This is a genomic window from Pseudomonas sp. BMW13, assembly GCF_013357275.1.
Taxonomy (GTDB): domain Bacteria; phylum Pseudomonadota; class Gammaproteobacteria; order Pseudomonadales; family Pseudomonadaceae; genus Aquipseudomonas; species Aquipseudomonas khazarica.
Map to the genome: position 1 here is coordinate 1 of NZ_SUKD01000025.1, position 56,995 is coordinate 56,995.

The following is a 56,995-nucleotide window of genomic DNA, read 5'->3' on the forward strand; positions in this document are numbered from 1 at the left end:
AGAAGACTCGAACTTCCACGGTGTTGCCACCACTGATACCTGAAACCAGCGCGTCTACCAATTCCGCCACCTGGGCACTGAAACCGATGAATCATCATCTGCTTCGTGTTACAACGTCTCCTCGACGCTGTGGGCGCGAACTATACGGGCGGGCATTTACCTTGTAAACCCCTGACCCCAAAAAAATTATTGTCGCCGGAAAAGCTGCCCCGGATGCCGATTTCGCGCTTCAATAGGCATATGGCACACACACCTTTATACATACGCATAGGTAACCCCCTTTAAATGGCCGATTGGCAATCCCTCGATCCCGAGGCCGCCCGCGAGGCGGAAAAATACGAAAACCCCATTCCCAGCCGCGAACTGATCCTGGCCCATCTGGCCGAACGTGGTTCGCCCGCCAGCCGCGAGCAGCTGGTCGAAGAGTTCGGTCTCGAAACCGAAGACCAGCTCGAAGCCCTGCGCCGCCGCCTGCGCGCCATGGAGCGCGACGGTCAACTGATCTATACCCGGCGAGGCAGCTATGCCCCGGTGGACAAGCTCGACCTGATCTGCGGTCGCATCAGCGGTCACCGCGACGGTTTCGGCTTCCTGGTGCCGGACGACGGCAGTGACGATCTGTTCCTCAGCCCGGCGCAGATGCGCCTGGTCTTCGACGGCGACCGGGCCCTGGTGCGCGTGGCCGGTTTCGACCGTCGCGGGCGCCGCGAGGGCGGTATCGTCGAGGTGATCGAGCGTGCTCACGAGAGCGTCGTCGGTCGCTACTACGAAGAGAACGGTATCGGCTTCGTGGTCGCGGACAACCCGAAGATTCAGCAGGAAGTGCTGGTCACTCCGGGCCGCACCGCCGGTGCGCGGATCGGTCAGTTCGTCGAGATCAAGATCACCCACTGGCCGACGCAGCGCTTCCAGCCGCAGGGTGACATCGTCGAGGTGATCGGCAACTACATGGCGCCGGGCATGGAAATCGACGTGGCGCTGCGCAGCTACGACATTCCGCATGTCTGGCCCGAGGCCGTGATCAAGGAAGCGCGCAAGCTCAAACCCGAGGTGGAAGAGAAGGACAAGGAGAAGCGCGTCGATCTGCGTCATCTGCCGTTCGTCACCATCGATGGCGAGGATGCACGCGACTTCGACGACGCCGTCTACTGCGAGAAGAACAGCAGCCGCTGGAAGCTGTTCTCCGGTGGCTGGAAGCTGTACGTGGCCATCGCCGACGTGTCGCATTACGTGAAGGTCGGCTCGGCGCTGGATGCCGAGGCGGTGGAGCGTGGCAACTCGGTGTACTTCCCCGAGCGCGTCGTGCCGATGCTGCCGGAGGAACTGTCCAACGGCCTGTGCTCGCTCAACCCGCATGTCGATCGCCTGGCCATGGTCTGCGAGATGAGCATGTCCAAGAGCGGCCAGATGGTCGACTACAAGTTCTACGAGGCGGTGATCCACTCTCATGCGCGGCTGACCTACAACAAGGTCAGCTACATGCTGGAAGATCCCAAGGGCGCCGAAGGCAAGGCCCTGCGCAGCGAGTACAAGGCGGTCCTGCCGCACCTCAAGGAGCTGTATGCGCTCTATCAGGTGCTGGTCGCCGCACGTCACGAGCGCGGCGCCATCGATTTCGATACGCAGGAAACGCGCATCGTCTTCGGCTCCGACCGCAAGATCGACGAGATCCGTCCGACCCAGCGCAACGATGCGCACAAGCTGATCGAGGAGTGCATGCTGGCCGCCAACGTGGCCACCGCACGCTTCATGCAGGATCACGAGATTCCCTCGCTGTATCGCGTGCACGATGGCCCGCCGCCGGAGCGCCTGGAGAAGCTCAAGCAGTTCCTCGGCGAGCTTGGCCTGTCGCTGCAGCGCGGCAAGTCCAAGGATGGCCCGTCGCCGAAGGACTACCAGCGCCTGCTGGAGAGCATCCGCGAGCGTCCGGACTTCCACCTGATCCAGACCGTGATGCTGCGATCGCTCAGCCAGGCGGTGTACAGCGCGCAGAACGAAGGGCACTTCGGTCTCAACTACGAGGCCTACACCCACTTCACTTCGCCGATCCGTCGCTATCCCGACCTGCTGGTGCACCGTGCCATTCGCAGCGTGATCCGTTCCAAACGGGAAACCTCGCATGTCGAGCGCGCCGGTGCGGCGGCCATGCCCAAGGCGCGCATCTATCCGTACGACGAGGCGGCCCTGGAGAAACTCGGCGAGCAGTGCTCGATGACTGAGCGCCGCGCCGACGAGGCCACCCGTGACGTGGTCAACTGGCTCAAGTGCGAGTTCATGCAGGATCGCGTCGGCGAGACCTTCGAAGGCGTGATCACCGCGGTGACCGGCTTCGGCATCTTCGTCGAGTTGCGCGACATCTATGTCGAGGGCCTGGTGCACGTGACCGCGTTGCCGGCCGACTACTACCACTTCGATCCCGTCCATCATCGCCTGTCCGGCGAGCGCAGCGGTCGCAGCTTCCGCCTGGGCGACAGCGTCGAGGTCAAGGTGATGCGGGTCGACCTCGACGAACGCAAGATCGACTTCGAGCTGAGCCAGGGTAAGGCCGGCAAGGGTGATGACGCCCGTCGCACGGGCAAGCGCGGCGGCATGGGCAATACCGACGTGCAGAAAAGCCGCGAGGTGAAGAAGGCGCTGCTCGATGGAGCGAAGAAGGGCGGTGCCAAGGCACCGGCGAAGAAATCGTCCAGCCATCGCAAGGGCGCGCCTGCACCCAAGGGCAAGGCCGAGACGACCGCTGGCGGCAAGCCGAGCAAGCGTAAGGCGAAACGATGAGTCAGTTGGAGAAGGTCTACGGCGTGCATGCCGTGGAGGCGCTGCTGCGCCATCACCCCAAGCGGGTCAAGCAGTTGTGGCTGGCCGAGAGCCGCCAGGCGCCGCGTATCCAGCCGATGCTGGAACTGGCGGCGCAGCACCGCGTGCCGGTCGGGCACAAGGAGCGTCAGGAGCTCGACGAGTGGGCCGAGGGCGTGCACCAGGGCGTGGTCGCCGAGGTCAGTCCGAGCCAGGTCTGGGGCGAGAACATGCTCGACGAGCTGCTCGAACGTAGCGAGGGCGTGCCCTTGCTGCTGGTGCTCGACGGTGTCACCGATCCGCACAACCTGGGGGCCTGTCTGCGTACGGCCGATGCCGCGGGTGCGCAGGCGGTGATCGTGCCCAAGGACAAGTCGGCCACGCTCAACGCCACCGTGCGCAAGGTGGCCTGCGGCGCCGCCGAGGTCATTCCGCTGGTCGCGGTGACCAACCTGGCGCGGACCCTGGAGAAGCTGCAGAAGAAAGGCCTGTGGGTCGTCGGCACCGCCGGTGAGGTGGAGCAGGAGCTGTACCAGCTCGACATGACCGGGCCGACGGTGCTGGTGATGGGCGCCGAAGGCAAGGGCATGCGCCGCCTGACCCGCGAGCATTGCGATTACCTGGTCAAGCTGCCCATGGGCGGCAGCGTCAGCAGCCTGAACGTATCGGTCGCCACCGGCGTCTGCCTGTTCGAGGCGGTGCGCCAGCGCCAGGCCAAGGTGCGCGGCTGACTGTTCAAATAATCGCCAGTTCACCTTGCGTGCGGCAGGGGGCTTCTCTAGAATGGCGCCCCTTGCCGTGACGGCAGGCTTTTCTATGCCTTACGTCCGGTGAGCTCATCACGAGAAAACCCACTCCTTGCCTGACCACCTTAGTTGGCAGGCTACAACCCGTAAGGAGCATTTATGCGTCATTACGAAATCATCTTTCTGGTTCACCCGGACCAGAGCGAGCAAGTCGGCGGCATGGTCGAGCGTTACACCAAGCTGATCGAAGAAGACGGTGGCAAGATTCACCGCCTGGAAGACTGGGGCCGTCGTCAGCTGGCTTACGCCATCAACAACGTCCACAAAGCCCACTACGTGATGCTCAACGTAGAGTGCACCGGCAAGGCCCTGGCCGAGCTGGAAGACAGCTTCCGCTACAACGACGCCGTGATCCGTAACCTGGTCATCCGTCGCGACGAGGCCGTAACCGGTCAGTCCGAGATGCTGAAGGCCGAAGAAAACCGCAGTGAGCGCCGCGAGCGTCGTGAACGTCCTGAAAACGCTGAGTCCAACGACAGCGATGACAGCGACAGCAACGACAGCGACAACGCTGACGAGTAATCCACGGATCTATTGAGGAGCCAATCACATGGCACGTTTCTTCCGTCGTCGTAAATTCTGCCGTTTCACCGCTGAAGACGTGAAAGAGATCGATTTCAAAGATCTCAACACCCTGAAAGCCTACATCTCGGAAACCGGCAAGATCGTTCCCAGCCGTATCACCGGTACCAAGGCTCGTTATCAGCGTCAGCTGGCCACCGCTATCAAGCGCGCCCGCTTCCTGGCCCTGCTGCCCTACACCGACAGCCACGGCCGCTGAGATCGGATAGTCGACAAGAGTTAAGGAATAGATCGCATGCGTGCCCTGGCTGAATACATCATGCGCGGCCGCATGCAGGCCACCCTCGTGGTGGTGGGATCGGCAGCGATGCCGCTGTTGTTCTGGTTGAGTGCCGCCGCTGGCAGCCTGGTGCTGTTGCGGCGCGGTGCCAACGATGCCCTGGGCATCGTGGCCTGGGCCATGCTACCGGCGATTGCCTGGTGGTATTTCGGCGAACCACGCACCTTGCTGGTGTTGGTCGGGTCGCTGGGACTGGCGTTGTTGTTGCGCGCCAGCTGGACCTGGAACCGCATACTGCTGAGCAGTGTGGTGCTGGGCCTGGTGTATGGGGTTGTCCTTGGGGCAGTGTTCCGCGAACCCATCGCGGCCATGGCCGGCGAGCTGCAGAAGCTGCTGCCGAACATGCTGGATGGGGTTCACCAGCAGATGACGGTGAACGAACGCGAGCGTCTCGAGGCCCTGATTGCGCCAGTGCTGACCGGTTTGCTGGCGGCCCTGCTGCAGATCCTGAGCTTGCTGAGCCTGATACTTGGGCGTTACTGGCAGGCCGTGTTGTACAACCCGGGTGGTTTCGGGAGCGAGTTCCGCGCCCTGAGACTGCCGCTGCCGCAGGCACTGTTGCTGCTGGCGGGCATGCTGCTGGGTCCGAACCTCGGGCCGCAACTGGCCATGCTCACGCCGCTGTGCAGCGTGCCGCTGCTGTTCGCCGGGGTCGCCCTGGTGCATGGCCTGGTGGAAAAGGGTGGCCTCGCTCGCTTCTGGCTGGTGGGCCTGTACATCACGTTGCTGCTGTTCATGCAGCTGATCTATCCCTTGCTGGTGGTCTTGGCCATCGTCGACAGTCTGTTTGATTTTCGCGGTCGCCTGGCGCGCAAGAACGGCCCGGGCTCTGCGAACGGTGAAGGTTAAAAGTTAAGAGGTAAGACCCAAATGGAAGTCATCCTGCTGGAAAAAATCGCCAATCTGGGCAACCTGGGCGACAAAGTGAACGTTAAAGCCGGTTACGGCCGTAACTTCCTGCTGCCGCAAGGCAAGGCCACCGCTGCTACCGCTGAAAACGTAGCTGCGTTCGAAGCCCGCCGCGCCGAGCTGGAAAAAGCCGCTGCCGAGAAGAAAGCTTCCGCTGAAGCTCGCGCTGCTCAACTGGCTGAGCTGGAAGTCACCATCACCGCCGTTGCTGGCGATGAAGGCAAGCTGTTCGGTTCGATCGGTACCCACGACATCGCTGACGCCCTGACCGCCTCCGGCGTTGAAGTGGCCAAGGCTGAAGTTCGTCTGCCCAACGGTACTATCCGTCTGGTCGGCGAGTACGACGTTGCACTGCACCTGCACACCGACGTCGAAGCCACCGTCAAGGTGATCGTGGTCGCTGCCTAAGCAGTAGCCGCCAAGCGGGCTTGCGCTTCGGTGCGGGTCTGCTGACAATCGGGCACGGTATCGCTTCTGCGATCCGTGCCCTTTGTTTTTCTATCGCTGCACTTTCTTTTCGAGCCTATGAACGACATCAGCATCCCCGAACAATACGACCTGCAAACTGCGGCCCTGAAGGTGCCACCGCACTCCATCGAGGCGGAGCAGGCGGTGCTGGGTGGTCTGATGCTGGACAACAATGCCTGGGAGCGCGTGCTCGATGGCGTTTCCGATGGTGACTTCTATCGCCACGACCATCGCCTGATCTTCCGGGCGATCTTCAAGCTGGCCGAGCGCAATGCGCCGTTCGACGTCGTGACCCTGTCCGAGCAGCTGGACAAGGAAGGCCAGCTGTCGCAGGTCGGCGGTCTGGCCTACCTGGGCGAACTGGCGAAGAACACGCCGTCGGTGGCCAACATCAAGGCCTACGCGCAGATCATCCGTGAACGCGCGACCCTGCGTAAGCTGATCGGCATCAGCAACGAGATCGCTGACAGCGCCTATGCCCCCGAGGGGCGCACCGGCGAGGAAATCCTCGACGAGGCCGAGCGCAAGATCTTCGAGATCGCCGAGGACCGGCCGAAGACCGGTGGCCCGGTGGGCATCAACGATATCCTGGTCAAGGCCATCGACCGTATCGACGAGCTGTTCAACAACGGTGACGCGATCACCGGTCTGTCCACCGGCTTCGACGATCTGGACAACCTGACCAGCGGCCTGCAGCCGGCCGACATGATCATCGTCGCCGGCCGTCCGTCGATGGGTAAGACCACCTTCGCCATGAACCTGGTGGAAAACGCGCTGATGCGCAGCGACAAGTCGATCCTCGTCTACTCGCTGGAGATGCCGTCGGAGTCCATCGTCATTCGTATGCTCGCCTCGCTGGGGCGCATCGACCAGACCAAGGTGCGTGCCGGCCAGCTCGACGATGACGACTGGCCGCGGCTGACCAGTGCGGTGAACCTGCTCAACGACCGCAAGCTGTTCATCGACGATACCGCCGGCATCTCCCCGAGCGAGATGCGTGCGCGTACGCGGCGCCTGGCGCGTGAGCATGGCGAGATCGGCCTGATCATGGTCGACTACCTGCAGTTGATGCAGATTCCGGGTTCCAGCGGCGACAGCCGGGTCAACGAGATTTCCGAGATCTCGCGCTCGCTCAAAGCCCTGGCCAAGGAATTCAACTGCCCGGTGATCGCCCTGTCGCAGCTCAACCGGGGTCTCGAACAGCGTCCCAACAAGCGCCCGATCAACTCCGACTTGCGTGAATCCGGGGCGATCGAGCAGGACGCCGACATCATCCTGTTCGTCTATCGCGACGAGGTCTACCACCCCGAGACCGAGTACAAGGGCGTCGCCGAGATCATCATCGGCAAGCAGCGTAACGGCCCGCTGGGGACCGCGCGCCTGGCCTTCCTCGGCAAGTTCTCGCGCTTCGAGAATCTGGCACCGGGTAGCTACCAGTTCGACGACGAATAAATCGTTGCTGCGCGCCGGGCTTCTTGCCCCTCAGCGCTCACGGCGACGATGGTCTGGCGCAGATCAATGAAAACGGGTGCCCAAGGGTTAAGATGGGCACCCGTTTTTCGTTCAGGCCCTCTGCCATGCGTCCGCTTGCTGCCATCGTCGACCTCTCCGCCATCGTCCACAACTACAGCCTTGCCAAGCGCTGCGCGCCGGGCCGCCAGGCGTTCGCGGTGGTCAAGGCCAATGCCTATGGGCATGGCGTGCGTGAGGTGGTGACGGCGCTGCGCGATATCGCCGACGGTTTCGCGGTGGCCAGCCTGGAGGAGGCTGCGGAAGTGCGCGCCATGCACGACGAGGCGCGCATCCTGTTGCTGGAGGGCTGCTTCGAGGCCGGCGAATATGCCATCGCCGCTCAGCTCGGCTTCGACCTGGTGCTGCAGAGCGCGGCGCAGGCCGAGGCTCTGCTGGGCAGTGAGCTGCCGCGCCCGCTGAACGTCTGGCTGAAGCTGGATTCCGGCATGCACCGCCTGGGCTTCGACGCTGCCGAACTGCGCCAGTGGCATGCGCGCCTGGCGGATGCCCCGCAGGTCGCCGAGCTCAATCTGCTCAGCCATTTCGCCTGTGCCGACGAGCGCGGCCACCCGCTCACCGAGCAGCAGGTCGAATGCTTCCTCGGCCTGCTGGATCTGGACTTCACGCATCGCTCGCTGGCCAACTCGGCCGCCGTGCTGACCATTCCCGCCGCGCACATGGACTGGTCGCGCCCCGGCATCATGCTTTATGGCGCGACGCCGTTCGCCGATCTCAGCGCCAGTGAACTGGCCCTGAAGCCGGCGATGACCCTGGCTGCGCGGGTCATCGCCGTGCATGAGGTGGCGGCTGGCGAGTCTGTCGGTTATGGCGCTGCCTGGGTCGCCGAGCGCGACTCGCGTATCGCCACCGTCAGTTGCGGTTACGCCGACGGCTATCCTCGCCACGCCCCCAGCGGCACGCCGGTGCTGGTCGAGGGTCAGCTGGCGATGCTGGCGGGGCGGGTGTCGATGGACATGCTGGCGGTGGACGTCACCGACGTGCCCGAGGCGGGCATCGATTCGCCGGTGGAGCTGTGGGGCAGCAACCTGCCGGTGGACGAGGTCGCGATCGCCTGCGGCACCATCGGCTACGAGCTGCTGACCAAGGTCACGGCTCGCGTGCCGCGCCGCTACATCGGTTGATCAGGCCAGCCCGCTCGGCACCTTGAGCACATCCAGCTGCAGGCAGGCCTGTTCGCTGAGTTCGCCATCGTCGCCATGTATCCGCGAGCCTGAACGGCCCAGCTCCTTGACGCGGTAGAGCGCGGCGTCCGCAGCCTTGTACAGGCCGGTGAAGCTCTGTGCATGGCAGGGGTAGAGCGCGGCGCCGATGCTGACCGTGACGCGCAGGCGTTCGGCACCGTAGTGCACCGGTACGGACAGCTCGCTGACCAGGCGTGCGGCGATTTCCCGGGCCTGGTTTTCCGCATCGCTGCCACAGATCAGCGCCGCGAACTCGTCTCCTCCCAGGCGCGAGACGGCATCGCCGGCGCGCACGTGCTCGCGCAGCCGCTTGGCGATGACCTGCAGCATCAGGTCGCCGGCGGCGTGGCCGAAGCGGTCGTTGATCGGCTTGAAGTGGTCGAGGTCGATCAGCAGCAGCGCCACGCTCTCCTGGTGGCGCTCGGCATGCGCCAGGGCCGACTCGCAGCGCTCGACCAGGTAGCGGCGGTTGGGCAGTTCGGTCAGCGGGTCGTGGAAGGCAGCGTGCTGCAACTCGTGCTCGCGCTCGCGGAGCTGGTCGTTGGTCGCGGCCAGCTCGGCGGTGCGTGCGGTCACCGCCGCCTGCAGCTCGTCCGCGCTGGCCTGCAGTTGCGCGAGGCGCGCGGTCTTTTCGCGGTCCGCCTGCTGCAGGGCGTCGGCGCGCTCCTGCTTGAGGATCTGGATGCGATAGGCCAGGGCGAAGGAGAACAGGATCGACTCGGCCGCGACGGCCAGGGGGAACACATAGGCGTTCCACTCGGCCGGTTGCAGCACGCCGGTGGTACGCAGCAGCAGAATGGCGACGCTGCCCAGCACCAGGCCGTAGCCGTAGAGGTACAGCTGCGCCGGGAAGAAGCCCTGGCGCCAGCGGATCACGGCGCTGCCCAGCGCGGCGGGAATGCTGGTCAGCGACAGCAGGGCGATGGCCCAGGCGGCCAGGTAGCGCTGCTCGAACAGGGTCAGGCCGATGGCGATCAGGTAGATCACGCAGGCCATGTTCAGCAGGTGATGGGCCCAGCGGACGTAGAGCTTGGTCTGCAGCAGCGTCTGGGTGAAACGGCTGGCGAACAGGCCCCACAGCGACGGCAGGGTGATGCGGTCGAGCCAGACCGGAACGGGGTGGTTCGGCCACAGGTACTGTGCGCCATGGCCGGTCATGCTGATGATGAACAGCAGGGCGAAGGCCGTGGTCAGCACGTACCAGAAGTAGGCCTTGTCACGCAGCGAGATGAGAATGAACAGGTTGTACAGCAGCAGGGCGAAGACCACGCCGTAGATGACGCCCAGCCCGAGGTTCTCGCGGATCGCCAGTTGCGTGAGGTCGTCGCTCTGCCAGATGCGCAGCGGAAAGGAGTTGCCGGCCGGGTCGAACGCACGCAGGTACAGGGTCAGCGGCTGTTCGCCCAGCGCCGGCAGGTCGAACACCATGCGCCGGTATGCGAGGTCGCGGCTCTCGCTGAAGGCCACGCGCTCTCCCGCCTGGCGCATCTGCCAGCCACCCTGGCCATCGGGCAGGTAGAGCTGCAGATCGAGCTGGGTGACCGAGCCGACTTCCAGCACCCAGTCCGTCGGTGCGCTGCTGTCGCGTTGCAGGCTGAGTTTGATCCACCAGGGATTCAGGCTCTGGCCCACGCTGGCCCGCCCGTTGGCCGCCTGAAAGCGCGATTGCTGTGCGGCTGAGGTGATGTCGCCGATGTTCAGCGTACCGTGCGAATCCTCCAGCAGCTCGACGTCGGCGTTGAGCGCCGAGCCGCTGCTGGTCGCGCTCAGAGTGATGACGGGGGCCGCCTGGCTGGTGGAGGCCAGCCACAGCAAGAGAGCGAGTGATAAGACGAAACGCTGCAGCATAGGCATCCTGATAGGCGGTGTCCGAGTGTTTTGAGTATATGCACAGGAACGTTATTGATCGAAAACAAATATGGCCTGGTGCTATTGCAGGAAAATGCCAGGTTTTCCTCAAGTTGCAGTGGCGCGGGAGGCCGCTGCCGAGGCATTAAACCCAGTGAATTAGTCTGGTTTGGTCAAAATTTGTGCTATGATCCGCGCCCCTCGTGATAGCCCGCTGATCAAAAAATATGCAAGCCGCCAAGCCGCTGTTCGACTATCCCAAGTACTGGGCCGAGTGTTTCGGGCCAGCGCCGTTCCTGCCGATGAGCCGGGAAGAAATGGATCAGCTCGGCTGGGACAGCTGCGACATCATCATCGTCACCGGTGATGCCTACGTCGATCATCCCTCGTTCGGCATGGCCATCATCGGCCGCCTGCTGGAGGCCCAGGGCTTTCGCGTCGGCATCATCAGCCAGCCGGACTGGCGCAGCAAAGACGACTTCATGAAGCTCGGCGAGCCGAACCTGTTCTTCGGCGTCGCCGCCGGCAACATGGATTCGATGATCAACCGCTACACCGCCGACAAGAAGATTCGCTCCGACGACGCCTATACCCCTGGCGGCCTGGCCGGCAAGCGCCCGGATCGCGCCAGCCTGGTCTACAGCCAGCGCTGCAAGGAGGCCTACAGCCACGTGCCGGTGATTCTCGGCGGCATCGAAGCCTCGCTGCGCCGCATCGCCCACTACGACTACTGGCAGGACAAGGTGCGTCGTTCGATCCTGATGGACGCCACCGCCGACATCCTGCTCTACGGCAACGCCGAGCGCGCCGTGGTCGAGGTGGCCCAGCGCCTGTCGCGCGGCGAGTCGATCGAGAGCATCAGCGACGTGCGCGGCACCGCTTTCATCCGGCGCGATACCCCGCAGGGCTGGTTCGAGGTGGACTCCACGCGCATCGACCGTCCGGGCCGTGTCGACAAGATCATCAACCCCTACGTCAATACGCAGGACACCGAGGCCTGCGCCATCGAGCAGGGCAAGGGTGGCGAGGTCGAAGACCCCAACGAAGCCAAGGTGGTGCAGATTCTCGAAAGCCCGCGCATGACCCGCGACAAGACGGTGATCCGCCTGCCGTCGTTCGAGAAGGTGCGTAACGACCCGGTGCTCTACGCCCACGCCAACCGTGTGCTGCACCTGGAGACCAACCCCGGCAACGCCCGTGCGCTGGTGCAGAGGCATGGCGAGGTGGACGTGTGGTTCAACCCGCCACCCATCCCCATGAGCACCGAGGAAATGGACTACGTGTTCGGCATGCCCTACGCCCGGGTGCCGCATCCAGCGTACGGCGGCGAGCGCATCCCGGCGTACGAGATGATCCGTTTCTCGGTGAACATCATGCGTGGCTGCTTCGGCGGCTGCACCTTCTGCTCGATCACCGAGCACGAAGGCCGCATCATCCAGAACCGTTCGCACGACTCGATCATCCGCGAGATCGAAGAGATGCGCGACAAGGTGCCGGGCTTTACCGGGGTCGTTTCGGACCTGGGCGGTCCTACCGCCAACATGTACCGCATCGCCTGCAAGGACCCGGAGATCGAGCGTCACTGCCGCAAGCCGTCGTGCGTGTTCCCGGGGATCTGCGAGAACCTCAACACCGACCACTCGTCGCTGATCGAGCTGTACCGCAAGGCACGTGCGCTGCCCGGCGTGAAGAAGATCCTGATCGCCTCCGGCCTGCGCTACGACCTGGCCGTCGAGTCGCCGGAGTACGTCAAGGAGCTGGTCACCCACCACGTCGGCGGCTACCTGAAGATCGCCCCGGAGCACACCGAGCGCGGTCCGCTGGACAAGATGATGAAGCCGGGCATCGGCAGCTATGACCGCTTCAAGCAGATGTTCGAGAAGTTCTCGAAGGAAGCGGGCAAGGAGCAGTACCTGATCCCGTACTTCATCGCGGCGCACCCGGGGACCACCGACGAGGACATGATGAACCTCGCCCTGTGGCTCAAGCGCAACGGTTTCCGCGCCGACCAGGTGCAGGCGTTCTATCCCTCGCCAATGGCCACGGCCACGGCCATGTATCACTCGGGCAAGAACCCGCTGCGCAAGGTCACCTACAAGAGCGACGGCGTCGAGATCGTCAAGAGCGAGCAGCAGCGCCGCCTGCACAAGGCCTTCCTGCGCTACCACGACCCGAAGGGCTGGCCTCTGCTGCGCGAAGCGCTGCAGCGCATGGGCCGTGCCGACCTGATCGGCCCGGCCAAGCACCAGCTGATCCCTGCTACCCAGCCTGTGGGTGACGGCAGCTACCAGAGCGCGCGGCGCAAGAACTCCACGCCCGTGGGCAGCAAGAAGGCTGGCGCCGGTGGCAAGATCCTCACCCAGCACAACGGCCTGCCACCCCGTGGCAGCGACGGTGCCAAGCCCTGGGACAAGCGCGAGCAGGCCAAGGCAGCTGCCTTCGCCAAGATGCAGGAACAGAAGAAAGGTGGCAAAGCGAGCGGTGGTGGCGGCAAGAAGAAGCCCAGGCCCGTCGCGCCACGCTGAATGAAAACGCCAGCCTCGAGCTGGCGTATTTCTGTCCGCCCGAAGCCTGGCGCGGACTGCAGCGCGCCGCGACGGCGCGGGCCGAGCGCTTTACAGCTGGCCTGCCTGCCACTGCGCTTCGCGGCTGGCGAGCGCGGCCGCGATGGCCTCGACGCTGTCGGCGGCGATGGTCTCCGGCAGCGGGTCGAGACCGACGCTGGCGAACAGCTGGCCGTAGCTGTTGCGCAGCTCCGCGTAGGCCAGGTCGCGGCGCAGGTCCGCCTGCAGCGTGTTCAGTTCGCCCTGGATCAGCTCCAGTTCACCGATGCCCTGCGCCTTGTAGCGGTTGCGCAGTTGCTCGACGATCTGGCCGTCCAGCCCGGCCAGTTGCTGGCTGGTGCGGAACTGGCGCTGCGCTTCGCGGAAGTTGGCGTTGGCCACGTGCAGCTGGGCGAGAATCGCCATCGACATGGCCTGGCGGCGGGCGTCGGCGACCTCCTGGCCCGCCTTGGCGACATCAATGGCGGCCGGTGCCGAGAGGACGTTGAACAGGTTCCAGGTGACCTTCACGCCGTAGTCGGCCCAGCTCTGGTTGACCAGGAACGAGTTGCTGTCGTAGTGGCCGCCGGCCGAGAACTCCAGGCCCGGTAGCAGGCGCAGCATGGCCTTGCGTGTCTCGGCGGCGCTGATGCGCGCCTGGTAGTCCTGCTCGCGCAGTTCGGGGCGGCTGGCCAGGGCCTCCTGTTCCAGCGTGCCCAGTTCCACCTTCAGCTCCGGGACCTGGTAGCCGGTCTCGGGCGCCAGTTCGACCTGGGTGCCCAGGGGCAGGTTGATCAGCGTCGCCAGCTCGGTCTTGGCCAGTGACAGGGCGCGGCGTTGTTCCTCCAGCTGGCGAGTGGCCTCGATCAGGGCGCGCTGATAGCTCAGGGCCTGGATCGGGTCGCCGATGCGCTGTTCACTCAGGCGCTGGCTGTTGTCCCGGGCCTCGGCCACGCGTGTCATGAGGCTGTCGATCTGGCTGAGCAGGCGATCGGCGGCGACGGCGCGCCAGTAGGCAGAGCGCACGTCCTGAATGATGGTGTGCACCACCTTGCGCCGACGCTCCTGCACGATCAGGCGCTGGTCGCCCTGCTGCTTGGCGCTGACGTAGCTGACACCGAAGTCGAGCACGTTCCACACCATGGTCAGGTCGGCCACGCCGCGGTCGCGATCCTGCGAGGTGGAGGGTTCGAGCGACTGGGTGCCGGTTTCGATGCTCTGGCTGCTCGACGCGCTGACGTTGTTGCGCCCTGCATAACCCGCCGACAGCGCCATGCGCGGCAGCATGTCGAAGGTGGCGAGATCGACCTGGCGTTGGGCCATGGCCTCTTCCATCACCTTGAGGCGCGCCTCGAGGTTGTACTTCACCGCACGCGCCATGGCCTCGTGCAGGGTCAGCGGGCCGTTGAGCGGCTCCTGGTCGGCGAACATCGCCTGCAGGTCGCTCTGCGCCCGTTGCTCGCTGACGCTGCGCTCGATGGGCTGGCTGGTCACCGCGCAGCCACTGATGGCCAGCGCCAGCATGCTCACTACCCCTAGTGTTTCGCTCTTTTTCATCCTTGGGCCGCCCCCTTGTCACGGCTCCGACTCACTGCTTTCTCGTTGTTATCGGTCGATCAGATCTGTGCCTGGGCCGCTGCGATCTGTTGCAGGGCCTGGGCCAGTTCCTGGTGCTGGCGTTGCTCACCTTCGTTCAGCGCCTGCAATTGCTGGCCCAGCGTCGGGGCCGAGAGGAAGCCGCCACCCCCGGCCCCCCATTTCTTGCCATCGAAAACCTCCAGCTTTTGGCTCTCCTGCTGCACATCCTTGGTAAAGATGCCGGAGAGGCTGCTGTTGCCGAACACCCCTCCGTCGCCGCCACCGAAGCCGAGGAAGCCGGTGCCGCTGCCATTGCCGGCACCGCTGTCACTGCTGGCGAAGACCTGCGCGATGAAGCTGGGAGCCAGAACGTTGGGGTTGAGGAAGATGGTGCCCACAGTGGGAACGCCGCTGCCCAGCGTCGGTTGCTCGAACAACGGCGGCGGCAGCAGCGGCGAGGTGGTGGGCGGCGGCGGTGCGACGGGCACGTCGGGTTGAGGTGTCGGCGTCATCACTGGCGGTGCGCTGGGGCCAGGGTTGGTGCGGAACTCCGGGTCGCCGGTCGTCAGCCCGCCCAGTGTGTAAGCGGCGCTGCTGAAGCTGCCCTGCAGGGCGTTGCCGATGCCGTCGACGATGCCGCTGCCTGCCGCCACCAGTGACAAGCCGAGCGTGCCCTGACCGCTGACGCCGCCGACGGTGACGCGGTAGGTGCGGGCATCCACTTGCACCAGGGACAGCAGGGTGCCGCTGGCACTGCCGCTGGTGGTCAGGGCGAAGTCGCCCAGATCGACGCCGCTGACCGCCTCGTTGAAGCTGACGGTGAAGCCGAGGGTGTCGCTGGTGGTCGGTGAACTGCCGTCGAGAGCGATGCCGGTGACTTCCGGTGCGGCGGCGTCCACCAGCACGCCGCTGGTGGAGCCCACGGCGTTCAGTGCCGTCTGTGCATCGTTGCCGGCGCCATCGCGCAGGCTCGCGCCGTTGGCGTCCAGGCCGCCGGCAACGGTGATGCCGTCGGTGTCCTGCTGGCCGTTGGCGACGGTCAGGCGGAACACCAGTGCGCTGCTGCCCGAACCGCTGAGGTAGCTGGCGTAGACGACGCCGCCGCCATCCAGCGTGATCGCCAGGCGCGGTGTACCGCCACTGGTGTCGACGGTCACGGCCTCGTCGAAGTTCACCGTGAAGTCGAGGTTGTCGCCGGCCAGGTAGGTGCCGTTGGCGGGCACGCTGACGCTGGTGACGGCCGGAGCCTTGCTGTCGATGGCGTAGTTGTTGGAGTCGGTGCTGCCGGAGCCGGTGTTGCCTGCGGTGTCGGTGTAGCCGGTGTTGTCCAGGGTGATGACGTTGCTGGTGTCGGTGACGTTGGCATTGGGGGTCAGGGTGGCGGTCCAGGTAATACCGCCGTCGCTGCTGGCGAGGTTGCTCAGCGCGCCGTTGGCGACGCTGAAGTCTGCCGTGGTCAGGCCGCTCACCGCTTCGCTGAAGGTGATGGTGACGCTAGTGCTCTGGCCGGCCTTGAGCGTGCTGTCGGCCACCACCACAGTGGCGCTCGGGCGCTGGGTGTCGATGCTGTAGCTGTTCGAGTCGGTGCTGCCGGAGCCGGAGTTGCCGGCCGCATCGGTGTAGCCGGTGTTGTCCAGGGTGATGAGGTTGCCGGCGGCGGTGACGTTGGCGCTCGGTGTCAGGGTGGCGGTCCAGGTGATCCCGCCGTCGACGCTGGCGAGGTTGCTCAGCGCGCCGTTGGCGACGCTGAAGTCCGCCGTGGTCAAACCGCTGACCGCCTCGTTGAAGGTAATGGTGACGGTGGTGCTCTGGCCGGCCTTGAGCGTGCTGTCAGCCACCACCAAGGTGGCGCTGGGGCGCTGGGTGTCGATGGCGTAGTTGCCCGAGTCGGTGCTGCCACTGCCGCTGTTGCCGGCCAGGTCGTTCACCCCGGTGTTGTCCAGGGTGATGAGGTTGGAAGCATCGCTGACATTGCTGCCGGGGGTGAATGTGGCGGTCCAGGTGATCCCGCCGTCACTGCTGTTGAGGCCGCTCAGCGCGCCATTGGCGACGCTGAAGTCGGCAATGGTCAAATTGGTGACTGCCTCATTGAACGTCACGGTGACGGTCGCCGTCTCGCCGATCCGCAGGGCCGTGTCGCTGAGGGTGATGCTGCTCGCCGCAGGGCGCACGCCATCGACCACCAGGGCCTTGTTCGCGCCCAGGGAACCTGCGGCGCCTGGGGTCGGCAGGGTGAGGATGGCCGACTGGCTGGTGCCGTCCTGAATGGTGCCGCCGTTGAGGCTGAGGGCCGAGGTGGAGGCGTAATCGAGGTCGGCGGAGAGGTCTCCGGCCTGTACGGTGTAGCTGAAGCTCAGGGTGTCGGTGCCTGAGCCGGACACGTAGTTGAGTATGCGATCGGTGGCACCGGTTTCCAGGGTCAGGGTCGGCGTGCCGGTCACGTTGACCGAGGTGTCGAACTGTACGGTCACGGTGATGACGTCGCCGATCTTGTAGGTGCCGTTGGCCGTGCTGGAGGTGATGTTGGTGACCACCGGTGCGGCAGGTGCGGTCAGGGTCAGGTCATTGCCGGTGCCGCCGGCGTAGCTGGTGGTCAGTTCGGTGCCGTTGCCGCCCGCCGTGATCGTGCCGCCCTCGCTGATGCCGGTGAAGGTACCGGTAATCGCATCGCCACCGTCGTTGACGATCACCGTGTAGCGGTCGCCACTGCCAGCCGTGTAGCCATGAGTGACGGCCAGGGTCGCGCCGGAGAGATTGGCCGAGCCATTGACCAGCACCCGGTCATAGCCACTACCCGCCGTCGTGCCGTTGATGTCCAGGGCCAGGGTGCTGCCTGCGGCCAGGCTGAGGTTGCCGTTGATGTTGAGGCTGCCTGCACCGCCATTGCCGGGGGACAGGGTGCCGCCGCTCTGCACGGTGACGTTGCCCCCCAGCGAGCCGCTGCCGGCCAGCGTGGCACCGCTTGCCACGGTGGTCGTGCTGCTGGTGTTGCCGTCCACGATCAGCGTGCCGGCGAACACGGTGCTGCTGCCCGTGCTGGTGTTGTTGGCCGTCAGGGTCAGGCTGCCGCTACCGCTCTTGTTCAGGCTGCCGATGCCGGCGACCACGCTGGAGATGGTCGCCGTATCGCCGCTGCCGTTGGTGAAGGTCTGGGTGGTGCCGCCGGCCAGACTGAGGGTACCGCCAGTCAGGACCAGGCCGCTGGCCTGATCCATGTCGAAGGTCAGGCTCTCGTTGAGCGACACGGCATTGAGGTTGAGCGTCTGCCCGGCCAGGCTGCTGGCGAAGACGATGGTCTGGCTGCCGGTGCTGTCGGCGGCGGCGATGGCCACCGCCTCGCTGAAGCTCACGCCATTGCTGCGGTCGATGGTCGCGGTATCCGTGGCATTGGTGACGTAGATGGTATCGCTGGTCACCGTGACATTGGCACTGGCGTTGCCGCCAGCGCCATCGTTCACCGTGACCGCCACGGTGGCGTCGCCGGCGGGCGTGTCGCTGCGGTAGGTGATGCGCTGCGCCACGTCGTTGACCAGTGCTGAGGTGGCCGTGGTGCCACTGCTGGTGAAGGTGATGGTCAGCACGCCACCGCTGTTGGTGAAGGTGGCGAAGGTCAGCCCGCCCGACTGCAGGTTGCTGCCACTGACGGTGAACAGGCCGCCGCTGGTGTCGAAGCCCAGCACGTCGCTGCCTATCGCCGTGCCGCTGCGCTGGATCACCAGGCTGGCGCCGGACCAGTCGCCATTGCCGCCGTTCAGCGCATCCAGCTCGGCATCGGCCAGGCTGGCATTGTTGCCCACGTCGAGGCGGACGGTATTGCCTGCGCCGCCCCAGGCCACGCTGTCGCCGTTGAGGTTGCTGACGGCGGGGGTTGCGTTGGGGGCGACCGCATCCGCGAAACCCACATTGTCGATGCCGATATACAGAGGTTGACCATTTGGATCCGTGATACGGATTTCGTCTGCGTACTGGAATATCGATGCCGTCAGCCCATTGCCCTGGGTGAAGTCCGAGATGTAGTCGCTGTCGGTCGCGAGTGTGACGCTGCCTCTGGAGACACCGTTCTGGAAGGCTTCGAATTTGATCTGAGAGTGCGCGCCAAGGTAGTCGACGATCTTGATTCCGGTGAACGAGAACTCGCTCCCGTCCTGGCTGCGAATCACGACGATGGGCGAGCCATTCCCGGAATCGTCGACGATACCTTCGTCCTGGCTGCCGGTCCCATCCGTGAACAGATCGCTGTAGTACTTCCACGCCGCGCCGTTATTGGAGTTGCCGGAGTTGGCGGAAAAGATCTCTATCGTCACGCCAGGAATGTCGCTCGACTGGGCTTGGCCGTCGGTCACCGGAGTACCCAGGATCGTGTCGGTACCGGAAAAATTCAGCGTTCCGGAAAACAACTGGCCGGTAAACGCGTTCTGGGCGGCAAGCGAGAACGGCATGCCGGCCTCTATGGTGCCGGTCGAGGTCTCCAGCACCCAGTTCCTGGCGTTGATGCTGCTGCCGGTCGCGTCGGTGGATGCTGCAACGTCGGCCTGGGTGATGGCGGCAATCTGGCTGATGAAGGACTGGCCCTTGTCGCCTAGGGCGATATCGCAGCCATAGAGCAGGATGTCGCCATCCCCGCCCAGTTTGCTGCCGATGGCCTCCAGCGCTGTCGTGTGATCTTGCAGGTTGCTGGCATCCAGGGTCAGGCTGCCCAGCGTGATCTGTCCTGACAAACCATGGCTGACGATATGGATCGCATCGATGCCGGAGCGCCCGTTCAGATAGTCGGCAATCTGCTGGAGCCCATCCTGGCTGCCATCCAGTACGACGACCTCGCTACCTTCGCTGACGCCGGCGATGAGTTGTGCATAGTCCTGCACGTTGCCGTCGATGAAGACGATCTCCTGGCGCTGATCGCTGCTGGCGGCTGGCGCGGCAGCCGCACCGTCATCGACCTGGCTGTCGCTGGCGCTGTCCGCCTGGGGCGTGGGATCGGCCTGGACCGTATCGGCAACCGTGGCGGCAACCGCCCCGTCGAACATCATGCGCGGTTCGAGGGCCAGTAGCCAGGCAGGGCCCGCCGGGGCCTGGGGTGTCGCTGTGACGGTGGCTCTGCGTTTCATCATCTGCTCCCGGCGTTGCTTTACGTAAGTGGCGGCCCGCCTGGGCGGGCCGACCTTCAGGTGCTTGCTCGACTCAGCCTCGCGACGGGAAGACCCCTTCGGTCGCGATCACGAAGTTGGTGCCGAGGAAGGGATTGCGGATACCGAACGGCTGGCTGCCACCGACGGGCGAGATGGTGACCGTTCCCTGCGGTGTGATGCTGGCCTGCCCGCTGAGCCCGCCCAGGTTGGCTTTCGTCGAGTCGGGTGGAGTATCGGTGAACAAACCCGCGAACACCACACTGGCAGGACCGGCTTTCGCGGTCGTGGCGGAGAGGTAGGTGGTGTTGCCTGCCGTGGGTGCCACCATCGCGGCGGTCGGATTGGTGGCCACGGCGGCACTGATGGTCAGGGCGCCGTTGCTGGCCTGGCCGGTGAAATGCGCGACTGGCGCGTGCATCGGCAGCTCTGCGGTGGTCAGGGTGACATTTTCGCGGCCGGCCATCTCGCCCTGGACAATCACGTCCAGGCCTGGCCCGTGCCCCATCCCTACCGGGCTGCGCCCACGGTAGTCGGGCAGGCCGAAGGTGGTCTGGCCATTGCCGCCATACAGCGTGCCGAGCAGTGAGAAAAGGGCAGTGTTCTGTGCGATGGGCATCAGCTGGCCCTGACACATCGCATAGCCACGCGGTGCGAAGTTGAAGCCGACCATTTTGATTTCGCCGAGGAACGGTTCCATGTTGTTGCTCCCTGCTGTGTGACGCCGGTGTGACCGACGGGTTGTCGTGATGGCTCAGGTCCGTGGCGCGGATGTCCGTGTATGGAAAACGGCCTGCAACAGGCGGGCCCCGTCGTCGTCCGGGCCGATCGGGGTGAGCATGACCCACCATGACGCCTCGCCCGGGCTGTGCAAGGTATAGCTGAATTGCGGCAGGTCGACCCCGGCGGGCTGTCGAAATATGGCGTCGTAGCACTGATGGCGCGGGTTCATGGCCTTGCCCTGGCTCACTTCGACCAGTTGCACGTCGACACCGGGATGTCCTTCCCAGCTGAGGCGCCAGGTCTGGCCCAGGGCCTGCTGCAGGTCTGCCTGGCTGGGGACGTCGTTCATGCGCTCAGACTCCGTGCGGCGGTGCGGTGCATCTCCAGATAGATCGGGTGCTGGCCGGTCACGATGAAACCGAAATGTTCATACAGGCGGCGGGCAGGGTTGTCGGACTCGACGTAGAGGCGAATCGCTTTCCCCACCCTGTCGGCCTCATCGACCAGGCCGGCGAGGAGGGCGCGGCCGATGCCCCGGCCACGCCAGGCCGGCAGCAAGGACAGGTCCATCAGGTTGTGGGTGCCGGGCCCGCGAAACAGGTAGAGACGGCCGATGGGTTGCTCACCCTGAAGGATCAGCGAGAACTCGGCGCCCCGATAGTGGGCCTGATAGTGGCGGTGCTGGGCGTCGAACTGTTGCCGCAGGAATGCCGCTTTCTCGGCCTGGCTCCAGGGCAGCGGGTCGAGCTCCTGCGCGCGGGTGCTGGCATACAGGTCGAGCAGAAACGTCAGGTCGGTTGCCGTGATGGGGCGCAGATGCACGTCAGAGGTGGACACGGTGTGGAGCTTCCTTGCGCACCTTGTTCGTGAACGAAACAGGCGCAGTCGTTGGCTTGTCGGGCGCACTGCATGTGCGCCCCTTGAATATAGATCGGTGATACGGACTTGCCACTATTTCCTTACAGGCGGCAGGTTCTTTCTGCAGGCGCGCCTTGGGGTGAGCGGCGCAACCGCTGGTATCAGAAGCCGCTTTCGCGGACGCCCAGTGCGGCCAGGCGGCGCCAGGTGGCACCGAGTATGGACTGCCCCGTCCCTTCGAGGACGACGACGCCACGTACGGGCAGCGAGGGTTCGTCCGCCGCCTCCAGCAGGCTGAGGCGGGCGCCGTACTGCGCCTGCAAGGGGGCTGCCTGCTGCTGGGCGTCGCGACGTACGGCGATGGGGCCGTGGTGGTCGGAGGAGAGTGCCTCCAGCTGCAGATAGGCGACGCCGGTGTCGTCCACGTCATCGAGGCGGACCGCCAGCGCGGCGCGCGCCGGGTCGTCGGCGATGAAGCGTCCTTCGCTGCCTGGCTGCACACGCCAGAGCCCGTCTTCGGCCAGGTAGCCGCGCAGGCGGACGCCGGGCGCCACGATGCGCAGCAGCGGGTCGCCTGACTTGAGCCAGCGGCCTGGCGCCAGATTCGGCTGCAGGTCCCGCACCACGCCGTTTTCCGGCGCGCGCAGCTGCAGGCGTTCGCGTTGCGCAGCCAGGCCACGGTACTCGGCGACCGATGTCGCCAGGCGCTGTTCGAGCACGGCAGCGTCGCCCACCGTCTCGCTGCGACCGGCCTGACGGCGCAGCTGCAGCTGCAGTATCTGGATTTCCTGGCGCACGATGGCCTGGCGCGACTCGAGGTCCGGAGACTCCAGCTCCAGCAGCAGTTCACCTTGCTGCACCGCCTGGCCGTCGTGGACATGCAGCTGCTTCAGGCGCGCGGACAACGGGGGATAGAGAGCCGTGCTGCTGGCGGCCTCGAGCACGCTCGGCACGTCGACGGCGGTACGCCATGGCAGCACCAGCAGGGCCGACAGCATCAGCAGTCCGGCCGCCGTGAGCAGGGTCTTGCCCGGGGCGGCCTGATCGCGCCGCCGCCACCATTCCTGCCATTCGCGCCAGATCGGCAGGCCGATGAACCAGAGCAGCTCCACCAGCATCAGGACGATGCCCAGCAGCTTGAAGAACATGTGGTAGACGGCCAGGGCAATGCCGAGAAACAGGGCGGCGCGCCATAGCCAGGAGCCATAGCCCCAGATCAGCAGGCGTCTGCGCATCGTCGCCGTCCAGGGTTCGGGGGCGGGCTCCGCGTAGCCGAACAGGGCTTCACGCAGGCGCCAGCGACAGAGGGCGAAGGCCCGTTGCTGGAGGTTGTCGACGCCCCACAGGTCGCTGAGCAGGAAGTAGCCGTCGAAGCGCATGAAGGGATTGAGGTTGATCAGCAAGGTGGTGATCCAGGTGGCGCTGGCCAGCATGAAGGTGGCGGTGCGCAGGGGGCCGTCCGGCAGCAGGGACCAGGCCAGCAGGGCGAGGCAGGCCAGCAGCAGTTCGGCGAGCACGCCACCGGCGCCGATCAGCAGGCGGGAGCGGCGATCGTTGACGCGCCAGGCATCGCTGACATCGGTATAGAACATGGGCAGCAGCACCATGAACGCCAGCCCCATGCTCTGTACCCGACAGCCCGCGCGCTTGGCCATGTAGGCGTGACCGAACTCATGGCACAGCTTGGCGAAGGCCAGGGCACAGCCGAAGGCGATGGCGCCACCCAGGCTGAACAGGTGCGGGAAGCTGGAGATGAAGCGGTCCCAGTCGCGTGCAACGAGAAACAGGCCGAGCAGCAGCAGGATGGGCAGGCCACGGCGCAGCAGCGCGGGGCCATGGCGTTCCAGCACCGGCCAGGTGCGGTCGAGAAAGGCGTTGGGGCGCCACAGCGGGATGCGAAAGAACAGGTACTGGTGCAGCAGGCCTTTCCACAGGCCCTGGCGCTGTTGCGCCGCCTTGCTCGCGTAGCTGCTGCGCTGTTGCGCATCCGCTGCCGTGATCAGGTCGTGGGTGCTGAGGAAGCGCAGCATGCTTTCCAGGTCGGCGCCCGCCAGCGCCTGGCCGGGCTCATTGTTCGCCGCCTGCAGCACCTGCGCGGGATCGCCCAGCTGCCAGTGCCGCAGCAGGCGCATGGCCTCGGCACCGATCTTGAAGTAGCGCCCGCGCAGCGGGTCGGCCAGCGTCCATTGCGGGGCGCCGTCCAGCGCGGGGGCCGAGCTGGAAAGCTGCAGGTCGGCACGCAGGCTTGGCAGGCGCATTCACAGCCCCAGTGTCTGGCGCAGCGCTGCCAGCGGGCGGCGCAGCAGGAACAGCGCCAGCGGCACGCGCTCGCCGTAGAGCTTGGCGGTGCCACGCAGGCCGATGCGCGGTGGCGCTGCGACGAAACCGGCGTCCAGGCGGTAGGCCAGCTGGCCGTTGCTCAGTGGCTGCGCCTCGTATGCCAGGCGTTGCAGTTGGGCGTCGTGGCGATGCAGCGGGTCGCTGTCGAGGAACAGGCCGACCTCCGCGCCGGGCTGGAAGTTCAGCGCGTCGGCCACAGCGAGGTCGATGCGCAGCTCGGCGCGCCTGGGGTCTGCGATCTCCATCAGGCGCTCGCCCGTCTGTACCGGCTTGCCGACCCAGCGCTGGGCATCGGCGAACACGGCAATGCCGTCGCGCTCGGCTCTGACCTCGGTGCGTGCCAGCAGCTCGCGGGCATAGTCGCGCTCGGCACGTTTCTGCGCCGCGCGCGCGGCGAGCAGGTCGATGCGCGCGCTGGACTCGGCATCGCTGAAGGCGCGCTGGCTGTTGGCCTTGAGCTCGGCTTCGGCCACCTGCAGGCTGCGCTCGGCGACATCGGCCTGGGCGCGGATGGAGGTGGCGTCGAAGCGCACCAGCACCTCGCCCTTGCTGACCGCCTGGTTGGGCTTGACCTGGAACGTCGCGATCACGCCGTCCAAGGGCGCGGCGATGACCTGGCCGTCGAGTGGCACCACTTCGGCGGGAGCCAGAACCGACTGGCGAATCGGCAGCAGCAGCAGGAGCAAGGCCACCGTCGCTACGGCGATGATGCGGCGGCGTGGCCAGCGCAGGCGCCACGGCTTGTGCAGTTGCAGGGCGAGCCAGGCATGGGCGTAGCAGTCACCCAGTTGCAGCAGCAGTGCCTGTTCGGCCTCGCTCCACGGCTGTTCACGGGCGATCCACAAGCCGCCGAAAAGCGCCTGCTTGCGGTCGAGCAGGGGCAGCCAGAACACCGAGCCTGCGGAGAGCGCCTGCCAGTCGCCACGCGTCTGCTCGCTGAGCGAGTCGGCGGTCACCACCTGGGCCTGGCTGGAGCGGCCCTGGGCAAGCAGCTGGCGCGTGGCCTCTTCGACGAAGGCGACGAAGGGAGAATGCGCTTCGACGACACTGATCGCGGTGAGTGCGCGCACCCGGCCAGCGATCAGCAAGGCCGCATGACGAAAGCCGAACAGTGCCTGTGCGTCGTTGACCAGCGCATAGGCCAGGCTGTCGATGTCCGCCGCGGCCCGGGCCTGGTGCTGCAGGGCCAGGAAGCGGGCGAATACCTGCTCGGCTGGCCCAGGCGCCTGGGCGGTCATGGCGCCTCCGTGAAGCGCGCGCTGCCGCTCATGCCGGAGAGCAGCCCGTCCGCCTTCTCGGGCAGGCTGCCGATCAGCAGCAGGGTCTGGCTGCCCTCGTCGATGCGTGCACCCAGGCGTTTCACTCTGGCCTCGAGCGGCTCGCCGGTTTCATCCGGGGTGAAGGCGAAGCGTTGCCCGGGCTGGACCCTGCTCAGCCAGCTGGACGGTATCAGCAGATAGATTTCCAGGGTGCCGTTGTCGACCACATCCAGCAGCGGCGCACCGTTTGCGACGCTTTCGTGGGGCTGGGCGCGGCGTTGCACCACGCGCCCGGCGAATGGGGCGCTGACGCTGCAGCGCTTGACCTGCACCTGATACACCTGGGCCTCGGCTTGCGCCTGCGCCTGGCGCGCCTCGGCCAGCGCCACCTCGAAGCGCCCCACCGAGTTCAGCGCCGCCAGTTGCTTCTTGTGGCTCAGTTCCTCACGGGTGGCACGTGCGGCGGCCTGCGCGGCGTTGAGCTGGGCCTGGTAGGCGCTGCAATCGAAACGCACCAGTACATCGCCCTTGGCGAAGGCCTCGCCGTCGGCGAACGGCATCTCGACGATGCGCCCCGGCAATTCGCTGGAGAGCACGGCCTGGTCGCGTGCCCGCAGTACGCCGCGTACCTGGCGTTCGGCGCCCGTGGGTTCGGCACGCTCGAGGGCTTCGAGCAACGGGTCCTGCGCCTGCAACAGCGGGCTGAGGGTCAGAACCAGCAGGCCAACGGGGAACAGGCGACTGGAGCGGAGGGGCATGGCATACGTCCTTGCATGAAGTCGTCGCAGTCTAAGGCAGAAGTGCAGTGAAGCAAATTGAGCACCGCGTGAGTCGAACTGGTGCGTGCGCAGGGGGCTGGTGCGTGCCAGGCTCCGTTGTGGTGCGCGCATTCGGCGGCAGACGCGGTGGGCAGCGACGCACGGTCTGTGGCATAAGTCTTGCGCTGCACAGCTCATCGTCCAGGCTAGCAGGAGGCCGCCGTGTCGATTCATGTCGCGCTGCATCACGTCACCCACTACCGCTACGACCGTGCGGTGAACCTTGGTCCGCAGGTGGTGCGTCTGCGCCCGGCGCCGCACAGCCGTACGCGCATCCTCTCCTATGCGCTGAAGGTCGAGCCGGGCGAGCACTTCGTCAACTGGCAGCAGGACCCGCAGGGCAACTACCTGGCGCGCCTGGTCTTCCCCGAGAAGACCCGTGAATTCAAGGTCGAGGTGGACCTGGTCGCCGAGATGGCGGTGTTCAACCCCTTCGACTTCTTTCTCGAGCCCTACGCCGAGCGCATTCCCTTCGCCTACACCGAGGGCGAGCAGCGCGAGCTGGCGCCCTATCTGGTCAAGCTGCCGGCCACGCCGCTGTTCGCCAGGTACCTGGCCGGGATCGAGCGCAGCCCGACACCCAGCGTCGATTTCCTGGTCGAGCTGAACCAGCGGCTGTCCGCCGACATCCGCTACCTGATCCGCATGGAACCGGGCGTGCAGACGCCGGAAGAGTCGTTGCAGCTGGCCGCCGGCTCGTGCCGTGACTCGGCCTGGCTGCTGGTGCAGTTGCTGCGCCACCTCGGCCTGGCGGCGCGCTTCGTGTCCGGTTACCTGATCCAGCTCACGGCCGACGTCAAATCCCTCGATGGTCCTTCCGGCACCGACCAGGACTTCACCGACCTGCACGCCTGGTGCGAGGTCTACCTGCCCGGCGCCGGCTGGATCGGTCTCGATCCCACCAGTGGCCTGTTCGCGGGCGAGGGGCACATTCCGCTGGCCTGCAGCCCGGAACCGTCGTCGGCGGCGCCGATCAGCGGCGGGCTGGACGAGTGCGAGGTGGAGTTCGAGCACCTGATGAGCGTCGAACGGGTGTGGGAGGCGCCACGCGTCACCAAGCCCTACAGCGAGGCGCAGTGGCAGGCGATCCAGGCGCTGGGGCGGCAGATCGACGATGACCTGCAGGCGCATGACGTGCGCCTGACCATGGGCGGCGAGCCGACCTTCGTCGCGCTCGACTACCCGGACGACGACGAGTGGAACACCGCTGCGCTGGGCCCGAACAAGCGGCGTCTGGCTGCCGACCTGTTCTACCGCCTGCGTGACCACTATGCGGCCAATGCACTGGTGCATTTCGGCCAGGGCAAGTGGTACCCCGGCGAGCAGCTGCCGCGCTGGTCGCTGAACTGCTTCTGGCGCCGCGATGGCCAGCCCCTGTGGCACGACCCCAGGCTGCTGGCTGACGAGAAGCGCGGCTATGGCGCCACGGCCGAGACCGCCGAGCGCTTCCTGGCCAGCCTGGCCGCCCACCTGCAGGTGGAGGCCGACAACGTCTTTCCGGCCTTCGAGGACTGGTTCTACTACCTGTGGCGCGAGCGCAAGCTGCCGGACAACGTCACGCCGGACGATCCGCGCCTGAGCGATCCGCTGGAGCGCGAGCGCCTGCGCAAGGTGTTCGACCAGGGGCTCGACGCGGTGGTCGGCCATGTCCTGCCACTGGCGCGCCAGGTGGTCGGCGAGGGCTGGCAGAGCGGGCGCTGGTTCCTGCGCGACGAGCACTGCCGCCTGCTGCCGGGCGACTCGCCGCTGGGCTACCGCCTGCCGCTGGACTCGCTGCCCTGGGTCAGCCAGGCCGATTACCCCTACATCAACCCGGTCGACCCGAGCCAGGCGCAGCCGCCGCTGCCCGCCGCGGCGCAGATCCAGCGCCAGTTGCGCGGGGTCTGGCGTGGCGCCAGTGTCGCTGCTGGCAGTGGCCCGCAGAGTGCGCGCCCGGCCAGCGGTCAGTCGGCCGCCGGCATCGTGCGCACGGCACTGTGCGCCGAGCCGCGTGAGGGGCGGCTGTATCTGTTCATGCCGCCGCTGAGCCATCTCGAGGACTACCTGGAGTTGGTCGCGGCCATCGAGGCGGTGGCGGCCGAGCTCGATTGCCCGGTGCTGCTGGAAGGCTACGAGCCGCCGCTTGATCCGCGCCTGCAGTACTTCCGCGTGACCCCCGATCCGGGGGTGATCGAGGTAAACATCCATCCGGCGGCCAGCTGGGACGAGCTGGTGGAGCGCTGCGAGTTTCTCTACGAGGCGGCGCGGCAGTCGCGGCTGTCCAGCGAGAAGTTCATGATCGATGGCCGTCACACCGGCACCGGCGGCGGCAACCACTTCGTCCTCGGCGGGGCGACGCCGGGCGACTCGCCCTTCCTGCGGCGTCCCGACCTGCTGCGCAGCCTGATCAGCTACTGGCACAACCACCCGTCGCTGTCCTACCTGTTCAGCGGCCTGTTCATCGGCCCGACCTCGCAGGCGCCACGGGTGGACGAGGCGCGCAACGATGCCCTGTACGAACTGGAGATTGCCTTCGCGCAGATGCCCGAGCCGGGGCGCGATGCCCCGCCGTGGCTGGTCGACCGGTTGTTGCGCAACCTGCTGGTGGACGTGACCGGCAACACCCACCGCGCCGAATTCTGCATCGACAAGCTGTACTCGCCGGACTCCGCCAGCGGGCGACTCGGCCTGCTCGAACTGCGTGCCTTCGAGATGCCGCCGCATGCGCAGATGAGCCTGGCCCAGCAGTTGCTGCTGCGCGCGCTGATCGCACGTTTCTGGCAGGAGCCCTATCGCCCGGCCAAGCTGGTGCGCTGGGGGACCGAGCTGCATGACCGCTTCCTGCTGCCGCATTTCGTCGAGCAGGATTTCGCCGACGTGCTGCAGGAGCTGGGCAGCTTCGGCTATCGATTGCGCAGCGAATGGTTCGCCCCGCACCTGGAGTTCCGCTTTCCCAAGGCCGGCGATTTCGCCGTCAAGGGTATCGACCTGGAGCTGCGCCAGGCGCTGGAGCCCTGGCATGTGCTGGGCGAGGAGGGCGCCATCGGCGGTACGGTGCGTTACGTCGACTCGTCACTGGAACGCATGCAGGTGAAGCTCGCCGGCATGGCGCCGGACCGTTACCTGCTGACCTGCAACGGCGTGCCGGTGCCGCTGCGGCCCACCGGCAAGGTCGGTGAGTTCGTCGGCGGCGTGCGTTTCCGGGCCTGGCAGCCGGCCAGTTGCCTGCAGCCGACCATCGGCGTGCATGCCCCGCTGGTGTTCGACCTGATCGACACCTGGATGCAGCGCTCGCTGGGCGGTTGCCAGTACCATGTGGCGCATCCGGGCGGGCGCAACTACGACAGCCTGCCGGTCAACGCCTACGAGGCGGAAAGCCGGCGTCTGGCGCGCTTCTTCCGCCTCGGCCACAGCCCGGGCAAGCGCCCCGTGCTGCAACCGATGGACAATAATGAACTACCGATGACCCTGGATCTGCGTCGCGTCTGACGCCAATCCCGTCTGTGGCAGGGGCCTTGGCCGCGAACCGTCGCTGCTGAAGCGCCTGCCACGGATGCAGCTCATCAATTCGCGTCACGCTGCCTTGTCACTGCCGAGCCTGCCATGCCCGACCTGCTAGCCGATTATCCGCCTCCTGCCGGGGGCTACCACGAACTGCTCGACGCCAAGGGCAAGGTGCGCCCGCACTGGCGCCGCCTGTTCGAGCAACTCGAGCGCAGCCGCCCGGAGCAGCTGGCCCAGCGCGAGGCCATGCTGGCCCGGCAGATTCAGGAGAACGGCGTCACCTACAACGTCTACGCCGATCCCGACGGGGCCGACCGGCCCTGGGAGCTGGACCTGCTGCCGAACCTGATCCCGGCCGACGAGTGGCAGCAGATCGCCGCTGGCGTGGCCCAGCGCGCGACCCTGCTCAATCGCGTCGTGGCCGATCTCTACGGGCCGCAGAAGCTGATTGCCGAAGGCCTGCTGCCGACGGAGCTGGTGTTCGGTCACAACAACTTTCTCTGGCCCTGTCAGGGCGTGCAGGCGCCGGGGGGCACCTGGCTGCACCTGTACGCGGTGGACCTGGCCCGTGCGCCGGACGGCCGCTGGTGGGTGACGGCTGATCGCACCCAGGCGCCCTCCGGTGCCGGCTACGCGCTGGAGAACCGGCAGATCGTCTCGCGGGCCTTTCCCGAGTTGTACCGTGACCTGCGCGTGCAGTACCTGGCCGGTTTCTTCCGGACCCTGCAGGACACCCTGGCCCGCCAGGCGCCGAGCGGCGGCGAGACTCCGCTGGTGGTGCTGCTGACGCCGGGGCGTTTCAACGAAAGCTATTTCGAGCACCTGTACCTGGCGCGCCAGCTGGGCTATCCGCTGGTCGAAGGCAGCGACCTGACCGTGCGGGATGCCACGCTCTATCTCAAGACCCTGGCTGGCCTGCGCCGCGTGCACGCGGTGCTGCGCCGCCTCGACGACGATTACTGCGACCCGCTGGAGCTGCGCACCGATTCCGCCCTCGGCGTGCCGGGCCTGCTCGAAGCGGTGCGCCGTGGCCGCGTGCTGGTGGCCAATGCCCTCGGCAGCGGCGTGCTGGAGTCGCCTGGCCTGCCCGGCTTCCTGCCGGCGATCAGCGAGCATCTGCTGGGCGAGGAGTTGCTGCTGCCATCCATCGCCAGCTGGTGGTGCGGCGAGCCGCCGGTGCTGGAGGAGGCGCTGGAAAAGCTCGATGAACTGCTGGTGCGTCCGGCGTTCCCCTCGCAGAGCTTCACCCCGGTGTTCGGCCGCGACCTGAACGAGGCGCAGCGCGCCAAGCTGGCGGCGCGCCTCAAGCTGCGCCCCTACGCCTACGTGGCGCAGGCACGGGCCAAGCTGTCGCAGGCGCCGGTATGGGATGGCACTGGCCTGCAGCCGCGTGCCATCGGCATGCGTGTGTACGCCGTGGCCAGCGCCGACGGTTACCGGGTGATGCCCGGTGGCCTGACGCGTGTGGCCGCTGAGGCCGACGCCGAGGTGGTGTCGATGCAGCGCGGCGGGGCCAGCAAGGACACCTGGGTGCTCGGTACGCGGCAGAGCGGTGGCGAGCCGTGGCAGACGCAGCGCACCCTGGGCACCGCCGACCTGGTGCGCAGTGACCCCTTCCTGCCCTCGCGGGTGGTGGAGAACCTGTACTGGTTCGGCCGTTATGCCGAGCGCTGCGAGGACAGCGCCCGCCTGCTGCGCATCATGCTGGCGCGCTATGTCGACGACGACGACGACCCGCAGGCCCTGCAGAGCGCGCTGGCGCTGGCCGAGGAACTGGGCCTGCTGGCAGCGGCCGAGGAGGGCGCGCTGGAGCCGCGCCTGTTGCAGGCTCTGCTGGGCAGCGACTGGCCGGCCAGCCTGCGGGCCAACCTGCAGCGCCTGCAATGGGCGGCGGGCAGCGTGCGCGGCAAGCTGTCCCAGGCCAACTGGCAGGCGCTGGTGGAGTTGCAGGGGGAGGCTCAGTTGCTCGAGGCCCAGCCTGCCGATTTCGGCGAGTTGCTGGACTTTCTCAATCGCCTGCTGATGTCCCTGGCGGCGTTGTCCGGCTTCGCCCTGGATGACATGACCCGTGACGACGGCTGGCGCTTTCTCATGCTCGGCCGCTACATCGAACGCCTGCAGTTTCTCTGCGACAGCTTCGCCGGTTTCCTGCGCAGCGGCGCGGCTACCGACCAGTCGGCGCTGGAGTGGCTGCTGGAACTGGGCAACAGCAGCATCACCTATCGCACCCGCTACCTGGCGTCGGCGCAGCTGATCCCGGTGCTCGACCTGCTCCTGCTCGACGAGCAGAACCCGCATGCGGTGCTGTTCCAGCTGCGCACCCTGCTGGCGTCGCTGGCGCGGCTGGACGAGCGCTTCGAGCTGCCTGCCGAGCGCTATCTGACCTACCTGGAACAGCAGCTGAGCGCCTTCAGCCTGGCCAGCCTGGAGAATCCGCTGTTCGGCCCCGGCAGTACCCGCGCGGTGCTCGAGGGCCTGGCCGACCTGCTGGTGGCCATCAGCGAAGCGGCCGGGACGGTATCGGATCACCTCGGGTTGCGCTTCTTCGCCCACGTCGATGTCAGCCAGCGGACGCAATCCTCATGAGCAGTGCGCTGTATCAGGTGCTACACGACACCCACTACCGTTACTCGGCGCCGGTCTCCCTGGCCCAGCAGCTGGCCCACCTGTGGCCGCGCCAGTGCCCCTGGCAGCGCAGCCATGAGCAGGCGCTGCGCGTCGACCCGCAACCCTGCCAGCGCCGCGATGGCCTGGACGTGTTCGGCAATCCGCTGACCCGCCTGGTGTTCGAGCGCCCGCACGAGGCGCTCAGCGTCAGTGCGCGCCTGCGTATCGAAGTGCTGGCACGGCCGCCCCTCGATCTCGACGATTCACCTCCCTGGGAGGCTGCCTGCGCGGCGCTCAGCTATGCCGGCACGCGGCTGGCGCCAGACCTGCTGGAGGCCGCGCGCTATCGCTTCGAGTCGCCCTACGTGCGGCTCAAGCAGGTATTCGCCGACTATGCCGATGACTGCTTCACGCCGGGCAGGCCGCTGCTGCAAGCGGGCCAGGCGCTGATGCAGAAGATCTTCGAGGAGTTCAGTTTCGACGCGGGCGCGACCCAGGTGGCGACGCCGCTGCTGCAGGTGCTCGAGGAAAAACGCGGGGTCTGCCAGGACTTCGCCCACCTGATGCTCGCCTGCCTGCGCTCGCGGGGGCTGGCAGCGCGTTACGTCAGTGGCTACCTGCTGACCCAGCCGCCGCCCGGTCAGCCACGTCTGATCGGGGCCGACGCCTCGCATGCCTGGGTGTCGTTGTACTGCCCGCGTCAGGGCTGGGTGGATTTCGATCCGACCAACAACGTGCGTCCGGCGCTGGAGCACATCACCCTGGCCTGGGGCCGGGACTTCTCCGATGTGTCGCCGTTGCGCGGGGTCATTCTGGGGGGCGGCAGCCACGACCCTGAAGTGCAGGTGACGGTGCTGCCGCTGGGCTGAGAGGTCGAGGTATCAGTCGACCAGCTTCACGCTGCCTTTCATCAGCGCGTAGTGACCCGGGAAGGAGCAGAAGAAGCTGTAATCCTCGCCAGCGGCCAGCTTGCTCACATCGAAGGTCACCGAGGTGCTTTCGCCGCCGCCGATCAGGCCGGTGTGGGCGATCACGCGCTCGTCACCGGCCTTGACGTAGGCGGCGTCGGGGCCGGCGCCAATGCCGTCGGTGGCGATGCCGGGCATGTCGGCGGTCTTGCTCAGCACCAGGTTGTGGCCCATGGCGGTCTTGGGCAGGCTGCCGGTGTGCTTGAGGTTGACGGTGAAGGTCTTGCAGCTCTTGCTGATGGAGATGGCCTGGGTGTTGTAGGTCATCTGGTCGGTCGATTCGACATCCACCGAGCACTCGGCAGCGAACAGCGGTGTGCTGGCCAGGCCGAGCAGTGCCATCAGAGCAACGTTACGCAACATCTTGAAGCCTCCAGATTCTGATAAATCGGTCAGGTCCTAAAAGATTCGCACAGCGGCGACGTCCTGTGACTGCGACCGAACGCCACGGCGGCGTTATCCCGAGAATCTGTGGGTAACTGTGTGGGCAAGGTCTGCATGGCTCGTTCCAGGGCGCGTCGCTGGCCGTTTTCGAGCCCCTGGTCAGCTTTTGCTCAGGCGTTCGCGGCGGCTCGGGAATCAGGCAAAAAACCTTGAAAATTAACTGCTTGAGTTATCGATGCAAGGCTGCGCGCGAGGTGCCGGGCGGGGCGCCGGGCTTATCCACGGAAGGTGTGGAGCAAGCTGTGGATAAGCTTGGGGAAAGTCAGCGCCGACGGCGGCTGCCCTGAGCGGCTGTCGGCTGGCTGGAAAATGAGCGGCTCAGGCGGCCGTCGAGGGACGCAGCGCGCGCCACAGGCGGGCGCCGAGGCCCACCAGCGGGACGCTGAGCAGACCGGCGACGATGCCCAGCAGGGCATTGAACAGGGTCGGCAGCAGTGCGGAGAGCAGGCCGACATCCTGCGCGGCCCACTCGGCGGCGTGATGCAGGGCGGCTTCGACCGGGGGCAGGCCGTGACTGAGGATGCCGCCACCGACCATGAACATCGCCGCCGTGCCGACGACCGAGAGTGTCTTCATCAGCCAGGGCGCCAGGGCCAGCAGGCCGCGGCCCAGGCTCTGGGCGAAGGCGCTGCTGCGTTGGCTGAGGTAGAGCCCGGCGTCGTCCAGCTTGACGATGCCGGCCACCAGGCCGTAGACGCCAAGGGTGATCACCAGGGCGATGGTGCTGAGCACCGCCAGCTGATTGACGAAGCTGGCGCTGGCCACGGTTCCCAGGGTGATGGCGATGATCTCTGCGGAGAGGATGAAGTCCGTGCGCACCGCGCCACGGATCTTGTCGCGCTCGAAGGCCACCAGGTCGATGTCGGGATCGGCCAGGGCCTCCAGGTGCGCCTGCTTGCCGTCGTCCTCGTGACGGTGCAGCAGCTTGTGCAGCAGTTTTTCCGCACCCTCGTAGCAGAGGAACAGGCCGCCGAACATCAGCAGCGGCACCACCAGCCAGGGCGCCACTGCACTGATCAGCAGCGCGGCCGGCACCAGGATCGCCTTGTTCAGCAGCGAGCCCTTGGCCACCGCCCACACCACGGGCAGCTCGCGGTCCGCCCTGACGCCGGTGACCTGCTGGGCATTGAGGGCCAGGTCGTCGCCCAGCACGCCGGCGGTCTTGCGCGCGGCGACCTTGGTCATGCTGGCGACATCGTCGAGTACGGCACTGATGTCATCGATCAGGGCGAGCAGGCTGCTTCCGGCCATCTTGCGGCTTCCATGTAAGGACAAGGCGCCAAGGTTAGCACCGCACCCGCCTGCCTGACGTGAACAAATCAGCTTGGTGAGCGATCGACCCACTTGGGCGCTGCACTGGGTTGCCACTCGGCCAGCGCATCGATCAGGTTCTGCGGGCTGCTGGCGATCTGCAGCATCTCGCGGTGTTGCGGACGCACGAAGCGCTCGGCGACTAGGTGATCGAGGAAGTCACCGAGCTTGCTGTAGAAGCCGTTCACTTCCAGCAGGCCCAGCGGCTTGGAGTGATAGCCCAGCTGGCCCCAGGTCCAGACCTCGAACAGTTCCTCCAGCGTGCCCAGGCCGCCGGGAAGGGCGATGAAGGCGTCCGCCAGCTCGGCCATGCGTGCCTTGCGCGCGTGCATGCCGTCGACCACTTCCAGGCAGGTCAGGCCACGGTGGCCGATCTCGGCACGCTCCAGGCTCTGCGGGATGATGCCGATGACCTCGCCGCCGGCATTCAGGGCGGCATCGGCGACGACGCCCATCAGGCCGACCGCGCCGCCGCCGTAGATCAGGCGGATGCCACGCTGAGCGAGGTACTGGCCAAGCTCTTCGGCTGCCTGGCGGTAGATCGGGCTGGCGCCGGGACTGGCGCCACAGAAGACACAGACGCTACGCAGGGACATGCACGGACTCCTTGAGCAAATGCGTCAAGGGTAGCGGCACGCTGCGTCATGACCAAGTCTCAGTGGCGCGTATCAATGCCGCAGGTGGCGCAGGCGTAGCTGGCGAGGAACTGCTTGAACAGGTCGTTGAGGGACATGGTGCGGCTTCCTGACGCAGGGACATGCTGGTCAGGCTAGCCGCGTTGCTGCCAACGCGCCGTTAGATTGTTTCGATGGCGGCGATAGTCGATCAGACCAGTTCCAGCGCACTCATCCCGGCCAGGCCCAGCAGCATCACGCCACAGGCCGCGTAGGTCAGGCGATGCCAGAGCAGCGAGGCGGCGCGGCGGAACCAGTCCACCAGGCCGGCGCAGATGAAACACCAGAGCAGCGACGACAGCATGAACCCGCTGAAGAACACCGCCAGGTGCGTCGGCGTCGGCTGGGCGACGCCGATGGCCGCCATCGCGCCACCCATGGCGGCCCAGTACACGATGTTCTGCGGGTTGCTCAGCGACAGCGCGGCCCCTGCGGCAAAGGCGCCGCCGGCAGCCGCCTGGTCGTCGGCGCTGGGTTGCGGCGGACAGCGGGCATCGCGCAGCGACTGATAGCCGAGCCAGGCCAGGTACAGTGCGCTGGCCAGCGTCAGCGGGTAGCGAATCTGGGCGCTGTCGAGCAGCAGGGCCAGACCGGTGAGGCCGAGGGCGGCCCAGGTGGCGTCACCCACCAGCGAACCGATCTGCACCAGCAGTGCCGGTCGGTAGCCGTCACGCAGGCCGCGCCGCAAGGTCTCGCTGAAGACGGCGCCCGGGGCGGCGTTGAACACGAAACCAAGGAGCAGGGCGGCGAGGAAGAAGCTGAACATCAGGTGTCCTTAACGGGCAGGAGAACGAAGGCCAGCTCAGCAAGCAGCCGGCATGCCAACCCGGTGAAAATAAAGTTTTCCACCAAGGCTGTGGGAATAACTGTGGAAAAGCTGGTGGTGCTTGCCTGGCAGGCGGATTTGGCGCCGCTTGCAGGGTAGCGGACAAGATCTGAGCAGCGGGGTTTTTCCTTTGTACACAAGGGCTTGATAGTTTGTCGTTGAATGGCGTGGCGGGCTCGAGGTTGTCCACGGCTGCTGTGGGTGGTGCTGTTGATAACTTCTGTAAGCATTGCCTGAGGCCTTATATTTCGGGGCTTGCAGCGCTTTGGTGAATTTCTGATCAGGCATTTTCTGCGGCATGGTCGCGGCGGATTGTCCAGTGTTTTCCACTGCCGGCAGGCGAGCTGGAAAATTATCCCCGGAAACTGTTGATGGAGCTGTGGACAAGCTGCTCATGAGGTCGCTCGGGCCGCGTGCTGTCTGGCGTTGCCGGGGGTGTCGAATTTCTCGCCAGGCTACTCGCCGGGGAGCGCGCCGAGCTGTGTCGGACGGCCGAGCAACTGCAGGGCGCGGTCCGGGTAATCGGTGATCAGGCCGTTGACGCCCATCTGCAGCAGGCGGCGCATGGCGGGCTGCTCGTTGATCGTCCACAGCTGAACGTTCAGCCCACGGGCCTGTGCATTGCGCACCAGGCGTGGCGTTGCCAGGTCGAGACCACTGTGCTGCGGAGGAATCTGCAGCACGGCATAGGAGGGCGACAGCAGGTCGCTCAGGCCCAGCCAGTTCAGCGCCAGCAGCATGCGCACCGAGACCGGGCCGGCGGACGTGGCGACCTCCGGGCAGAGCTGGCGGAAGCGCGCCAGGCTGCGTTCATGAAAGCTGCCGACGATGACCCGGTCGAGCTGGTCGTAGGCGGCCAGCATCTCGCAGAGCACCGCTTCCATGCCGACGTCGGGGACCTTGATGTCGAGCACCTTGGGGATCAGCGGGAAGCGTTCGAATACCTCTTCCAGCGCGGCGATGCGCGTGCCCTGGCCACGGTACGGATGGCTCTGGCCACCATCGGCGGTCCAGTTGTAGCCGGCGTCCAGGGCCTGCAGTTCGGCGAGGCTGTAGTGCGCGACCTGGCCTTCGCCATTGGTGGTGCGCTCCAGCGTGTCGTCATGCATCACCACCAGCTTGGCGTCCTGGCTCAGTTGCAGGTCCATCTCCAGCATGTCGACGCCGAGTGCAGCGGCTCGCTCGAAGGCGAACAGGGTGTTTTCCGGCCACAGGCCCTTGCCGCCACGGTGGGCGATGACCAGCGGACGCTGGCCCAGGTCCGCAAGCACGGGTGGGGTGGGCGCCGGGTGGCTGGTCAGCGCCAGCAGCAGGATGACGACGCCGATCAGCAGCAGGGGGGCGAGCAGGAATCGAGTGAGACGCAGCATGGGTGAAGTCTCGAAAGCGGTTCGGGACTTTGTGCCCCAGCGCAGGGGCGTTGGCAAGTGTTGTGGCAAGGGGCGCCGCGCCACCGCGATTACCGCGCCGGGCCTGTTGGCCTCGCCGCGCGAACGCCCCTTCTGCTCGGAATGAACCTCAGCTGGCGAGCAGCCAGACCCCGGCTGCTGCCGACGCGCCACCGGCGATGCGTACCAGCGGAGCCGCCGCACGCGGCAGGAAGCGCACCAGGGCGAAGCCGATGGCATGCAGCGCGGCAGTGGCGACGATGAAGCCGGTCGCGTAGCCGAGAGGGCTGGCCAGGTCGGGCAGTTCGAGGCCGTGGGCGACGCCATGGGTCAGGGCGAACACCGCGGTCAGTCCAACGGACAGGAGCATCGGCAGGCGTGCGGCCACGGCCACCAGCAGACCGAAGGCCAGCACCGAGCCGGCGATTCCGGTCTCCATGAGGGGAATTTCCACCCCGGCGAAGCCCAGCAGGCCACCGACCAGCATGCTGCCGACGAAGGTCAGCGGCAGCAGCCAGCGCGCCGCGCCGCTTTGCTGCGCGGCCCACAGGCCGACGGCGAACATCGCCAGCAGGTGATCGAGGCCGAACACCGGGTGAGCCAAGCCGGCCATGAGACCGGACTCGCCATGGCCCGGGTGGGCGAAGGCCAGCGCCGGGGTGCAGAACAGGGCGATGGCGTAGACGGTTTTGCGCAGATTCATGAGGTTCTCCTTGAGGTGGGAATCAGGCCGCCGTGAGCATGCCCTGGCGTTCGATGAAGGCGATGATCTCGTCGAGACCCTGACCGACCTTCTGGTTGCTGAAGACGAACGGCTTGTCACCGCGCATCTTCAGGGTGTCGCGTTCCATCACCTCCAGCGAGGCGCCGACCATGGGGGCCAGGTCGACCTTGTTGATCACCAGCAGGTCGGACTTGCAGATGCCGGGGCCGCCCTTGCGGGGCAACTTGTCGCCGGCGGACACGTCGATCACGTACAGGGTCAGGTCCGACAGTTCCGGGCTGAAGGTGGCCGACAGGTTGTCGCCACCGGACTCGACGATGACCAGGTCGAGGCCGGGGAAGCGGCGATTGAGCTGCTCGACGGCTTCCAGGTTGATCGAGGCGTCCTCGCGAATGGCGGTGTGGGGGCAGCCGCCGGTCTCCACGCCGATGATGCGCTCGGGTTCCAGGGCCTCGTTGCGCACCAGGAACTGGGCGTCTTCCTGGGTGTAGATGTCGTTGGTGACCACGGCGATGTTGTAGCGCTCGCGCAGGGCGCGGCACAGGGCCAGGGTCAGGGCGGTCTTGCCGGAACCGACCGGGCCGCCGATACCGACACGCAGGGGTTGGCTGTTCATCTGTGCAATCCTCGTCAGGAGCGGAAGAGACGCGAGTACTGGCGCTCGTGCGCCATGCTCGCCAGGGCCAGGCCGAACGCGGCGCTGCCCCAGTGTTCGGGGGAAAGATCGGCGGCCTGCTGCTGCGCGCCATCGAGCTGTGGCAGCAGGCGGCTGGTCAGGCGCTGGGCGGCTTGCTGGCCCAGCGGCAGGACCTTCATCAGCACGGCCAGCTGGTTTTCCAGCCAGCCCCAGAGCCAGGCGGCCAGGGCATCGTCCGGGGTGATGTGCCAGGCGCGCGCCGCCAGTGCCCAGGCCAGGGCCAGGCCGGGCTCGTCCTGGGCATCGAGCAAGGTGCGGGCGTCGTCGTCCAGTTCGGGCAGGCCTGCGAGCAGTTGCCGCAGCGAATAGCCCATCTGCCGGCTTTCCAGGGCCAGTTCACGGGTTTCGCGGCTGGCACGGTGCTGTTCGGCCAGTGCCTGCAGGCGCGACCAGTCGGCTGCGTCCGCCGCGCGGCAGTGAGCCAGCAGCAGCGGCGCTTCGAAGCGCGCAAGGTTGAGCATGAGCTGATCGGCCAGCCAGCGTTCGGCGCTGCCGGCGTCAACGATCAGGCCGCTGTCGATGGCCCATTCCAGCCCTTGCGAATAGCTGTAGCCACCGATCGGCAGTTGCGGGCTGGCCAGGCGCAGCAGGGCCCAGGCCGGCTTCACGAGCGGACCTCGGGGTATGTCCCGGCGGCTGTGTGTGGCGTCACGTGCGCACTCCGAACTGGTGCAGGCGCGGGCCGTAGTTGAATTCCTCGTCACCCTGATGCGAGTGATGGTGACCGCCGCCGTAGGCACCCTGCTCGGGCTGGTAAGGTGCCTGCACAGCCTCGACCCTGGCGCCCAGCTGTTCGAGCATGGCCTTGAGCACGTAATCATCGGGCAGGCGCAGCCAGCCTTCGCCCAGCTGCAGGGCGACATGGCGGTTGCCCAGGTGGTAGGCGGCGCGCATCAGTTCGAACGGGCTGCTGCAGGTGACGTGCAGCAGGGGTTCGGCCTTGGCGCGCACGCGCACCACGCGCCCATCCCTGGCCTGCAGGCATTCGCCATCCGCCAGTGCCGGCTGGCCGCGCTCGAGGAACAGGCCAACTTCTTCGCCAGCCGTGGTGAAGCAGCGCAGGCGGCTCTTGCTGCGGGCCTCGAAGGTCAGTTCCAGTTCGGCATCAGGGTTCGCCTGTGGCGCGATTCGACTGTGGATCACCAGCATGGGTATCTATTCCGGGGCAATGTGCCCGGAAATAGTGCAAGTGGCTTGCCAAGGCCGCAGAGTGCCGCAGGACGGCGCATTGCTGCGGCCTGTGGATAACTTGTCCGTATGGTCAGGAACTATTTGGTGCGTTTTGTCGGTTGGCGCACTGGATTGGTGCGCGTCATGCGCTGGGCTTGCCCAGGCCCTGCCAGTGCTTGCCGCCGACCATGATGAAGCGCAGCTGCTGAATGATCTTGGCCTCGGCGCTGAGGTGCGCCGGCAGGGTTTCGGCGGGCGGGTCGATCAGTTCGGGCAGGGTGGCGAACACCGTCTTGACCACCAGGTCGGAGACCACGTCGAGTGCGGCATCGTCGAGATGCGGCATGCGATTCATCAGCTTGAGGTCGGCCGCCAGGTCGTTGGTGATGCGCTCGCGCAGGGCGCTGATCGCCTGGCGTACGGGCTGTGAGCCACCGTACTGCTCGCGGGCGAGGAAGAGGAACTGGCCATGGTTGGCGGCCACTTCGGCGAGGAAGATGCGCACTGAGGCGTCGATCATGCCGCGCATCTCGAACTCATGCCGACGCACCTGGCGAATCGCCGCGCGGAAGGTTTCCCCGACTTCCGCCACCAGCGCCAGGCCCAGTTCGTCCATGTCGGCGAAGTGGCGATAGAAGCCGGTGGGCACGATGCCGGCGACGCGCGTGACTTCCCTCAGGCTCAGGCTGCCGAAGCCACGCCCGCTCTCCATCAGGGTCAGTGCGGCGGCCATCAGGGATTGGCGGGTCTGCTGCTTCTGTTCGGCGCGTGGCGTCATGCGGGTCGGTTCGTTGAACGATGGCGCACTCTAGCAAATGCGCGGCGCCAGCGTCGAACCATGCTGGGGCATCATTCAGTGAACAGGTGTTGACTGAATCGCGGCTCATCTGTCAGCCTTGTGAACAAGTGTTCACTGGATTGTCCTCGATGGCTTTGCTTTCCCTCTCCGCGAGCCGGCGTGCTGCGCGTTGCCTGCAGCCGCTGCGCCGGCTCTGTGCGTCCGGCTGGTTGCGCGAGGCGGATGTCGATCTGGGCCTGCGTTTGCTGCACCCGGTGCTGCGCCTCAACCGTGTTTTCGCCCGGGTCGAGGCGCGCCGCTGGGTGGCCGACGACATGTTGGCGCTGCGCCTGCGTTGCAACGGCAACGCACGTGGCTGGCGCGCGGGCCAGCATGTCCAGCTGTACCTGGAGCAGAATGGCGTGCGCCACGGGCGCAGCTACAGCCTGACCTCGGTGTCGTCCGACGGGCAGGTCGAGGTGGCGATCAAGCGTCAGCCGGGCGGGCGCCTGTCCAACCGCGTGCTCGATCACCTGGCGGTCGGCGAGGTGATCGAACTGGGCCAGGCCGGTGGCGATTTCGTCTGGCCGGGCGAGTCGGGAGGCGTACTGCTACTGGCCGCTGGCAGCGGTATCACGCCGTTGCTGGGTTTGCTGCGCGATGCCCTTGCCCGTGGTTTCAAGGCGCCGCTGACGCTGTGGCACCAGGTGCGTCATCCGGGGCAGCAGGCCTTTGCCGGTGAGCTGCAGGCACTGGCCGAGCGGCATGGCAATTTCCGGGTGCACTGGGCCTTCAGTGCCGAGGCCGGTGGTCGGCTTGCCGCCGAACGGCTGGCCGCGTTGCCGGGCGAGCACCTGCTGGTCTGCGGCCCGCGTGGGTTCGTGGAGCAGGCCTGTGGCTGGTGGCACGAGGCGGGGCGAGGCGCGAGCGTGCAGGCGGAAAGCTTCAGTCCGCTGGCGGTTCAGGCTCCGGGGGAGGCTCGTCAGGTGTGGCTGACCTTCGCCCGCAGCGCCGTGCAGGCACAGGGCCTTACCGCGCGGAGTCTGCTGGAGCAGGCCGAGGCGGCGGGCCTGCGCCCGCAGCATGGTTGCCGCCAGGGCATCTGCACCCGTTGCACCTGCCAGCTGCTGGCCGGCACGGTGCGCGACCTGCGCACGGGCGAACTGTTCGCCGAACCCAATCAACCCATTCGTCTGTGTGTCAGTGCCCCGCATGGGGACGTGGAGATCGATCTGTGAGCGTGCGTCAGGATCGCGAGCTGAGCCTCGCCGAACTTGAGGCATTCGGCCAGGAGCTGGACAGCCTGCGCCGGCGAACCCTGGCCGACCTGGGCGAAGCCGACGCCCGCTACATCCGCCGGGTGCGCAGCGTCGTGCGCCTGTGCTGCTGGAGCGGTCGCGCGCTGCTGATGCTCGGCTGGTTCCCGCCGACCTGGCTGCTCGGCACCTTGCTGCTGGGCTTGGGCAAGATCCTCGAGAACATGGAGCTGGGCCATAACGTGATGCACGGCCAGTACGACTGGATGAACGATCCGGAATTCGCCGGCCGTCACTACGAGTGGGATATCGTCGGCCCGGCCGACTTCTGGCGGCACACCCACAACCATGTGCATCACACCTATACCAACGTGCTGGGCATGGACGATGACGTCGGTTACGGCGTGGTGCGCCTGTTTCCCGAGCAGCGCTGGAAACCCTTCTACCGCTGGCAGCCGCTGTGGGTGACCCTCCAGGCGTTGCTGTTCCAGTACGCGGTGGCGATTCAGCACCTGCGCCTGGACAAGCTGGTCAAGGGGCGTATCAGTGCGCAGGAGGTGCGCCCACTGGCGCGTCAGTTCGGCACCAAGCTGATGCGGCAATGGGGCAAGGACTACCTGCTGTTCCCACTGCTGGCGCTGCTGCTCGGTGCCAATGCCCTGGCCGTGCTGACGGGAAACCTGCTGGCCAACCTGCTGCGCAACCTGTGGACCTTCCTGGTGATCTTCTGCGGCCACTTCACCGAGCAGGCGGCGGTCTTCCCGCCCGAGGTGCTCGAACGGGAGACGCGCGGGCACTGGTACCTGCGCCAGCTGCGTGGCTCGAGCAATCTCTCCGGCGGGCCGCTGCTGCACATCCTCACCGGCAATCTGAGTCATCAGATCGAGCACCATCTGTTTCCGGACCTGCCGGCGCGGCGCTACGCCGAGCTCGCCCGTGAGGTGCGGCTGATCTGTGTGCGCTACGGCCAGCACTACAACTGCGGCAGCCTGTGGGCGCAGTTCGCCACGGTATTGCGACGCATCTGGATTTACCGCCTGCCACCTGCCGCCATGAGCGATCCGCAGGCGTAAAAAAGCCCGGCGTGCGCCGGGCTTGGGGGGTGTTGCCAGAGCACTCAGGCGGTGTACCCGCGCTGCTCGATCAGGCGATCGGAGCCGCCTTCGGCCAGCTGGACGCGTTGGCCGCCGGGGGTGCGATCATAGCCGCCTTCCACCAGCTGAAAGCGCTGGGCGCCGGGGGTACGGTCGGCGCCGTCTTCGGCCAGTTGCAGGCGTTGCATGCCCGGGGTGCGCTCGGCGCCATTCTCGGCCAGGGGCTCGATGGGTTGCTGCTGCACCTGGCTTTCCTTGGCTTCACCCACCAGCGGGAAGGGAGCGCTGCTGGAAGCAGCAAAGACGCTGGTGGTCATCAGGCTCAGGGCCAGGGCGGCGAGGGTCAGTTGGGTTTTCATGTCGATGTCTCCGCAGGGAGTAATAAGTGGCTTCGGAGTCAATTCTCGGAGACCAGGGCGCGGATAAGAACTTGACTGGCCTGATAGTGATCATCGATACCCTCAATACTTGGTTGCGGGGCTCTATCTCGGTGCATTCGGGTGTCGCCGCGGAGACGCTGCGCAGGTTTCGCAGGGCATCGCGCTGGTCGTCGCGCAGGCGTATGCTTGGCGGCCCTCGCGGGTCGTGCTCGATCCGTCCTCTCCAGTCGTTTCCGGAGGCAGCTCCAGCATGCTCGCGGCACAGGCCATTCTGCCGATCTTCGCTCTGATCGTTCTCGGCTACCTGCTGGGCTGGCGCCAGTGGCTCACCGCCGAGTCGGCGGCCGGCCTGGCCAACATCACCTTCAAGCTGTTCATGCCCACTCTGCTGTTCGCCGGCATCGCCAAGGCCCCGCTGGCGCAGGGCCTGTCGCCGGTATTGCTGCTGGCCTACTACGTGCCGGTGTTGCTGGTGTTCTTCCTGGTCAATCTGCTGGCGCACTGGCACCGGGGCACGGCAACGCCGCTGGGGCTGGTCGCCGCGTTCTCCAACAACGTGCTGGTGGGGATCCCGCTGATCGCTAGCCTGATGGGCAACGATGGCCTGCTCTACGTCTTCGCCATCCTGGTCTTCCACAGCCTCACGCTGTTTTCCCTGCAGAGTTTCTACGCGGCCTTCGGCAGCCATGAGCGGGTCGACGCCCGGGCGCTGTTGAAGAACCTGGCCAACCCGATGATCATCGGCCTGGCCCTGGGCGCCTTGCTCAACCTGTCCGGCCTGAGCGTGCCGGACAGCCTGTGGCGGGCGGTCACCTGGCTGGGCCAGGCTGCCTTGCCCTGCGCGCTGATCGTGCTCGGTGCCAGCCTGTCGCGCTATCGCCTGCGCCCGACCGCCGAGGCCTGGGGCGTGGCGCTGGTCAAGCTGCTGCTGTTTCCCGCACTGGTGTGGTGGTTCAGTGGGCAGTTGTCCGGCCTGAACGACACGGCGCGCAGCGTGCTGGTCTTGCTCGCGGCATGTCCCAGTGGCGTCAACGTGATGGCCTTTGCCCGCACGGCGCAGGACAGTCGCAGCGTCAGCGCGGCGATTTCCCTGTCCACCTTGCTGGCGGCGCTGTCCCTGCCACTGTGGATGCTGCTGGTGGGCTTCTAGGCAAAGCAGCCGGGCCCGCCGGCCAGCGTCGCCAGGCGCTCGGCTGGCTGCATCCGCCGCAGTCATCTATACCCTCTAGTTGTGATGGACGTCAGTGGGGATGGATGATGCTGGGCATGGTGTTCACCGAGTTTCTGGAGATGGTCGAGCAGCGCTTCTCGCCCGAGCTGGCCGACCAGATGCTGACGCAGACGACGCTCGCCAACGATGGCGCCTATACCGCGGTGGGCTACTACCCCTATGCAGAGATGCAGGCGCTGCTGGCGACGCTCTCCAGGCTGACCGGCAACAGCGTGCCGGCGCTGCTGCAGGACTATGGCGAGTACCTGTTCCGGCGTTTCGTCGAGCTGTATCCCGAGATGCTCGCGCACTGCCGTGACAGTTTCGACCTGCTCAGCCAGGTCGACGGCCACGTCCATCGCGAGGTGCACAAGCTCTATCCCCAGGCCCAGTTGCCGGTTTTCGAAACGCTGACCCACACCCCGGCCTGCCTGGTGCTGGAGTACCGCTCCAGCCGCGGCCTGGCCGATCTGGCCGAGGGGCTCATCCGTGGCTGCATCGAGCACTATGGCGAGCGCAATGGCGTTCAGCGCGTCGACCTGCCGGCGCGCGAGGGGCTCAGCGTCACCCGCTTCGAGATTTCCCGACCTTGAGCGAAGCACTCTGGCAGCGCCGTCTGGACCGTGAACGGCAAGCGCGCAAGACGGCCGAGCGGCTGCTGACCGATAAATCGCGGGAGCTGTATCAGACCACCGTCGATCTGCAGCAGGCGCTGGCCGCGTCGGAGAACCAGCGCCGGCTGCAGCTGGCGCTCTGGGGCAGCGGCGAGCTGATCTGGGAGTGGCACGCCGAGGACGACCTGATGCGCCTGCACCACTTCTCCAGCGAGCCGGGCGTGGCGCTCGAGGAGGCGCTGCTCTGGTCGGACTGGATCGCCCGCCTGCACCCGGATGACCGGGGCAACGCGCTGCAGGCCTGGGAGGCGCACCGCTGCGGGCGCTGCGAGTATTACGATCTGGAATTTCGCATGCGTCGCGAGCCCGAGCAGGGCTGGCTGTGGTTTCGCACCCAGGGCCGCGCCGTGGAGCGCGACGCGGATGGCCTGGCACGGCGCATCACCGGCACCTGCAAGGACATCAGTCGCCAGCATGAGGCCGAGGAGCATCTGCGCCTGCTGGCCGCCGCCTTCGCCAACAACCGTGATGCCAACGTGGTGCTGGCCAGTGACAGGCATGCGCTGCAGGCCAATGCGGCCTTTCTCGAACTGGTCGGCATCGGCGCCGGCGAGCTGCCTGATCTCGAGCTGGAGCGCCTGTTGCTCGATGCCGATGAGCAGTGCCCCTGGGACCACCTGTTCGCCACCGACCACTGGCAGGGCGAGCTGATCTGCCAGCGGCGCGATGGCCAGCGCATCCCGGTCGAACTGAGCAGCACCCTGGTGCGCGCCCGTGACCGCCAGGCGCGGCACCTGGTGCTGTCGCTGCGCGATATCAGCGAGCGGCGGCGGGCGGCCGATCATCTGCGCCATCTGGCGCGTCTCGACGTGCTGACCCAGCTGCCCAATCGTCTGCAGTTCCAGGAGCGCCTGCAGCGCGCGTTGCAGCATCAGCATGACGATCGCTGCCTGGCGCTGCTGTTCGTCGACCTGGACGACTTCAAGCAGGTCAACGATGCCTTCGGCCACGACGTCGGCGATGCGCTGCTGCAGCAGGTCGCCACGCGCCTGGTGCGTTCCCTGCGCCAGCGCGATCTGGTGGCGCGCTGGGGCGGCGACGAATTCGTCGTGCTGCTGGAGCTGCATTGCCACGACGAGGTGGTGCTGGTCGCCGACAAACTGATCAAGGCGCTCAACGAACCCATGGAGCTGGCCGGCCACGTGCTCACGGCCACGCCCAGCATCGGCATCGCCCTGGCTCCCGAGCATGGCAACGAGGCTGGCGAGCTGTTGCGTCACGCCGATGCCGCGATGTACGTGGCCAAGCGTGAAGGGCGCAATCAGTACGCGCTGTACCGGCCGGAACTCAGCGAACAGCTGCTGCACCGCGTCAAGCTCGCCAACCTGCTGCGCAGTGCCCTGGAGCAGCATGAGCTGAGTCTGGCCCTGCAGCCGAAGATCGGCATGGACGGCCGGCAGATCGTGGGCGCCGAGGCGCTGCTGCGCTGGGACACCGCCGCCTTTGGCCGGGTGCCGCCGGATGTGTTCATTCCCATCGCCGAGGAACTGGGGCTGATCGTCCCGATCGGCCACTGGCTGGTGCGCGAGGCGGCGACGCTGCTCGATGACTGGCATGCGCGCGGCTGGCCGCTGACGCTGGCGATCAACCTGTCCGCGCGGCAGTTGCATGACGAGGCGCTGCTGCCGGTACTCTGCGAGAGCATGCAGCGCAGTGGCGCCTCGCCCGCTGCGCTGGAGCTGGAGGTTACCGAGTCCATCCTGCTGGCGGATGCCGACTTCGCCAGGGCGCGCCTGCAGGCGTTGCGTGACGCGGGCTTCCGCATCGCGCTCGATGACTTCGGCACCGGCTATTCATCCCTCGGCTACCTCAAGGACCTGCCGCTGGACCGGGTCAAGATCGACCGCAGTTTCATCTCGGACCTCGAACAGTCGCCACGCGGGCGCGCGCTGCTCTCGTCCATCGCCGGGTTGTGCCGCGCGCTGTCGCTGCAGACCACGGCCGAAGGGGTCGAGACTGCCGCGCAGCTGACCCTGGTGGAGGCCGAGGGCATCGACGAGGTCCAGGGTTATTTCTACTACCCGCCGTTGACCGTCGAGGCCTTCAACCAGCTGCTGGAAAGCAAGCTCGGCGCGCAGGGCGCGCCCGGTGCCAACGGCTGAGTGCGCTAGAGCGGGGAGGTGCCGAGCACCTGGCTGAACCGCAGCAGGTAGCCGTCCGGATCCTGAATCATCAGCTGGCGCACGCTGAGCCGATGATCATCGACGCGGTAGCTCAGGGTTTCTGCGGGCAGGCGCAGGGGGACGCCGTGTTCCAGCAGCCTCTGCTGCAGCGGCTGCAGGTCGCTGACGCTGATCTGCAAGTTGATGCCGCGCCCCAGGGGGCGCTCGAGCGGCCTTACCGTCCACGGATCGTCCTGCGGCGCATCCGGGTCGATCTGCTCCAGCATCAGCGCCGCCTCGCCCAGGGCGATGGCGGCGAAGCCGGCCTCAGGGCGTTCGAAGAGCAGGCGGAAACCCAGCGTCTGCAGGTAGAACGCCAGACTGCCCGGCAGGTCGCTGACCAGCAGTTCGGGCGTCAGTGCGGGCAGCGCTGCGCCGTTCATTCCTGCTGCTGTGCGGCCTGCAGGGCTTGCAGGGCAGGGGCGGCGTAGATGCCTGCCTCCACGGCCAGCGCCATCACCCTGGGCAGGTCGTTGGCGTACACCAGCACGGCCTGCAGCTCGTCATCCAGCGGTTCGCTGAAATCCACCAGCACGTAGCCACCGGTTTCCGGCGACAGGGCGGAGAGCTGCACCTGGATGCGGTTGAGCGCCTTGAGCGGCTCGGTCTTGGCCAGTTGCTTGGCCTTGAGCACGAACTGCACCTGCGGGCCGAACGACTCGGTGATGCGCTGGAACAGCTCTTCGTAGCTGTCAGCCTGGAACAGCACGGTCTCTGGCAGGCTACCGACCACTACCCACTCGCCCAGCGGGATGGGAAATTCGTCGTCGTAGTTGATGTCCGGGTTGGCCGCGAGAAAGGCGGCGGGGTCGGCATAGGCCTGCGCGGCCTCGTCGGCGATGCGGACGATCTCGTCCTCGGCCAGGCAGCCGGAGCTTATCTTGCCGATCAGTTCTTCCAGCTGGGCTTTCATCAGGTGATTCCTTGGTCGTTCGATTGGGCGGCAAGCATAACCCAGAGCCCGTCCCGCGAGGCGTGGCCGAACAGGACGGTTGCCCTAGCCGTAGCGCTTCTTGGCCTCGATGGCCAGGCCGCTGCCGATGCTGCCGAAGGTGTTGCCCTCCACGCTGCGCGCGTTGGGCAGCATCGCCGCCACGCTCTGGCGCAGGGCCGGCACGCCGCTGGAGCCGCCGGTGAAGAACAGCGTGTCGACCTGGTCGGCGCTGACGCCGGCATCGGCCAGCAACTGCGTGAGGCTGGCGCGGATGCGTTCGAGCAGCGGCTCGATGGCGCTTTCGAACAGTGCACGGGTCAGCTCGGCGACCAGGCCCGGCTCGACGCGCGACAGGTCGATGGGGCGCGAGTCCTCTTCGCTGAGGGCGATCTTGCTCTCTTCCACCTGCATCGCCAGCCAGTGTCCGGCGCGCTGCTCGATCAGGCCGAACAGGCGATCGATGCCGGTGGCGTCGACGATGTCGTAGCGCATGTTCTGCAGCGCCAGCTGGGTCTTCTGCGCGTACAGGGCGTTGATGGTGTGCCAGGTGGCCAGGTTGAGGTGGTAGCTGGTCGGCATGAAGGCATCGCTCTTCATCCGGCTGCCGTAGCCGAACAGCGGCATCACCCCGGCCAGCGACAGTTGCTTGTCGAAGTCGGTACCGCCGATGTGTACGCCGCCGGTGGCGAGGATGTCGGCCTGACGCTCGGCCAGCTGATGGCGCTCCGGTGCCAGACGGACCAGGGAGAAGTCGGAGGTACCACCGCCGATGTCGACGATCAGCACCAGCTCCTCACGCGCCAGGCTCGACTCGTAGTCGAATGCCGCAGCGATCGGCTCGTACTGGAACGACACCTCCTTGAAACCGAGCTTGTGCGCCACGGCCACCAGGGTGTTCTGCGCCTCCTGATCGGCAGCCGGGTCGTCGTCGACGAAGAACACCGGGCGACCCAGCACCACCTCCTCGAAGGGGCGCTCGGCCTGGGCCTCGGCGCGTGCCTTCAGTTCGCCGATGAAGAAACCGAGCAGGTCCTTGAACGGCAGGGCGCTGCCCAGCACGGTGGTTTCGCTTTTCAGCAGCTTGGAGCCCAGCAGGCTCTTCAGCGAGCGCATCAGGCGGCCTTCATAGCCTTCGAGGTATTCGTGCAGGGCCAGGCGGCCATAGACCGGGCGGCGTTCTTCGGTGTTGAAGAAGATGACCGAGGGCAGGGTGATCTTGCCGTCTTCCAGGGCCAGCAGGCTGTCCTGGCCGGGACGCAGCCAGCCGACGGTGGAGTTGGAAGTGCCGAAGTCGATGCCGCAGGCGCGGGCGGGGGTAGAGAAGGACATGGAACGCAGAGCCTGAAAGTGACCGGGAAGAGGTATGACGCCGCATCGCGACGACCCGGAAGGCAGCCGCCGCGACGGCGGGCCTGAAAAACGGCCGCGTATTCTATGTCAGCCTCGCCGATGCGGCGAGTCGGCGATCAGCTCGCCTTGCGCCGCTCCTGCCACTGCGTCCATTCGAAGCCCAGCACCACCAGCAGCGACAGGGCGAACGGCAGCAGCAGGTAGAAGACGCGGAACACGATCAGCGCCGCCAGCACGTCGGCAGCGGGGATCTCCGGCAGTGCGGCGAGGAAGGTCACTTCCAGCACGCCGAGCCCGCCGGGGGCATGGGACAGCAGGGCCAGGGAGAAGGAGGCGAGGAACACGCCGAGCACCACCAGATAGCCGGGGTGGTTGTCCGCCGGCAGGGCGAAGTAGATGATCGCCGCCGCGCAGAGCAGCTCCAGCGGGCCGGCCAGCAACTGGCGGCTGACGATGCGCAGACGCGGATATTCGACATGCACCTTGCCCAGCGTCCAGGGCTTGAACTGGCGCCAGGAGCCGAGCACGTACAGAGCGACCACGCCCAGCAGCAGGCTGCCGATGATCACCGACACCAGCGGCGTGATCCTGGCGACGCGGTGAATGAGTTCGGGTTGCGCGATCAGCACGCAGCCACTGGCGAGCAGTGTGCCCAGCACGAAGGTGAAGGAGCAGAAGACGATGAGCACGCCGATTTCCTGGGGTGTCAGGCCCTTGCTGCTGTAGGCGCGATAACGCACCACCGCGCCGGAGAACACCGAGGCACCGATGTTGTGGGCCAGCGCGTAGGTGGTGAAGGAGCACAGGGTGATGAAGCGCCAGGGAATCTGCTTGCCCAGGTGCGCGACGGCGATGCGGTCATACCAGGCCAGTGCCCAGTAGGCGCCCAGGGTGGCCACGGCGGCCAGCGCCCAGTTCAGGTGGGAAATCGCTTCGAGGCTGCCCTTGATCTCGTCCAGGGAAATGGTGCGCAGTTCGCGGTAGAGCAGGACACCAGACAACACCACGGCGCAGAGCCCGATCAGGGTCCAGATCAGATCGCTGCGTTTCAGCTTGGGTTTGGCTTCTACGACGGACACCGGTATTCCTCGTTCGCTAGGCCTCGGATGAGGGCCGCATGCCTCGTTCGAGGCTGCTGTTGGTCGACCCAGGGGCCGTATGGCTGCCGTAACGGTCGGGCCGTGATGGCATGGCGCGCTGCGCAGTATCGGCGAGCGGCCCTGTGCACTCAACTGGCAAGCGGGCAGAGCGCCCGGCCGCTGTGGCAGCGCTCATGGCCAGGCCAGGGTGAGCGCCGCCAGCACCATGTAGCGGCCTGCCTTGGCCAGCGTGACGATGATCAGGAAGGTCCACAGGCGTTCACGCATCACACCTGCGACCAGGGTCAGCGGGTCGCCGATCACCGGCATCCAGCTCAGCAGCAGCGACCAGCGCCCATAGCGCGCGTACCAGGCCTGAGCCTGCTGCAGGCGGGCCGGGCTGACCGGGAACCAGCGCCGGTGCCGATAGTGCTCGATGGAGCGCCCCAGCAGCCAGTTGATCCATGAGCCCAGCACGTTGCCCAGCGTCGCCACCAGCAGCAGGGCCCAGGCAGGATGTTCGCCCGCCAGCAGCAGGGCGACCAGAACCGCCTCGGACTGAAGCGGCAACAGCGTCGCCGCACCGAGAGCGGAGAGGAACAGGGCCGGGTAGGCGGAGAGACCGAGCATGCTCAGCAAGGCCGGCGCACGGGCCAGCCTGCTCCCGGGCTTACGACTCCTGGCCGGTGTTGGCCATGATCTCTTCCAGGCTCAGCCCGGTCAGGCCATGAATGGTTTTCCACAGGTAGTAGAAGATGGCCATCAGCATGATCATCGAGGGAATGGCGATCATCGGGTAGCTGAGCAGTGTCATGCGCCCCAGTTCGTCATTGAAGGCCTCGGTGCCGGCGGGGCTGGTGACGATCCACTTGGCCAGCACGTAGTTCATGAACGAGGAAAAGAAGAAGGTGCCGCTGAGCCAGTAGGTGGCGCGCAGCAGGCGGGTCTCGAAGTGTTCGACGTGGCCGCCCTGCTCCAGGCGCTCATGGATCTTGTCGACGTTGAGCACCGTCTTGTTGAACAGCAGGGTGCGAATCAGCGGGTAGCGCGTGCGCGTGGAAACCAGCACGGCGATGCCGATCAGGCCCGGAATGGCAGCCTCCTTCACGGCCAGCCACTGGGTATCCAGATGCAGCAGGCCGATGCCGCCGGTCAGCGCTACGCTGATCAGACCGAGCAGGGCGATGAAGTTGAATTTGCGGTACTTGATCAGCTCGAACGCCCCCCAGCCCAGCGGGAATGCCAGGGCGAGCAACAGCGCGCCATCGGCCCCCAGGCGGTGTTCGCCGCTCAGTTTCATCAGGATGAACGAAGGGATCAGGATACTGATGGCCAGGTCGATCAACGGGCGGGGCTTGTGCGTCGGGGTGGGGCTGTCGATGGTGGTGGTCATGGTAGCTGGAGTCTGCGACGGAACCCGGATGATCGCCTGCCTGAGGCGTCAGGGCTAGTCCGACCGTCGGTTTGGAAGGTTAAAAAGTATGAGCCGACAGCTTCGCGACAGGGGCATGAGGTCAACGCCTGATGCTAAAGTGATGGCAATGGCTGGGAGTCGAACATGCCAAGAGTCCTTTCTTTCGTTTGCCTGCTGCTGACAGCCGCCCTCCTGCTCCCGGCGATGGCCATGGCGCGCGACTGCATCGGTCTGATACCGGCCAGCACCTCGGCCTTCTGGACGGACCTGGAGGCGGGCGCACGTCGCAGCGCCGATGATCTGCAGATGGATATCTACACGCGAGCCCCGACCAACGAGGGCAGCGTCGACGTGCAGCTGCAACTGATCGAGCGCGTCCTCGCGCATGGCTGCAAGGCCCTGATCATCGCGCCGGCCGGCGACGCCATCGATGCGCGTGTCGTCGCCCTGCGCGAGCAGGGCATCCCCACGGTCTACGTCGATCGCAGCGTCGCCGGCGAAGGGGCCTATGCGCTGGTCGCCACGGACAATTTCCTCGCCGGTCAGCTGGCTGGGCAGCAGTTGGCCGAGCAGCTGGGCGCCGGCAAGCGGGTGGCGCTGCTGCGCCTGCAGCCGGGGTTGCAGTCGACCCAGGAGCGCGAGCGCGGCTTCCTGCTGGCGGCCCATGCCGCGGGCCTGCAGGTGGTCTTCGATGATTACCTGGGCGCTGACCGACAGCGCATGGTCGCGGCGCTGACGCGCATGATGCCGGAGCTGGATGGCCTGTTCAGCCCCAACGGCAGCAGCACCCGTGCGGCCCTGGCGGCATTGCGGCAGATGGGCAGGGCGGGCCAGGTGGCCTTCGTCGGCTTCGACGGTGGCGAGCTGTTGTTCGATGCCCTGCACGACGGGCAGCTCCAGGCGCTGCTGTTGCAGCAGCCGCAGGCCATGGGGGATCACGCGGTGCGCCTGGTGCAGCGCGCGCTCAGCGGTGAACGCGCGGCCACGCCGCTGCAACTGTTGCTGGAGCCGCAGGTGATGACGGTGACCGCGCCAGGAGGTTCTTGGTGAGAGCGGGGACGGGTGTTTATCATCGCCTGACCGATCGCCCTGAAATCGCTGCAGGGCCCGATCCAGATGGTGGTGTGCAATGAATCCGACGTTCAAGGCCTGTGTCGTGACGCTGCTCTGCAGTGTCTGCACCTGGCTGTCTGCCGCCGAACTGCAGCTCTATACCGAGGACTATCGACCCTTCAGCTATCTCGAGGATGGCAAGCCGAGCGGCATGGCCGTCGCGGTGGTCGAGGAACTGATCCGCCGTACCGGCGAGCCGGCGCGTATCGAGTTGGTGCCCTGGACGCGTGGCTACCACCAGGTTCGCCAGCAGGCGAACGCAGCGATCTTCTCCACTGTCCGCACGGCCCAGCGAGAGGCCGATTTCCAGTGGGTCGGGCCGATCGCCCACGGCCATACGCGCTTCTACACGCTCAAGGAGGCCGGGCTGCGGGTCGCCAACCTCGACGATGTGCGTCGCCTCGGCACCCTGGCGGTGCCCAAGCGCTGGTACAGCTACGAGCTGCTGGCCGAGCAGAAACTGGACAACCTGTACGGTGTGTCGACCCCCCAGGACATGCTGCGCCTGTTCCGCCATGGCCGGGTCAAGCTGCTGCTGGCCAACAACCTGACGCTCAATGGCATGCTCGCCGAGCAGGGCATGAGGCCCTGTCAGTTGCAGGAACAGTTCGACCTGATGGCCAACGACTCCTACATCGCCTTTTCCCGGCGCACCCAGGCTGCCCGTGTCGCACGTTGGCAGCGGGCGCTGCAGGAAATGCGGCATGACGGTAGTCTGGAGCGCATCTATCGACACTGGTTTCCCGAGGCCGATGAGCAGGCCCTGGCCGACCTGCTGAGTGTCGAGTGATGGGCTGCGCTGAGTGCCCGGCCGCAGGCGGGAGGGAGGAATGAAGCTGGTGAGGTGGCTGTCGTGCGTTTGCCTGGCGATGCTGTGCAGCCCTGCGCTGGCAGAGTTGCAGCTGCTCACCGAAGACACCCCGCCCATGAGCTTCATGCGCGACGGCGAGGTCAGCGGCTTCTCCGTCGAGGTGGTCCGGGCCCTGCTGGCGCGCACCGGCGACAGCGGAAAAATCGAACTGATGCCCTGGACCCGCGCCTTCTACCTCGCCCAGCAGCAGGCGGACATCGCCCTGTTCTCCACCGTGCGCACCCCGGAGCGTGAGGGCAAGTTTCTCTGGGTCGGCCCCATCGTGGTCGGGACGACCAGCTTCTACTCGCTCAGGTCGCGCAACCTGGTCATCGACGACCTGCAGCAGGCCGCCGCGAGCGGGCCGCTCGCCCTGCCCAAGCAGTGGTACACCTTCGAGACGCTCAGCGCGCGTGGTTTCGACAACCTCTACGGGGTGTCCACGCCGAAGCAGATGATGACCATGCTCAAGCATGGGCGGGTCAAGCTGATCGCCACCGAGGACCTGACCCTGGCTGGCGAGCTGGCCACCGTCGACCTGAAGCCTCAGGACGTCACCGCCCATGTGCCGTTCATGCGTTCGGCCTACTACATCGCCTTCTCGCCGCAGACCTCGGTGGTGCGCGTGGCGCGCTGGCAGCGTGCGCTGCGGCAGATGCACGAGGATGGCAGTCTCGCCGCCATTCTCCGGCGCTGGCTGCCGCACGCACCGATGCCGCCGGTCGAACCGTAGCGGGCGCTGTCTCGACTGGTTAACCTGAGCGCTGCAACCCGTAGCGAGTCCGATCATGCCGCGTCGTCTTCCCCCGCTTGCCCTGTCCCGCCGCGCCGAGTTGTTCGCGCACCTGCATGCCATGGAGCAGGCTGGGGTACCCGTCGATCGAGCGCTGGCCAGCCTGAACCTGGGGACGCGGCACGAGCCGGCGCTGCAGCGCCTGCGCCAGATGGTCGGCGCAGGCCGTGATCTGGCGAGTTCCGGCCAGCTGAGTGGCGTGTTCACGCCATTGGAAAGCAGCCTGCTGCGGGCGGCCCAGGAGGCAGGCGCGCTGGCGCATATCCACCAGCAGCTGGCGCAGCGCTACGAGGAGCAGGCGCGCCAGGCCAGGGAACTGCGTTCCCGCCTGTTGATGCCGGTGGGTGTGCTGTTGCTGGCACTGCTGGTCAAACCCCTGCCGGCGCTGGTCGCCGGCAGCCTGGGTGTCGGCGGCTACCTGCTGGCCGTGCTGCTGCCGTTGCTCTGGCTGCTGGCCGTGCTGTTCGTCGTGCGCCTGGCGTGGCAGCGTCTGCAGCGCCGTCGCACGGAACGCCCAGGCCCGCTCGACGACCTGCTGCTGGCGCTGCCAGTGCTCGGCAGCCTGCTGCGCCGGGCGGATATCCGCAATTTCTGCGACAGCCTCGGCCTGTTGCTGGAGGCGGGGATGCCGGCGCTCGATGCCTTGCCACGTGCCTGCAGCGCCGTGAGCAACCCGCGCTTGCGGCGGGATTTCGCCAGCCTGGCGCCTCGCGTCGCGGCGGGGCAGTCGCTGGTACGTGCCTTCGATGGCCTGTCCTTCGCCGGCAAATCAATGCTGATCGGCGTGCTCAACACGGGCGAGGCGACAGGCCGGCCGGGAGAGGCGCTGCTGCGGTTCGCGCGCATGCAGGCGCAGCAGCTGGCTTCGCAGCAGCAGATGCTGGCGACCTGGCTGCCGCGCCTGTTCTACCTCGGCGTCGCCGGCTGGATGGCCTACGGGCTGCTGACCGGCGGAGGTTTCTTCCCGACGCTGCCGGCGGAGCTGGCTGGCCGGTAATTTGCTGGTCATTGGCCAGGCGGGCCTGGCTGAAAGCTGGCAGCAAGTGCCTTGCGCTAGCATTCGTCACGTCTACGCCATTACTAAAAAGAGAAAAAAGCGATTCAACCGACTTTGGAATACGCCCCATGCCCATCCTGCAACGTGCATCCCATCATGAGTTACGCAGCGCCTTTCGTGCCCTGCTGGCTTCCGACCGCTGCTACCACACCGCCTCGGTCTTCGATCCCATGTCCGCCCGCATCGCCGCCGACCTCGATTTCGAGGTCGGCATCCTCGGCGGCTCCGTCGCCTCGCTTCAGGTGCTGGGCGCCCCGGACTTCGCGCTGATCACCCTCAGCGAGTTCGTCGAGCAGGCCGCGCGCATCGGTCGCGTGTCGCGCCTGCCGGTGATCGCCGACGCCGACCACGGCTACGGCAATGCGCTCAATGTCATGCGTACGGTGGTCGAGCTGGAACGCGCCGGCGTCGCCGCGCTGACCATCGAGGACACCCTGCTGCCGGCCCAGTTCGGACGCAAGTCCACCGACCTGATCTCTATCGAGGAAGGGGTCGGCAAGATCCTCGCGGCGCTCGAGGCGCGTGTCGATCCGGACCTGGCGATCATCGCCCGGACCCACGCTGGCGTACTGGAGGTGGACGAGGTGATCCGCCGTACCCGCGCCTACGAAGCCGCTGGCGCCGACGGCATCTGCCTGGTGGGCGTGAAGGACTTCGCCCATCTGGAGCAGATCGCTGCGGGCCTCAAGGTGCCGCTGATGCTGGTCACCTACGGCAACCCGGAGCTGCGTGACAACCAGCGCCTGGCGCGCCTGGGCGTGCGTATCGTGGTCAACGGCCACGCTGCCTACTTCGCCGCGATCAAGGCCACCTACGACTGCCTGCGCGAGCAGCGCGGTGCCCAGCCTTGCGACCTCAACGCCACCGAGCTGACGCACAAGTACACCATGCCCGAGGACTATATCGTCTGGGCC

49 protein-coding genes (1 of these 49 cut by a window edge) are annotated in these 56,995 nt (G+C 66.5%); 22 read left to right on the forward strand and 27 right to left on the reverse strand.

The window, feature by feature from the left end; genetic code table 11:
* Positions 1-285 precede the first annotated feature (285 nt).
* The 8 genes from rnr (at position 286) to alr (ending at position 8,492) form a co-directional block, all read left to right on the forward strand.
* Positions 286-2,775 (forward strand): ribonuclease R, encoded by a 2,490-nt coding sequence (gene rnr / locus E4487_RS18560; RefSeq protein ID WP_175254079.1) that lies wholly within the window; start codon positions 286-288, stop codon positions 2,773-2,775.
* Positions 2,772-3,524 (forward strand): 23S rRNA (guanosine(2251)-2'-O)-methyltransferase RlmB, encoded by a 753-nt coding sequence (gene rlmB, locus E4487_RS18565; RefSeq protein WP_152487778.1) that lies wholly within the window; start codon positions 2,772-2,774, stop codon positions 3,522-3,524. Before rnr ends, rlmB begins: the two co-directional genes overlap by 4 nt.
* Before the next feature lie 174 nt (positions 3,525-3,698).
* Positions 3,699-4,121 carry a 30S ribosomal protein S6 gene (rpsF, locus tag E4487_RS18570; RefSeq protein ID WP_047590140.1) on the forward strand — a complete coding sequence of 141 codons (423 nt, stop codon included), beginning with the start codon at positions 3,699-3,701 and terminating at the stop codon, positions 4,119-4,121.
* A gap of 28 nt (positions 4,122-4,149) precedes the next feature.
* Positions 4,150-4,380, forward strand: a complete 231-nt coding sequence (gene rpsR / locus E4487_RS18575; protein WP_003246847.1) for a 30S ribosomal protein S18 — start codon at positions 4,150-4,152, stop codon at positions 4,378-4,380.
* Positions 4,381-4,416: 36 nt separating this feature from the next.
* A complete protein-coding gene (locus E4487_RS18580; RefSeq protein ID WP_134676022.1) occupies positions 4,417-5,310 on the forward strand; it encodes a hypothetical protein in 894 nt (297 codons plus the stop codon).
* A 21-nt stretch (positions 5,311-5,331) separates the two neighbouring features.
* Positions 5,332-5,778, forward strand: coding sequence for a 50S ribosomal protein L9 (gene rplI / locus E4487_RS18585; RefSeq protein WP_037052411.1), 447 nt, complete (start codon positions 5,332-5,334; stop codon positions 5,776-5,778).
* Positions 5,779-5,895: 117 nt separating this feature from the next.
* Positions 5,896-7,290 (forward strand): replicative DNA helicase, encoded by a 1,395-nt coding sequence (dnaB, locus tag E4487_RS18590; protein WP_037052414.1) that lies wholly within the window; start codon positions 5,896-5,898, stop codon positions 7,288-7,290.
* Positions 7,291-7,415: 125 nt separating this feature from the next.
* Complete coding sequence (alr, locus tag E4487_RS18595; RefSeq protein WP_175254080.1) at positions 7,416-8,492, forward strand: alanine racemase; 1,077 nt, start codon at positions 7,416-7,418, stop codon at positions 8,490-8,492.
* Here the strand turns inward: alr and E4487_RS18600 are convergent, their stop codons facing one another.
* Positions 8,493-10,400, reverse strand: a complete 1,908-nt coding sequence (locus E4487_RS18600) for a diguanylate cyclase (protein ID WP_175254081.1) — start codon at positions 10,398-10,400, stop codon at positions 8,493-8,495.
* Between the two features lie 227 nt (positions 10,401-10,627).
* Between E4487_RS18600 and E4487_RS18605 the strand changes: the two genes are divergently transcribed.
* Complete coding sequence (locus tag E4487_RS18605) at positions 10,628-12,925, forward strand: YgiQ family radical SAM protein (protein WP_047590131.1); 2,298 nt, start codon at positions 10,628-10,630, stop codon at positions 12,923-12,925.
* Positions 12,926-13,015: 90 nt separating this feature from the next.
* Here E4487_RS18605 and E4487_RS18610 read toward each other — a convergent pair whose 3' ends face one another.
* The 8 genes from E4487_RS18610 to E4487_RS18645 form a co-directional block, all read right to left on the reverse strand.
* A complete protein-coding gene (locus tag E4487_RS18610; RefSeq protein ID WP_175254082.1) occupies positions 13,016-14,500 on the reverse strand; it encodes a TolC family protein in 1,485 nt (494 codons plus the stop codon).
* Between the two features lie 59 nt (positions 14,501-14,559).
* On the reverse strand, positions 14,560-19,629 hold the full coding sequence (locus E4487_RS18615; protein ID WP_257229462.1) for an Ig-like domain-containing protein: 5,070 nt from the start codon (positions 19,627-19,629) through the stop codon (positions 14,560-14,562).
* Between the two features lie 73 nt (positions 19,630-19,702).
* The gene (locus E4487_RS18620) at positions 19,703-20,347 is read right to left on the reverse strand and encodes a phage tail protein (RefSeq protein ID WP_175254083.1); all 645 of its coding nucleotides are present in this window, start codon (positions 20,345-20,347) and stop codon (positions 19,703-19,705) included.
* Between the two features lie 54 nt (positions 20,348-20,401).
* On the reverse strand, positions 20,402-20,719 hold the full coding sequence (locus tag E4487_RS18625; RefSeq protein WP_037052431.1) for a hypothetical protein: 318 nt from the start codon (positions 20,717-20,719) through the stop codon (positions 20,402-20,404).
* A complete protein-coding gene (locus E4487_RS18630; RefSeq protein ID WP_175254084.1) occupies positions 20,716-21,207 on the reverse strand; it encodes an N-acetyltransferase in 492 nt (163 codons plus the stop codon). Before E4487_RS18630 ends, E4487_RS18625 begins: the two co-directional genes overlap by 4 nt.
* A gap of 182 nt (positions 21,208-21,389) precedes the next feature.
* Positions 21,390-23,486 carry a biotin/lipoyl-binding protein gene (locus E4487_RS18635; RefSeq protein ID WP_175254085.1) on the reverse strand — a complete coding sequence of 699 codons (2,097 nt, stop codon included), beginning with the start codon at positions 23,484-23,486 and terminating at the stop codon, positions 21,390-21,392.
* Positions 23,487-24,806, reverse strand: a complete 1,320-nt coding sequence (locus E4487_RS18640) for an efflux RND transporter periplasmic adaptor subunit (protein WP_175254086.1) — start codon at positions 24,804-24,806, stop codon at positions 23,487-23,489.
* On the reverse strand, positions 24,803-25,585 hold the full coding sequence (locus tag E4487_RS18645) for an efflux RND transporter periplasmic adaptor subunit (RefSeq protein WP_037052437.1): 783 nt from the start codon (positions 25,583-25,585) through the stop codon (positions 24,803-24,805). Before E4487_RS18645 ends, E4487_RS18640 begins: the two co-directional genes overlap by 4 nt.
* A gap of 222 nt (positions 25,586-25,807) precedes the next feature.
* On the opposite strand from E4487_RS18645, the gene E4487_RS18650 reads away from it, so the two are divergent.
* The 3 genes from E4487_RS18650 (at position 25,808) to E4487_RS18660 (ending at position 32,604) form a co-directional block, all read left to right on the forward strand.
* Entirely contained in the window at positions 25,808-29,113 is a 3,306-nt protein-coding gene (locus E4487_RS18650) for a DUF2126 domain-containing protein (protein ID WP_175254087.1), read from the forward strand.
* Between the two features lie 114 nt (positions 29,114-29,227).
* On the forward strand, positions 29,228-31,714 hold the full coding sequence (locus E4487_RS18655) for a circularly permuted type 2 ATP-grasp protein (protein WP_134676014.1): 2,487 nt from the start codon (positions 29,228-29,230) through the stop codon (positions 31,712-31,714).
* Positions 31,711-32,604 carry a transglutaminase family protein gene (locus E4487_RS18660; RefSeq protein ID WP_037052446.1) on the forward strand — a complete coding sequence of 298 codons (894 nt, stop codon included), beginning with the start codon at positions 31,711-31,713 and terminating at the stop codon, positions 32,602-32,604. Before E4487_RS18655 ends, E4487_RS18660 begins: the two co-directional genes overlap by 4 nt.
* Before the next feature lie 12 nt (positions 32,605-32,616).
* Here the strand turns inward: E4487_RS18660 and azu are convergent, their stop codons facing one another.
* The 11 genes from azu to E4487_RS18715 form a co-directional block, all read right to left on the reverse strand.
* Positions 32,617-33,066: an azurin gene (gene azu / locus E4487_RS18665; RefSeq protein ID WP_037052448.1), complete on the reverse strand. Its 450-nt coding sequence runs from the start codon at positions 33,064-33,066 to the stop codon at positions 32,617-32,619.
* Between the two features lie 399 nt (positions 33,067-33,465).
* Positions 33,466-34,398 (reverse strand): DUF808 domain-containing protein, encoded by a 933-nt coding sequence (locus E4487_RS18670; RefSeq protein ID WP_150607917.1) that lies wholly within the window; start codon positions 34,396-34,398, stop codon positions 33,466-33,468.
* Between the two features lie 68 nt (positions 34,399-34,466).
* Positions 34,467-35,054: a TIGR00730 family Rossman fold protein gene (locus E4487_RS18675; protein WP_037052454.1), complete on the reverse strand. Its 588-nt coding sequence runs from the start codon at positions 35,052-35,054 to the stop codon at positions 34,467-34,469.
* 229 nt (positions 35,055-35,283) lie between these two features.
* A complete protein-coding gene (locus tag E4487_RS18680) occupies positions 35,284-35,898 on the reverse strand; it encodes a LysE family transporter (RefSeq protein WP_037052456.1) in 615 nt (204 codons plus the stop codon).
* A gap of 36 nt (positions 35,899-35,934) precedes the next feature.
* Positions 35,935-36,354 carry a hypothetical protein gene (locus E4487_RS18685; RefSeq protein WP_175254088.1) on the reverse strand — a complete coding sequence of 140 codons (420 nt, stop codon included), beginning with the start codon at positions 36,352-36,354 and terminating at the stop codon, positions 35,935-35,937.
* A 59-nt stretch (positions 36,355-36,413) separates the two neighbouring features.
* Positions 36,414-37,328 carry a glycerophosphodiester phosphodiesterase gene (locus E4487_RS18690; RefSeq protein ID WP_037052467.1) on the reverse strand — a complete coding sequence of 305 codons (915 nt, stop codon included), beginning with the start codon at positions 37,326-37,328 and terminating at the stop codon, positions 36,414-36,416.
* Positions 37,329-37,476: 148 nt separating this feature from the next.
* Positions 37,477-38,049 carry a HupE/UreJ family protein gene (locus E4487_RS18695; protein WP_134676011.1) on the reverse strand — a complete coding sequence of 191 codons (573 nt, stop codon included), beginning with the start codon at positions 38,047-38,049 and terminating at the stop codon, positions 37,477-37,479.
* Between the two features lie 22 nt (positions 38,050-38,071).
* Positions 38,072-38,686: an urease accessory protein UreG gene (ureG, locus tag E4487_RS18700; RefSeq protein WP_037052472.1), complete on the reverse strand. Its 615-nt coding sequence runs from the start codon at positions 38,684-38,686 to the stop codon at positions 38,072-38,074.
* Positions 38,687-38,700: 14 nt separating this feature from the next.
* Positions 38,701-39,375: an urease accessory UreF family protein gene (locus E4487_RS18705; protein WP_175254089.1), complete on the reverse strand. Its 675-nt coding sequence runs from the start codon at positions 39,373-39,375 to the stop codon at positions 38,701-38,703.
* Positions 39,376-39,415: 40 nt separating this feature from the next.
* Positions 39,416-39,916 (reverse strand): urease accessory protein UreE, encoded by a 501-nt coding sequence (ureE, locus tag E4487_RS18710; RefSeq protein ID WP_037052475.1) that lies wholly within the window; start codon positions 39,914-39,916, stop codon positions 39,416-39,418.
* A gap of 163 nt (positions 39,917-40,079) precedes the next feature.
* Positions 40,080-40,715 (reverse strand): TetR family transcriptional regulator, encoded by a 636-nt coding sequence (locus tag E4487_RS18715; protein ID WP_037052479.1) that lies wholly within the window; start codon positions 40,713-40,715, stop codon positions 40,080-40,082.
* 149 nt (positions 40,716-40,864) lie between these two features.
* Here E4487_RS18715 and E4487_RS18720 point away from each other — a divergent pair, with 149 nt between their 5' ends.
* Positions 40,865-41,953, forward strand: coding sequence for a ferredoxin reductase (locus E4487_RS18720; RefSeq protein WP_175254090.1), 1,089 nt, complete (start codon positions 40,865-40,867; stop codon positions 41,951-41,953).
* A complete protein-coding gene (locus E4487_RS18725; protein WP_175254091.1) occupies positions 41,911-43,044 on the forward strand; it encodes a fatty acid desaturase in 1,134 nt (377 codons plus the stop codon). Before E4487_RS18720 ends, E4487_RS18725 begins: the two co-directional genes overlap by 43 nt.
* Before the next feature lie 44 nt (positions 43,045-43,088).
* Here the strand turns inward: E4487_RS18725 and E4487_RS18730 are convergent, their stop codons facing one another.
* Positions 43,089-43,424, reverse strand: coding sequence for a hypothetical protein (locus E4487_RS18730; protein WP_175254092.1), 336 nt, complete (start codon positions 43,422-43,424; stop codon positions 43,089-43,091).
* Positions 43,425-43,695: 271 nt separating this feature from the next.
* Here E4487_RS18730 and E4487_RS18735 point away from each other — a divergent pair, with 271 nt between their 5' ends.
* The 3 genes from E4487_RS18735 (at position 43,696) to E4487_RS18745 (ending at position 47,431) form a co-directional block, all read left to right on the forward strand.
* Positions 43,696-44,595 carry an AEC family transporter gene (locus tag E4487_RS18735; protein WP_175254093.1) on the forward strand — a complete coding sequence of 300 codons (900 nt, stop codon included), beginning with the start codon at positions 43,696-43,698 and terminating at the stop codon, positions 44,593-44,595.
* Positions 44,596-44,702: 107 nt separating this feature from the next.
* Positions 44,703-45,248: a heme NO-binding domain-containing protein gene (locus E4487_RS18740; protein ID WP_175254094.1), complete on the forward strand. Its 546-nt coding sequence runs from the start codon at positions 44,703-44,705 to the stop codon at positions 45,246-45,248.
* Positions 45,245-47,431, forward strand: coding sequence for a bifunctional diguanylate cyclase/phosphodiesterase (locus E4487_RS18745; RefSeq protein ID WP_175254095.1), 2,187 nt, complete (start codon positions 45,245-45,247; stop codon positions 47,429-47,431). Before E4487_RS18740 ends, E4487_RS18745 begins: the two co-directional genes overlap by 4 nt.
* Before the next feature lie 5 nt (positions 47,432-47,436).
* Here E4487_RS18745 and E4487_RS18750 read toward each other — a convergent pair whose 3' ends face one another.
* From E4487_RS18750 to E4487_RS18775, 6 genes are all read right to left on the reverse strand, one after another.
* Positions 47,437-47,874, reverse strand: coding sequence for a VOC family protein (locus E4487_RS18750; protein WP_037052493.1), 438 nt, complete (start codon positions 47,872-47,874; stop codon positions 47,437-47,439).
* Positions 47,871-48,404, reverse strand: coding sequence for a hypothetical protein (locus E4487_RS18755; RefSeq protein WP_175254096.1), 534 nt, complete (start codon positions 48,402-48,404; stop codon positions 47,871-47,873). Before E4487_RS18755 ends, E4487_RS18750 begins: the two co-directional genes overlap by 4 nt.
* 84 nt (positions 48,405-48,488) lie before the next feature.
* The gene (locus tag E4487_RS18760; RefSeq protein WP_037052496.1) at positions 48,489-49,754 is read right to left on the reverse strand and encodes an Hsp70 family protein; all 1,266 of its coding nucleotides are present in this window, start codon (positions 49,752-49,754) and stop codon (positions 48,489-48,491) included.
* A gap of 137 nt (positions 49,755-49,891) precedes the next feature.
* On the reverse strand, positions 49,892-50,854 hold the full coding sequence (locus E4487_RS18765) for a lysylphosphatidylglycerol synthase domain-containing protein (protein ID WP_037052497.1): 963 nt from the start codon (positions 50,852-50,854) through the stop codon (positions 49,892-49,894).
* A gap of 192 nt (positions 50,855-51,046) precedes the next feature.
* A complete protein-coding gene (locus E4487_RS18770; RefSeq protein WP_037052499.1) occupies positions 51,047-51,484 on the reverse strand; it encodes a YqaA family protein in 438 nt (145 codons plus the stop codon).
* Positions 51,485-51,524: 40 nt separating this feature from the next.
* Positions 51,525-52,247 carry a VC0807 family protein gene (locus E4487_RS18775; protein WP_037052502.1) on the reverse strand — a complete coding sequence of 241 codons (723 nt, stop codon included), beginning with the start codon at positions 52,245-52,247 and terminating at the stop codon, positions 51,525-51,527.
* 165 nt (positions 52,248-52,412) lie between these two features.
* Here E4487_RS18775 and E4487_RS18780 point away from each other — a divergent pair, with 165 nt between their 5' ends.
* The 5 genes from E4487_RS18780 to E4487_RS18800 form a co-directional block, all read left to right on the forward strand.
* Positions 52,413-53,318: a substrate-binding domain-containing protein gene (locus tag E4487_RS18780; protein ID WP_150607937.1), complete on the forward strand. Its 906-nt coding sequence runs from the start codon at positions 52,413-52,415 to the stop codon at positions 53,316-53,318.
* A 79-nt stretch (positions 53,319-53,397) separates the two neighbouring features.
* Positions 53,398-54,171: an ABC transporter substrate-binding protein gene (locus E4487_RS18785; protein ID WP_175254097.1), complete on the forward strand. Its 774-nt coding sequence runs from the start codon at positions 53,398-53,400 to the stop codon at positions 54,169-54,171.
* 40 nt (positions 54,172-54,211) lie between these two features.
* Positions 54,212-54,964 (forward strand): ABC transporter substrate-binding protein, encoded by a 753-nt coding sequence (locus tag E4487_RS18790; RefSeq protein WP_037052509.1) that lies wholly within the window; start codon positions 54,212-54,214, stop codon positions 54,962-54,964.
* Positions 54,965-55,019: 55 nt separating this feature from the next.
* Complete coding sequence (locus E4487_RS18795; RefSeq protein ID WP_175254098.1) at positions 55,020-56,021, forward strand: type II secretion system F family protein; 1,002 nt, start codon at positions 55,020-55,022, stop codon at positions 56,019-56,021.
* A gap of 137 nt (positions 56,022-56,158) precedes the next feature.
* Positions 56,159-56,995, forward strand: partial view of an oxaloacetate decarboxylase gene (locus tag E4487_RS18800; protein WP_037052663.1) — the 5' portion only. Its footprint extends 27 nt past the window's final position; the window shows 837 of its 864 coding nt (coding positions 1-837); its start codon is at positions 56,159-56,161; its stop codon lies beyond the right edge, outside the window.

What these genes read in the sequence shown, in the direction of transcription:
- E4487_RS18680 (WP_037052456.1), bottom strand. Translation starts at nt 35,898, where the DNA reads ATGTTCAGCTTCTTCCTCGCCGCCCTGCTCCTTGGTTTCGTGTTCAAC.
- E4487_RS18770 (WP_037052499.1), bottom strand. Translation starts at nt 51,484, where the DNA reads ATGCTCGGTCTCTCCGCCTACCCGGCCCTGTTCCTCTCCGCTCTCGGT.
- E4487_RS18675 (WP_037052454.1), bottom strand. Translation starts at nt 35,054, where the DNA reads ATGTCCCTGCGTAGCGTCTGTGTCTTCTGTGGCGCCAGTCCCGGCGCC.
- rplI (WP_037052411.1), top strand. Translation starts at nt 5,332, where the DNA reads ATGGAAGTCATCCTGCTGGAAAAAATCGCCAATCTGGGCAACCTGGGC.
- E4487_RS18755 (WP_175254096.1), bottom strand. Translation starts at nt 48,404, where the DNA reads ATGAAAGCCCAGCTGGAAGAACTGATCGGCAAGATAAGCTCCGGCTGC.
- E4487_RS18750 (WP_037052493.1), bottom strand. Translation starts at nt 47,874, where the DNA reads ATGAACGGCGCAGCGCTGCCCGCACTGACGCCCGAACTGCTGGTCAGC.
- E4487_RS18760 (WP_037052496.1), bottom strand. Translation starts at nt 49,754, where the DNA reads ATGTCCTTCTCTACCCCCGCCCGCGCCTGCGGCATCGACTTCGGCACT.
- azu (WP_037052448.1), bottom strand. Translation starts at nt 33,066, where the DNA reads ATGTTGCGTAACGTTGCTCTGATGGCACTGCTCGGCCTGGCCAGCACA.
- E4487_RS18685 (WP_175254088.1), bottom strand. Translation starts at nt 36,354, where the DNA reads ATGAGCAGCTTGTCCACAGCTCCATCAACAGTTTCCGGGGATAATTTT.
- rlmB (WP_152487778.1), top strand. Translation starts at nt 2,772, where the DNA reads ATGAGTCAGTTGGAGAAGGTCTACGGCGTGCATGCCGTGGAGGCGCTG.
- rpsF (WP_047590140.1), top strand. Translation starts at nt 3,699, where the DNA reads ATGCGTCATTACGAAATCATCTTTCTGGTTCACCCGGACCAGAGCGAG.
- E4487_RS18695 (WP_134676011.1), bottom strand. Translation starts at nt 38,049, where the DNA reads ATGAATCTGCGCAAAACCGTCTACGCCATCGCCCTGTTCTGCACCCCG.
- E4487_RS18615 (WP_257229462.1), bottom strand. Translation starts at nt 19,629, where the DNA reads ATGAAACGCAGAGCCACCGTCACAGCGACACCCCAGGCCCCGGCGGGC.
- E4487_RS18605 (WP_047590131.1), top strand. Translation starts at nt 10,628, where the DNA reads ATGCAAGCCGCCAAGCCGCTGTTCGACTATCCCAAGTACTGGGCCGAG.
- E4487_RS18670 (WP_150607917.1), bottom strand. Translation starts at nt 34,398, where the DNA reads ATGGCCGGAAGCAGCCTGCTCGCCCTGATCGATGACATCAGTGCCGTA.
- dnaB (WP_037052414.1), top strand. Translation starts at nt 5,896, where the DNA reads ATGAACGACATCAGCATCCCCGAACAATACGACCTGCAAACTGCGGCC.
- E4487_RS18610 (WP_175254082.1), bottom strand. Translation starts at nt 14,500, where the DNA reads ATGAAAAAGAGCGAAACACTAGGGGTAGTGAGCATGCTGGCGCTGGCC.
- E4487_RS18775 (WP_037052502.1), bottom strand. Translation starts at nt 52,247, where the DNA reads ATGACCACCACCATCGACAGCCCCACCCCGACGCACAAGCCCCGCCCG.
- E4487_RS18620 (WP_175254083.1), bottom strand. Translation starts at nt 20,347, where the DNA reads ATGGAACCGTTCCTCGGCGAAATCAAAATGGTCGGCTTCAACTTCGCA.
- E4487_RS18655 (WP_134676014.1), top strand. Translation starts at nt 29,228, where the DNA reads ATGCCCGACCTGCTAGCCGATTATCCGCCTCCTGCCGGGGGCTACCAC.
- E4487_RS18720 (WP_175254090.1), top strand. Translation starts at nt 40,865, where the DNA reads ATGGCTTTGCTTTCCCTCTCCGCGAGCCGGCGTGCTGCGCGTTGCCTG.
- E4487_RS18740 (WP_175254094.1), top strand. Translation starts at nt 44,703, where the DNA reads ATGCTGGGCATGGTGTTCACCGAGTTTCTGGAGATGGTCGAGCAGCGC.
- E4487_RS18635 (WP_175254085.1), bottom strand. Translation starts at nt 23,486, where the DNA reads ATGCGCCTGCCAAGCCTGCGTGCCGACCTGCAGCTTTCCAGCTCGGCC.
- E4487_RS18780 (WP_150607937.1), top strand. Translation starts at nt 52,413, where the DNA reads ATGCCAAGAGTCCTTTCTTTCGTTTGCCTGCTGCTGACAGCCGCCCTC.
- E4487_RS18580 (WP_134676022.1), top strand. Translation starts at nt 4,417, where the DNA reads ATGCGTGCCCTGGCTGAATACATCATGCGCGGCCGCATGCAGGCCACC.
- E4487_RS18715 (WP_037052479.1), bottom strand. Translation starts at nt 40,715, where the DNA reads ATGACGCCACGCGCCGAACAGAAGCAGCAGACCCGCCAATCCCTGATG.
- ureE (WP_037052475.1), bottom strand. Translation starts at nt 39,916, where the DNA reads ATGCTGGTGATCCACAGTCGAATCGCGCCACAGGCGAACCCTGATGCC.
- E4487_RS18645 (WP_037052437.1), bottom strand. Translation starts at nt 25,585, where the DNA reads ATGCCCCTCCGCTCCAGTCGCCTGTTCCCCGTTGGCCTGCTGGTTCTG.
- E4487_RS18790 (WP_037052509.1), top strand. Translation starts at nt 54,212, where the DNA reads ATGAAGCTGGTGAGGTGGCTGTCGTGCGTTTGCCTGGCGATGCTGTGC.
- alr (WP_175254080.1), top strand. Translation starts at nt 7,416, where the DNA reads ATGCGTCCGCTTGCTGCCATCGTCGACCTCTCCGCCATCGTCCACAAC.
- E4487_RS18735 (WP_175254093.1), top strand. Translation starts at nt 43,696, where the DNA reads ATGCTCGCGGCACAGGCCATTCTGCCGATCTTCGCTCTGATCGTTCTC.
- rnr (WP_175254079.1), top strand. Translation starts at nt 286, where the DNA reads ATGGCCGATTGGCAATCCCTCGATCCCGAGGCCGCCCGCGAGGCGGAA.
- ureG (WP_037052472.1), bottom strand. Translation starts at nt 38,686, where the DNA reads ATGAACAGCCAACCCCTGCGTGTCGGTATCGGCGGCCCGGTCGGTTCC.
- E4487_RS18660 (WP_037052446.1), top strand. Translation starts at nt 31,711, where the DNA reads ATGAGCAGTGCGCTGTATCAGGTGCTACACGACACCCACTACCGTTAC.
- E4487_RS18640 (WP_175254086.1), bottom strand. Translation starts at nt 24,806, where the DNA reads ATGACCGCCCAGGCGCCTGGGCCAGCCGAGCAGGTATTCGCCCGCTTC.
- E4487_RS18625 (WP_037052431.1), bottom strand. Translation starts at nt 20,719, where the DNA reads ATGAACGACGTCCCCAGCCAGGCAGACCTGCAGCAGGCCCTGGGCCAG.
- E4487_RS18795 (WP_175254098.1), top strand. Translation starts at nt 55,020, where the DNA reads ATGCCGCGTCGTCTTCCCCCGCTTGCCCTGTCCCGCCGCGCCGAGTTG.
- E4487_RS18600 (WP_175254081.1), bottom strand. Translation starts at nt 10,400, where the DNA reads ATGCTGCAGCGTTTCGTCTTATCACTCGCTCTCTTGCTGTGGCTGGCC.
- E4487_RS18785 (WP_175254097.1), top strand. Translation starts at nt 53,398, where the DNA reads ATGAATCCGACGTTCAAGGCCTGTGTCGTGACGCTGCTCTGCAGTGTC.
- rpsR (WP_003246847.1), top strand. Translation starts at nt 4,150, where the DNA reads ATGGCACGTTTCTTCCGTCGTCGTAAATTCTGCCGTTTCACCGCTGAA.
- E4487_RS18690 (WP_037052467.1), bottom strand. Translation starts at nt 37,328, where the DNA reads ATGCTGCGTCTCACTCGATTCCTGCTCGCCCCCCTGCTGCTGATCGGC.
- E4487_RS18730 (WP_175254092.1), bottom strand. Translation starts at nt 43,424, where the DNA reads ATGAAAACCCAACTGACCCTCGCCGCCCTGGCCCTGAGCCTGATGACC.